The sequence below is a fragment of the Colwellia sp. MB02u-6 genome, assembly GCF_014077095.1.
In the GTDB taxonomy this organism is placed as follows: Bacteria; Pseudomonadota; Gammaproteobacteria; order Enterobacterales; family Alteromonadaceae; genus Cognaticolwellia.
In genome coordinates this window covers 115,343-173,013 of the sequence record NZ_JACGVG010000028.1, presented here as the reverse complement: position 1 = coordinate 173,013, position 57,671 = coordinate 115,343, and the positions used below count along the sequence as shown (strand labels likewise).

The 57,671-nt window shown below is 38.6% G+C and carries 42 protein-coding genes and 1 riboswitch (2 of these 43 running past the window's edge); of the genes, 27 read left to right on the top strand and 15 right to left on the bottom strand.

The genetic code is table 11. The features are described from left to right. The 7 genes from H4J46_RS06130 to pyrD all read left to right on the top strand — a co-directional run. A protein-coding gene (locus tag H4J46_RS06130; protein WP_182232653.1) for a DUF2835 family protein crosses the window boundary here: on the top strand, positions 1–68 show its 3' end. It extends 148 nt beyond the left edge of the window; 68 of the gene's 216 nt are visible here — the last part of the coding sequence; its start codon lies off the left edge, out of view; the stop codon is at positions 66–68. 306 nt (positions 69–374) lie between these two features. Beyond that, a complete protein-coding gene (locus tag H4J46_RS06125) occupies positions 375–2,420 on the top strand; it encodes a DUF1302 domain-containing protein (protein WP_182232652.1) in 2,046 nt (681 codons plus the stop codon). 21 nt (positions 2,421–2,441) lie between these two features. Further along, a complete protein-coding gene (locus H4J46_RS06120; RefSeq protein WP_182232651.1) occupies positions 2,442–3,830 on the top strand; it encodes a DUF1329 domain-containing protein in 1,389 nt (462 codons plus the stop codon). Between the two features lie 216 nt (positions 3,831–4,046). Next, positions 4,047–5,051 (top strand): YCF48-related protein, encoded by a 1,005-nt coding sequence (locus H4J46_RS06115; RefSeq protein WP_220462957.1) that lies wholly within the window; start codon positions 4,047–4,049, stop codon positions 5,049–5,051. Positions 5,052–5,056: 5 nt separating this feature from the next. Then, positions 5,057–7,375, top strand: a complete 2,319-nt coding sequence (locus H4J46_RS06110; protein ID WP_182232650.1) for an RND family transporter — start codon at positions 5,057–5,059, stop codon at positions 7,373–7,375. A 265-nt stretch (positions 7,376–7,640) separates the two neighbouring features. After that, on the top strand, positions 7,641–12,482 hold the full coding sequence (locus H4J46_RS06105; protein ID WP_182232649.1) for an NAD-glutamate dehydrogenase: 4,842 nt from the start codon (positions 7,641–7,643) through the stop codon (positions 12,480–12,482). A gap of 113 nt (positions 12,483–12,595) precedes the next feature. Further along, a complete protein-coding gene (gene pyrD / locus H4J46_RS06100) occupies positions 12,596–13,609 on the top strand; it encodes a quinone-dependent dihydroorotate dehydrogenase (protein ID WP_182232648.1) in 1,014 nt (337 codons plus the stop codon). 142 nt (positions 13,610–13,751) lie between these two features. Here the strand turns inward: pyrD and H4J46_RS06095 are convergent, their stop codons facing one another. Together H4J46_RS06095 and asnB are read right to left on the bottom strand one after the other, a co-directional pair. Then, entirely contained in the window at positions 13,752–14,513 is a 762-nt protein-coding gene (locus tag H4J46_RS06095; RefSeq protein ID WP_182232647.1) for a hypothetical protein, read from the bottom strand. A 181-nt stretch (positions 14,514–14,694) separates the two neighbouring features. Continuing rightward, entirely contained in the window at positions 14,695–16,359 is a 1,665-nt protein-coding gene (gene asnB / locus H4J46_RS06090; protein WP_182232646.1) for an asparagine synthase B, read from the bottom strand. 335 nt (positions 16,360–16,694) lie between these two features. Here asnB and H4J46_RS06085 point away from each other — a divergent pair, with 335 nt between their 5' ends. Then, a complete protein-coding gene (locus tag H4J46_RS06085; protein ID WP_182232645.1) occupies positions 16,695–17,885 on the top strand; it encodes a hypothetical protein in 1,191 nt (396 codons plus the stop codon). A gap of 171 nt (positions 17,886–18,056) precedes the next feature. Here H4J46_RS06085 and H4J46_RS06080 read toward each other — a convergent pair whose 3' ends face one another. After that, on the bottom strand, positions 18,057–19,709 hold the full coding sequence (locus H4J46_RS06080) for a LysM peptidoglycan-binding domain-containing protein (RefSeq protein ID WP_182232644.1): 1,653 nt from the start codon (positions 19,707–19,709) through the stop codon (positions 18,057–18,059). 79 nt (positions 19,710–19,788) lie between these two features. Continuing rightward, positions 19,789–20,598, bottom strand: coding sequence for a hydroxyacylglutathione hydrolase (gene gloB / locus H4J46_RS06075; protein WP_259365700.1), 810 nt, complete (start codon positions 20,596–20,598; stop codon positions 19,789–19,791). A gap of 60 nt (positions 20,599–20,658) precedes the next feature. On the opposite strand from gloB, the gene H4J46_RS06070 reads away from it, so the two are divergent. Beyond that, complete coding sequence (locus H4J46_RS06070) at positions 20,659–21,420, top strand: class I SAM-dependent methyltransferase (protein ID WP_182232643.1); 762 nt, start codon at positions 20,659–20,661, stop codon at positions 21,418–21,420. Positions 21,421–21,473: 53 nt separating this feature from the next. Beyond that, positions 21,474–22,232 carry a Nif3-like dinuclear metal center hexameric protein gene (locus tag H4J46_RS06065; RefSeq protein ID WP_182232642.1) on the top strand — a complete coding sequence of 253 codons (759 nt, stop codon included), beginning with the start codon at positions 21,474–21,476 and terminating at the stop codon, positions 22,230–22,232. A 187-nt stretch (positions 22,233–22,419) separates the two neighbouring features. On the opposite strand, the gene H4J46_RS06060 is transcribed toward H4J46_RS06065, so the two are convergent. Then, positions 22,420–23,172, bottom strand: a complete 753-nt coding sequence (locus H4J46_RS06060) for an ElyC/SanA/YdcF family protein (protein WP_182232641.1) — start codon at positions 23,170–23,172, stop codon at positions 22,420–22,422. Between the two features lie 261 nt (positions 23,173–23,433). Beyond that, a riboswitch (Lysine riboswitch) is annotated at positions 23,434–23,626 on the top strand. A 261-nt stretch (positions 23,627–23,887) separates the two neighbouring features. Here H4J46_RS06060 and lysC point away from each other — a divergent pair. Continuing rightward, positions 23,888–25,264: a lysine-sensitive aspartokinase 3 gene (gene lysC / locus H4J46_RS06055; RefSeq protein ID WP_182232640.1), complete on the top strand. Its 1,377-nt coding sequence runs from the start codon at positions 23,888–23,890 to the stop codon at positions 25,262–25,264. Positions 25,265–25,404: 140 nt separating this feature from the next. On the opposite strand, the gene queC is transcribed toward lysC, so the two are convergent. Continuing rightward, positions 25,405–26,061, bottom strand: a complete 657-nt coding sequence (gene queC / locus H4J46_RS06050) for a 7-cyano-7-deazaguanine synthase QueC (protein ID WP_182232639.1) — start codon at positions 26,059–26,061, stop codon at positions 25,405–25,407. 67 nt (positions 26,062–26,128) lie between these two features. Between queC and queE the strand changes: the two genes are divergently transcribed. Next, the gene (queE, locus tag H4J46_RS06045) at positions 26,129–26,803 is read left to right on the top strand and encodes a 7-carboxy-7-deazaguanine synthase QueE (protein ID WP_182232638.1); all 675 of its coding nucleotides are present in this window, start codon (positions 26,129–26,131) and stop codon (positions 26,801–26,803) included. 159 nt (positions 26,804–26,962) lie between these two features. On the opposite strand, the gene pdsS is transcribed toward queE, so the two are convergent. Together pdsS and pdsR are read right to left on the bottom strand one after the other, a co-directional pair. Next, on the bottom strand, positions 26,963–29,194 hold the full coding sequence (gene pdsS / locus H4J46_RS06040) for a proteobacterial dedicated sortase system histidine kinase (protein ID WP_182232637.1): 2,232 nt from the start codon (positions 29,192–29,194) through the stop codon (positions 26,963–26,965). Between the two features lie 6 nt (positions 29,195–29,200). Continuing rightward, positions 29,201–29,914: a proteobacterial dedicated sortase system response regulator gene (gene pdsR / locus H4J46_RS06035; RefSeq protein WP_182232636.1), complete on the bottom strand. Its 714-nt coding sequence runs from the start codon at positions 29,912–29,914 to the stop codon at positions 29,201–29,203. Between the two features lie 268 nt (positions 29,915–30,182). Between pdsR and pdsO the strand changes: the two genes are divergently transcribed. Next, on the top strand, positions 30,183–31,028 hold the full coding sequence (pdsO, locus tag H4J46_RS06030) for a sortase-associated OmpA-like protein PdsO (RefSeq protein ID WP_182232635.1): 846 nt from the start codon (positions 30,183–30,185) through the stop codon (positions 31,026–31,028). A gap of 272 nt (positions 31,029–31,300) precedes the next feature. Here pdsO and H4J46_RS06025 read toward each other — a convergent pair whose 3' ends face one another. Further along, positions 31,301–31,726, bottom strand: a complete 426-nt coding sequence (locus H4J46_RS06025; RefSeq protein WP_182232634.1) for a DoxX family membrane protein — start codon at positions 31,724–31,726, stop codon at positions 31,301–31,303. A 664-nt stretch (positions 31,727–32,390) separates the two neighbouring features. Here H4J46_RS06025 and H4J46_RS06020 point away from each other — a divergent pair. The 12 genes from H4J46_RS06020 to H4J46_RS05965 all read left to right on the top strand — a co-directional run bounded on the left by H4J46_RS06020 (position 32,391) and on the right by H4J46_RS05965 (position 49,690). Next, positions 32,391–33,497, top strand: coding sequence for a methyl-accepting chemotaxis protein (locus H4J46_RS06020; protein WP_404851707.1), 1,107 nt, complete (start codon positions 32,391–32,393; stop codon positions 33,495–33,497). A 31-nt stretch (positions 33,498–33,528) separates the two neighbouring features. Then, complete coding sequence (locus H4J46_RS06015; RefSeq protein ID WP_182232632.1) at positions 33,529–33,897, top strand: response regulator; 369 nt, start codon at positions 33,529–33,531, stop codon at positions 33,895–33,897. A 251-nt stretch (positions 33,898–34,148) separates the two neighbouring features. Next, positions 34,149–34,469 carry an STAS domain-containing protein gene (locus H4J46_RS06010; protein ID WP_182232631.1) on the top strand — a complete coding sequence of 107 codons (321 nt, stop codon included), beginning with the start codon at positions 34,149–34,151 and terminating at the stop codon, positions 34,467–34,469. Positions 34,470–34,477: 8 nt separating this feature from the next. Continuing rightward, positions 34,478–36,700, top strand: coding sequence for a chemotaxis protein CheA (locus tag H4J46_RS06005; protein WP_182232630.1), 2,223 nt, complete (start codon positions 34,478–34,480; stop codon positions 36,698–36,700). 419 nt (positions 36,701–37,119) lie between these two features. Then, positions 37,120–39,165 carry a methyl-accepting chemotaxis protein gene (locus tag H4J46_RS06000; RefSeq protein ID WP_310650208.1) on the top strand — a complete coding sequence of 682 codons (2,046 nt, stop codon included), beginning with the start codon at positions 37,120–37,122 and terminating at the stop codon, positions 39,163–39,165. Positions 39,166–39,175: 10 nt separating this feature from the next. Next, complete coding sequence (locus H4J46_RS05995) at positions 39,176–39,712, top strand: chemotaxis protein CheW (RefSeq protein ID WP_182232629.1); 537 nt, start codon at positions 39,176–39,178, stop codon at positions 39,710–39,712. 582 nt (positions 39,713–40,294) lie between these two features. Next, the gene (locus H4J46_RS05990) at positions 40,295–41,125 is read left to right on the top strand and encodes a protein-glutamate O-methyltransferase CheR (RefSeq protein WP_220462956.1); all 831 of its coding nucleotides are present in this window, start codon (positions 40,295–40,297) and stop codon (positions 41,123–41,125) included. Positions 41,126–41,166: 41 nt separating this feature from the next. Continuing rightward, positions 41,167–41,691 (top strand): chemotaxis protein CheD, encoded by a 525-nt coding sequence (locus H4J46_RS05985; RefSeq protein ID WP_182232628.1) that lies wholly within the window; start codon positions 41,167–41,169, stop codon positions 41,689–41,691. Positions 41,692–41,703: 12 nt separating this feature from the next. Next, positions 41,704–42,780: a chemotaxis response regulator protein-glutamate methylesterase gene (locus H4J46_RS05980; RefSeq protein ID WP_182232627.1), complete on the top strand. Its 1,077-nt coding sequence runs from the start codon at positions 41,704–41,706 to the stop codon at positions 42,778–42,780. A gap of 832 nt (positions 42,781–43,612) precedes the next feature. Continuing rightward, positions 43,613–45,382, top strand: coding sequence for a BamA/TamA family outer membrane protein (locus H4J46_RS05975; RefSeq protein WP_310650210.1), 1,770 nt, complete (start codon positions 43,613–43,615; stop codon positions 45,380–45,382). Next, entirely contained in the window at positions 45,379–49,173 is a 3,795-nt protein-coding gene (locus H4J46_RS05970; RefSeq protein ID WP_182232625.1) for a translocation/assembly module TamB domain-containing protein, read from the top strand. Before H4J46_RS05975 ends, H4J46_RS05970 begins: the two co-directional genes overlap by 4 nt. 31 nt (positions 49,174–49,204) lie before the next feature. Further along, complete coding sequence (locus H4J46_RS05965; RefSeq protein WP_182232624.1) at positions 49,205–49,690, top strand: hypothetical protein; 486 nt, start codon at positions 49,205–49,207, stop codon at positions 49,688–49,690. Positions 49,691–49,748: 58 nt separating this feature from the next. Here H4J46_RS05965 and H4J46_RS05960 read toward each other — a convergent pair whose 3' ends face one another. Beyond that, entirely contained in the window at positions 49,749–50,588 is an 840-nt protein-coding gene (locus H4J46_RS05960; RefSeq protein WP_182232623.1) for a universal stress protein, read from the bottom strand. A gap of 208 nt (positions 50,589–50,796) precedes the next feature. On the opposite strand from H4J46_RS05960, the gene H4J46_RS05955 reads away from it, so the two are divergent. Both H4J46_RS05955 and H4J46_RS05950 read left to right on the top strand, forming a co-directional pair. Continuing rightward, a complete protein-coding gene (locus H4J46_RS05955; protein ID WP_182232622.1) occupies positions 50,797–51,585 on the top strand; it encodes a hypothetical protein in 789 nt (262 codons plus the stop codon). 14 nt (positions 51,586–51,599) lie between these two features. Continuing rightward, complete coding sequence (locus H4J46_RS05950) at positions 51,600–52,457, top strand: mechanosensitive ion channel family protein (RefSeq protein ID WP_182232621.1); 858 nt, start codon at positions 51,600–51,602, stop codon at positions 52,455–52,457. Positions 52,458–52,618: 161 nt separating this feature from the next. Here H4J46_RS05950 and H4J46_RS05945 read toward each other — a convergent pair whose 3' ends face one another. The 5 genes from H4J46_RS05945 to H4J46_RS05925 form a co-directional block, all read right to left on the bottom strand. After that, a complete protein-coding gene (locus tag H4J46_RS05945; RefSeq protein WP_182232620.1) occupies positions 52,619–53,092 on the bottom strand; it encodes a group 1 truncated hemoglobin in 474 nt (157 codons plus the stop codon). Between the two features lie 20 nt (positions 53,093–53,112). Next, positions 53,113–53,946, bottom strand: a complete 834-nt coding sequence (locus H4J46_RS05940) for a DUF3034 family protein (protein WP_182232619.1) — start codon at positions 53,944–53,946, stop codon at positions 53,113–53,115. Then, positions 53,939–56,251, bottom strand: a complete 2,313-nt coding sequence (locus H4J46_RS05935) for a bifunctional diguanylate cyclase/phosphodiesterase (RefSeq protein ID WP_182232618.1) — start codon at positions 56,249–56,251, stop codon at positions 53,939–53,941. The genes H4J46_RS05940 and H4J46_RS05935 overlap by 8 nt, the downstream gene beginning before the upstream one ends. After that, a complete protein-coding gene (locus H4J46_RS05930; RefSeq protein WP_182232617.1) occupies positions 56,241–56,900 on the bottom strand; it encodes a methylamine utilization protein in 660 nt (219 codons plus the stop codon). Before H4J46_RS05930 ends, H4J46_RS05935 begins: the two co-directional genes overlap by 11 nt. Positions 56,901–57,096: 196 nt before the next feature. Next, positions 57,097–57,671: the end of a bifunctional diguanylate cyclase/phosphodiesterase gene (locus H4J46_RS05925; RefSeq protein WP_182232616.1), read on the bottom strand. It continues 1,114 nt past the right edge of the window; the window shows 575 of its 1,689 coding nt (coding positions 1,115–1,689); its start codon lies off the right edge, out of view; it ends in the stop codon at positions 57,097–57,099.

The window sequence follows — 57,671 nt, the reverse complement described above, 5'->3', positions numbered from 1 at the left end:
GCATTGAAGGGCGCTTTTGCTTAGAAACACTGAACAATAAGTTTTTATCATTAGATAAAATTTCATGATTAGAGTTTTTGCTTTAAACAGTGGTCAGACCATTTAAAAAGAGTGTCGCTAATGGCAGGTTCTATGTCGGCGGTTATTTCTGTTCACTATTTGAGGATTGCAGCTTATTAAGATTAGGCGTTTAAAACAACCGTTTTAAACGCCTTTTTGTTATCATCAGATGACTTGATCCAAGTCTTGAATATAAAGGGCTTTAACAAAGACTTTAGCACTTGCCACTGAGTCAAAATGATGTAATTATTGTTTTATACCATGTAAGTAGCATATAAAAATAAAATGAAAAATCACATCTGGGGAGATAGAAAATGAAACAGAACCTTCGCAACGGTTTTTATAAAAAGCCACTGGCTTTGAGTATAGCTGCCGCTTTGATAACATTAGCTAATGTTAATGTTCAAGCAAAAAACTTTGAGTTAGGAAACTTCGAGATTAGTTTTGATTCTACATTTTCAGCAGGTACAAGCTGGCGAGTAGAAGATCGTAATTGGAATGACAACGTTGGTAAATCTAACAATGTTAATAATGGCTTTGATTTTAGTCAATATCATCCAATACTAAATACTAATCCTAGTGCCGCTACCGTATGGGATGGTGCTGGAAGTTATTCGACCAATGGCGATAACGCTAATTTAAACTTTAATTCTGGCGAAAGCTTTTCAAAATTAATTAAAGGGACACATGAGCTTGGTGTGCGTTATGAAAACTTAGGTTTTTTTGGCCGCGCTATGTATTTTTATGATTTTGAAATGGTAGACGGCGATAGAGCTTGGACAAATCCGAGTTCTGGTAAGGTGATTGATCCATGTCGTGATAATGAAGCGAAAGATCAAGTATGTCGTGATGTTCGCATGTTGGATGCTTTTGTTTATGGTGATTTTGAACTCGGTGCAATGCCGCTTTCTGTCCGTGTAGGTCAACAGGTGATTAGTTGGGGCGAAAGTACCTTAATCTCTCACGGTATTAGTGAACTTAACCCGGTAGATATTGCCCGCTTAAAAGCACCTGGCGCAGAATTGAAAGAAGCCTTTATTCCTTTTGGCGCTGTATGGGCATCGTTAGGGGTTACAGAAACTTTTAACGTTGAAATGTTTTATCAATATAGCTGGGAGAAAACTGTTTTACCTGCACCAGGGAGTTATTTTTCAACGAATGATTTTGCCGGTGATGGTGGGCACTATAATAATGTGCAATTAAACTTTGCTAGTAATCCAGATATGGATCTTGATTCGTTAATTAACAATTTAAATGGCTTAAGAGCGCAAATATTAAATGGCAATGTTGCCATTGCTGATGCCGGTGGTGCTTACGTGGGTGGTTTCCCAACAAAATTAACCTTACGTGAAGACGGCGCTGAAAACGACCCAGAAGATGGCGGTCAATACGGTTTGCGCCTTTCTTGGTATTTACCAGCGTTAAATGATACAGAAGTTAGCTTGTATCACATGAATTATCATAGCAGACGTCCAGTATTTTCAGGTATCACCGCTGACTTTAGCGGCGCAGCTTTAGCTCATGATATTGGTATGTTAGTGTCGACTGAAATTACACAAAATAACTACACAGATTTACAGGCTTTTTCTCGTGTTGAACTGGATTATATTGAAGATATAAAACTTTATGCTTTAAGCTTCAATACCGCTATCGGCACAACATCGGTTGCCGGTGAAGTGACTTTTCGTCAAGATGAACCGTTGCAAATAGATGACGTTGAATTGTTATTTGCGGCTATGCCGCAACAATTAGCTAACGATTTAGGGCGTGATGAGCTTGATGGTATTTCGCAAATGCCTGTTTTTGCCGGTGGCACACGTGCTAATGGCTATATTTTATCTGATACAATACAAGCACAAATGACTTTAACACATTTATGGGGACCAACACTTGGCGCCAGTCAATTTGTAACCTTACTTGAAGTGGGGGGTATTGATATTCGTGATATGCCTGACCAAGATGTTTTACGTTTAAACGGCCCAGGTACTAGCCGAAATGGTGGTGTTGCAGGTAAAGAAGGTTTAGAACTAGCGCTACAGGATGGTGTTGAAACCAATCCATTCCCAAGTGCTTTTGCATGGGGTTATCGCTTTGTAGGTAAGTTGGATTATACCAACGTGTTTGCCGGTATTAACGTGTCACCAAAAGTTGTCTTTTCACATGATGTGAACGGTATTACACCGGATCCTTTATTCTTGTTTGTTGAAGATAGAAAGTCAGTCTCCTTAGGTTTAGGTTTCGATTACCAAAGCCGTTGGTCTGCTGATTTTAGCTACAACAGCTTTTTTGGTGGTGTAGGCACTACGAACCAATTGGAAGATCGCGATTACGTATCTTTTAACATCAAGTATTCAATTTAAGGCTGTATGAGGATTACTTTCATGAGAAATATTTTTAAAAATACCTTTAAAAAGGCAACGCTAGTATCAATAGCGGTAACCGTAGCATTAGCATCAACCAGCGCTACTGCAAAAATTAGCGAGCAAGAGGCAGCTAAGTTACAAAAAGAATTAACGCCTTTTGGTGCTGTTCGTGCAGCTAACGCAGATGGTTCTATTCCAGCATGGACAGGTGGTATTAAATCAGCCCCTGCGGGTTATACAGTGGGTGATCATCATCTAGACCCATTTTCTGATGACAAGGCAATGTATACCATTACAGCTGAAAACCTTGCGCAATATAAGAATTTATTAACGCCAGGCCAAATTAAGTTATTTGAAACTTATCCTGATACTTACAAGATGAGTGTTTATCAATCTCGTCGTTCAGCATCGTATCCTGAGCATGTTTATCAGGCGAACTTGGAAAATGCCACTAGAACTGAATTAGTTCAAGGTGGAAATGGCATTATTCAAGCGGCAATTGGTATTCCATTTCCAGTACCAAGTGATGGTTTAGAAGCCATTTGGAATCATATTTTACGCTATCGTGGTGAAAATCTTACGCGAGAAGGTGGTCAAGCAGCGCCAACAGCGTCAGGCGATTATACCTACATGGGATTTGATGATCAGTTACTTATTCCCTATGGCGTTAAGGGTGTTAAAGCTGAAGAGCTTCAAAAAACCAACATTTTATTCAAGTTTAAACAAAAAGTGACTGAACCAGCACGTCTAGCTGGTACTGCTTTATTGGTTCATGAAACCATGGATCAAATAAAAACACCTCGCCAAGCTTGGACTTATAATACGGGCCAACGCCGTGTTCGTCGTGCACCTAATGTTGCTTATGACGCACCAGGTACAGCGTCAGATGGTTTAAGAACAACAGATGACTTTGACATGTTTAACGGCGCGCCAAATCGCTATAATTGGACATTAAAAGGTAAGCAAGAGTTGTTAATTCCATATAACGATTACCGTTTGCATAGTGATGATTTAAAATATGATCAAATTTTACAGCCGGGTCATATTAATCCTGAATTGGTGCGTTACGAAAAACATCGTGTTTGGGTGGTCGAAGCGAACTTAAAATCAGATACACGTCATACTTATAAAAAACGCGTGTTTTATATCGACGAAGATAGCTGGCAAGTAGCGGTTACTGATATTTATGATAACCGTGATGAACTATATCGAGTGGGTGTTGCTCATGGTATTAATTACTATGAAGTACCAACGCAATGGTCAACTTTAGAAGTGTTTCATGATCTACAATCTCGTCGTTATATTGCGATGGGTTTAGATAACGAAGCCAGTATGTATGACTTTTCAGCGGATTTAAATGATGTAGATTTTACGTCTTCAGCATTACGTCGTGAAGGTCGCAGATAAGCAACAATCTTGATAAAACGGCTGGCGAGTGCTAGCCGTTTTTGTTTTAAAGTTTTCAAAAAGTTATTTTATTTTTATTCCACCATTAATTAGTTAAGCTAAAGAGGGTGGATGTCTTGGTATCGATGGGGGTTGCTAAAGCCCATTTTCTCCTTAATATACCTAATTTGAGGCTAATGGCCTCTACAGTCCAAATAAATGGAGCTAATATAGTTAATGATACGTCTTCTCGTTATTTTACTCAGTTTTCTTACTATCCCTATTATTAATGCGCAAACAATCGACTCGGTAATTGCTCCACTGGCGAGTAAATCACTCTTGCTTGATATTACGGTAGTTAATCAATCAAAATTAGTTGTTGTTGGTGAGCGTGGTCACATTTTACTTTCAACAGATGGTGTGCAATGGCAGCAAGCACAAGTGCCTGTACAAGTAACATTAACCGCGGTTTATTTTACCGATGAAGACAATGGCTGGGCAGTCGGTCATGACGCGACTATATTATCGTCAAGAGATGGTGGCCTTTCTTGGCAAATACAACAGCATCTACCACAAGTGGAAAAACCCTTGTTGGATGTGTTGTTTTTAGATAAAGATAACGGTATTGCTATTGGCTCCTATGGTTTGTTTTATCGTACAAATGACGGTGGCCAACATTGGGCTATAGAGCATCATAATGAATTGCTTTACCCGGAAGACCAAACGTATTTAGCCGAATTAAAACTGCAAGATGAAGAAGCGTATTTAGATGTGCAAAGCAGTATACTGCCGCATTTTAATCGCGTTGTTGCCGACGGTCGTACGTTATATTTAGTGGGTGAAATGGGCCTAATTGCAAAAAGTAATGATTTTGGCATAAGTTGGGAAAAACTTGATGAGATATATCCAGGCTCATTTTACGATATAAACCGCACACAGGAAGGCAACTTACTGGTTGTGGGTTTACGAGGTCATATCTTTCGTAGCTTACGTAACGGTACGCCATGGCAAGCAATTGATAGCGAGGTTACCGGCTTGTTAAGTGCTATTGTGCTTAGTGACGATCAACGGATTTTTATCTTGGGTAATAACGGCATACTATTAGAAAGTCGTGATGATGGTGCAACATTTACTAAACATCTTCAAAAAGATGGTAAAGCACTTATAGCCGGGGTTTGGTATCAGAATAAAATTATCGCCGTCTCTGATGTTGGCATCAAAACTATTAACGTAATTAAGTAACTGTCATGAAATTTAACTCTATTATTAATGTTGTAGAAGCAACACTTTTTCGTCGTCGATTAGCCGTACTGGTATTTTTTGCTCTCACCAGTATATTCTTGTTGTTTCAAGCAACACAAATTAAACTGGATGCGGCCTTTACCAAGCATATCCCACTTAACCACACTTATATGAAAACCTATCTCGAGCATAGGGAGAATTTTGGTGGTGCAAATAACGTATTAATTTCGGTGTGTGATAGCAGTGGCAATATTTTTAACCCTGAGTTTTTTACCGCCTTAAAAGGCGTACATGACCAGCTATTTTTTATACCGGGCGTTGACAGAATTCAGGTGAAATCTTTATTTTCACCTAGTACACGGTTTGTTGAAATCGTTGAAGATGGCTTTGCCGGTGGGCCAGTAATACCGGCAAGTTTTCAATCAGATGCCGCGGGTTTAGCTATTGTAAAAGGTAATATAGAAAAAGCGGGTATTGTCGGTAGTATTGTTGCTGATGATTACAGTTGCTCTATGGTGAAAGCCTCATTAATGGAAATTGATCCTAATACCGGTGAGAAGTTAGATAGTATTGTACTTGCTGGACAATTGGAAGATGAAATTCGGGGTAAGTTTGAAAAAGACAATATCTCAATTCATATTATTGGCTTTACCAAAATGGTGGGTGATGTTGCACAAGGAGCAAAAGGGGTTGTAACCTTTTTTGCGATTGCCATCGCTATCACAACGTTAATGGTATTTTGGTTTTGTCGCTCAATTGCTTTAACTATTTTACCTATTTCATGTTCATTGATTGCCGTTGTATGGCAACTAGGTATGTTATCAACACTTGGCTTTGGCCTAGATCCGATGTCGATATTGGTACCCTTTTTAGTCTTTGCTATTGGTGTTAGTCATGGCGTGCAAATGATTAACTCAGTATCCAAAATGGTCAATAGTGGAAAAACCAGTAAAGAAGCGGCACAACTGAGTTTCCGAATTTTGTTAGTGCCAGGTGGTATCGCACTGTTGTCAGATACTGTTGGCTTTATGACACTGCTATCTATTGATATTGGCATTATTCGTGAGCTTGCAATTACTGCCTCACTGGGTGTCGCGATGATTATTTTAACTAATTTGGTCTTGTTGCCGCTGTTAGTTTCTTACATGCATGTGCCAAAAAGCAAAGAAAATCAGCAAGGAAAAGAGGGTTCTGCGACTGATAGTATATGGCACTTTATGTCGTTATTTGCGACACGTAAGGTCGCGTTGATTATACTAGCTTGTACGGCTGTGCTCTATATTGTGGGTTACCAAAAGGCCCAAAATATGAAAATAGGGGAGTTACATGCAGGTGCCCCCTCACTGCATGAAAAGTCACGTTATAACCAAGATACTTTTTTAATTACCGATAAATATGCCATTAGTGTCGATTATATGTCAGTGATCGTAGAAACTACACCAGACGCTTGTACTTACTATGATCATATGAACACCATTGATAGATTTCAGTGGCGCATGGAAAACATTCCCGGTGTGCAGTCAGCGGTAAGTCTAGCGTCCATCGCAAAAATTGTGAACGCGGGCTATAACGAAGGTAATCCGAAATGGCGTGTGCTATCTCGTAATACACAAACCTTGGTACAATCAATTGCACGTGTGCCATCCTCTAGTGGTTTACTCAATAGCGATTGTAGCGCCATGCCGGTCATTTTGTTTTTAACAGACCATAAAGCCGAAACCATTAATCGTGTGGTTGATGCGGCAAAACTTGCTGCTAGTGAATTAGGTAATGATCACTTATCGTTTAAGCTGGCCTCTGGTCCTGTTGGAGTAATGGCAGCGACTAATGAAGCGGTAGAAGCTGCCCAGATCCCTATGATGCTTTATGTTTATGGGGCGGTGATTATTTTATGTTTGCTAAGCTTTAGAAGTTTAAGAGCAACAATTGCTGTAGTTGTGCCACTTTACGTGGTATCAACACTTGCACAATGGCTAATGACAGCACTTGATATTGGCTTAACGGTATCAACGTTACCCGTTATCGCCTTAGGTGTAGGTATTGGCGTTGATTACGGTATTTATATTCTATCTACCATGAGCGCTAAGCTTCGCAATGGTGCTACGGTTCAAAGTGCATACTTTGATGCGCTTAAAGAGCGAGGTAGTGCGGTACTGATCACTGGAGTGACTTTAGCCATAGGTGTTTCAACCTGGTTCTTCTCTGATTTAAAATTTCAAGTTGATATGGGAATACTATTAACCTTTATGTTTTTAGTTAATATGATTGCTGCTGTACTGGTACTACCAGCTATAGCGGCATTTTTATGGCCACAACGAAAATAAATGCTAATTAATTGAAAAAATAATTATGCATAAATAAACAAGAAAATGACCGAAAGGTCATTTTCTATTTATAACTAATGAATAAATAAAAAATGTCAGTATAATCGCCAAATAAATGTACAGTTTTTAAAGTAATACATCTAAAATAGTCCTCGCATTTCCCTATGTTTATTAATAAGATCGCTGTTACAATCTATACTCTAAGATAGATTAAAAATTACAGATTATAATTATTTTCAGCGTTTTATCCAAAAAGGGAAAAGGCATGACGTTAGTAGACGGTTTACCTTCAGTGATACTTTCGAACGTAGCACAGTTAATACAAAAAAAAGTTCCATCGGCAACAGCTCCCCTTGTAAATCAATTTTCTGAGTTGCTTTATAAAAACATTTCAATGTTAGATTTAGATCATAGAAATGACAGTGACATGTACGGTGCCACGCTAAGTCTGTGGAATACGTTGAACGATTCTCAAGATGATAAGCCAGTGATTAAAGTCTTTAATCCACAGGTGTCAAAAAATGGTTGGAAATCTAGCCATACAATTATCGAAATAATTGTCCGTGATATGCCATTTTTAGTTGATTCTGTGCGTATAGCCCTTAGTCGATTAAACCTAACACCACATTTAATGTTAAATTCACCAATAAAAATCATTCGTGATAAAAGTAAAAATATCACGAAGCTTTCTTCTTCTGTCGACCAGTCGTTTAAGTCTACGTCGGTTGAAACCATATTCTTCATTGAAATTGATCGTCAAAATGACGCTAAAGTGTTAGCTAATATTGCCAGAGAACTTCACTCAGTAGTCAGTGATATTGCCGTGACGGTAACCGATTGGCAACCCATGCAAGCTCGTTTGCGTAGTGTTATTGATGAAGTTAAACAGGCTGTTTTACCTTGTTCTAAAGAAGAGCATAGCGATAGCGTGAGCCTTTTAGAATGGATGTTAGCGGATAACTTTACCTTATTAGGTTATCGCGCTTATCAAGTGAAGACATTAGAAGGCGACATAGCGCTGTCCGCTGATATTAACACGAGTTTAGGCTTAATGAACCAGTATGGCGGCAGCAAAGAGCGCCTGATGTCTGACCTGAGCGAATCAGCCCGAGAAATAGCATTAGGCAATAACTTACTTGTTTTAACAAAAACCAATGCTAAGTCGCGCGTACATCGTCCCGCTCATCTTGATTATATTGGTGTGAAGCGTTTTGACAATAAAGGCAATGTTATTGGTGAAGAGCGCTTTGTAGGTTTATTTGGTTCGGCTTATTATACCAATAGCGCTTTAGATTTACCGTTAATTAAATCTAAAGTTTTGGCTACTTGTAATAATTCCGGTTTTGCTAAAGGCACCCATGCTTATAAAGCATTAATCAACATACTTGAGACTTACCCAAGAGATGAGATTTTACAAAGTTCACCCGCTGAATTATTGAAAAATGTCATAGGTATATTCCAAATGCAAGAGCGTGATTATTCAGGCTTGTTTATGCGCCGTGATGCCTTTAACCGCTTTTACTCTTGTATGGTTTATGTACCACGCGAGCGTTACAACACGGCGTTACGTGTTAATACTCAAAAATTACTACAAGAAGCATTAGGTAGTAATGAAGAAGTAGAATTCACCACTTACTTCTCAGAGTCAGCACAAGCTCGTACGCACTATATCGTTAGAGTTAACTCGACAAAAGCAGACATTAATGTGAAAGAAATTGAAAAGAATTTAAACCATGCTGCACGCAGTTGGGATGATAACTTAGCTGCTTCATTAAACTCGCATAAAGGCGAAGCTAAAGGCAAAGCGTTAAGTAGAAAATATATTAGCTTCCCACAAGCCTATAAAGATGAAGTTTTACCGGGCACAGCTATTGTCGACATTGAAAAATTTGAAGCTTTATCTGCTGACAACAAACTTGAAATGTTGTTTTATCAACCACAAGAAGAAGACGCTAACAGCCGCTCTGTAAAATTAAAGTTGTTCCATTCGGGTGAACCATTACATTTATCCGATGTTCTACCTATGTTAGAAAACTTTGGTTTACGTGTTATTGGTGAAAGTCCGTATGCCGTAAAATCGGAAAGCGGAGAAGTCTATTGGATTCTAGACTTCTCAATGTTACTTACCGGCAAAGGTAAGTTCAACTTAGAGATTGTTCAGAGCTTATTCCAAGATGCTTTTGCAAAAGTGTGGTCAGGGCAGTTAGAAGACGACGGGTTTAACCGTTTAATCCTAGGCGCTGAATTAGGCGGTCGTGAAGTATCAATTATCCGTGCCTATGCTAAATATGAGCGTCAAATTGGTGGTACCTTTAGCCAAAATTACACTGAAAATACTTTTTCACGTTATCCGAGTATTGCCAAGTTATTAATTAGACTGTTTAATTTACGTTTTTCACCGGCTAAAAAATTAAATGATAAATTGATAGAGAAGGTGCACACTAGCATCGAGTCCTCTTTAGACAGTGTTGCTAGCTTAGATGATGACCGTATTATTCGCCGCTTTGTTGAGATGATTAATGCCACTATTCGTACTAATTATTTTCAGCCACATCCTGTTACGGGTGAGAAGTCTTATATTTCCTTCAAAATTTTACCAGCGCTAATTACCGACGTACCTTTGCCTTTACCTAAATTTGAAATATTTGTTTACTCTCCGCAAGTAGAAGGTGTGCATCTACGTGGCGGTAAAGTTGCTCGAGGTGGTTTACGTTGGTCTGACCGTCGCGAAGACTTCCGTACTGAAGTACTAGGTTTGGTGAAAGCCCAACAAGTTAAAAATACCGTTATTGTCCCTGTGGGTGCAAAAGGTGGTTTTGTTTGTAAGCAACTACCGAGCGGTAACAGAAATGAAATTTTTGAAGCGGGTAAAGAGTGCTATCGTACCTTCATTCGTGGTTTACTTGATATTACCGACAATATTATTAACGGTGAAATAGTCCCACCATTAAATGTTGTGCGTCACGATGAAGATGACCCTTATTTAGTTGTTGCCGCTGATAAAGGTACCGCTACATTTTCGGATATTGCCAATAGTATTTCTGATGAATTTAATTTTTGGTTAGGCGACGCGTTTGCCTCAGGTGGCAGTGTTGGCTACGATCATAAAGGCATGGGAATAACCGCTAAAGGTGCATGGGAATCAGTTAAACGTCACTTTCGAGAAATGGATATTGATTGTCAAACGACTGATTTCACTGTCGTTGGTATTGGTGATATGGCTGGTGATGTTTTTGGTAATGGCATGTTATTATCAAAGCACATCCGCCTACAAGTCGCATTTAACCACTTACATATCTTTATTGACCCAACGCCAGATGCAGCCACTACTTACGTTGAGCGTGAGCGTTTATTTAATCTTCCAGGTTGTTCATGGGAAGATTTTGATATGTCACTTGTGTCGGAAGGAGGAGGATTATTCAATCGCTCTGCTAAGTCAATAAAGTTGACACCGCAAATTAAGAAAATGATTGGTACGCAAAAGCAAACCATGGCACCTAATGACTTAATTCAAGCTTTATTAAAAATGAAGGTTGATTTGTTATGGAATGGTGGCATTGGTACTTACGTTAAAGGCTCAAAAGAATCTCACCTAGAAGTGGGTGACCGTGCTAACGATTCATTACGTATTAATGGCCAAGATCTAGAAGCGAAAGTGGTAGGTGAAGGCGGTAATTTAGGCTTAACACACTTAGGTCGAATTGAATTTGCCGTTAAAGGCGGTCGTATTAATGCTGATTTTGTTGATAATGCCGGTGGCGTTGATTGCTCAGATAACGAAGTTAACATCAAAATATTACTCAATGGTTTAGTTCAAAATGGTGATCTAACGGTTAAGCAGCGTAATAAAATTCTTTCTGATATGACCGAAGAAGTTGCTGATATCGTGATAGATGATTGCTATCGCCAAACTCACTCTTTGTCAATTACAGAGTTACGTGGTGTTAAGCAGCTGAAAGAACAAGCACAATTTATTACTGAGTTAGAACGTTCGGGCAAACTAGATAGAGCATTAGAATTTATTCCAAGTGATGAAGAAATTGCTGAGCGTTTATCTTTAGGTAAAGGGCTAACACGCCCCGAGCTTTCTGTTTTACTTGCCTATAGTAAAATGGTGTTAAAAGAAGAGCTGGTTTGTCCTGAAATTAGCGACAACGAATTTCACCAAAGCTTGCTCATTAAAGCATTTCCAAAAAAGCTGCAAGATAATTACAGTGCGCAAATGCAAGATCATCCCCTACGAGCTGAAATTATAGCGACTAAGTTAGCTAATAATATTGGTAACGATATGGGCTTTAATTTTGTTCACCGTATGAAAGAAGAAACTGGGGCAACAACGTCTGAAATTGCTAATTGCTATAGTATGGCGAGTGCGGTGTTTGAGTTATCAGACATTTGGACGCAGATCAGTGATTTAGATAATAAAATTTCTACCTCTATCCAAACAGAAATGCTATTTCAGTTACGCAGAACAGTACGCCGTGCTACACGTTGGTTCCTTCGTCATCGTACTAAATCAATGAATATCGCTCAGTCAATTGAATTTTATCATTCCACATTTGCAGAACTTTCAAGCAATATTACTAGTTATATGATTGCAGATGAAGCAGCGCAAATTGAACGCGTGGAAAATGATTTGATTACAGCTGGGGCACCTGAGTCTGTGGCATTAAGAATTTCATTACTGAGCACCTTGTTCTCGGTAATGGATATTGCAGAAATTGCAAAATCTGAAGCCGTGCCAACTGAATTAGCGACCGATCTTTACTTTAAACTGGGTGCCAGATTAGACTTACATTGGTTCTTAGATCAAATTACCACGCAACCAGTATCGAACCACTGGCAAGCGCTGGCAAGGTCGTCATTTAGAGAAGAACTTGATTGGCAACAACGTTCATTAACTTCGGTGATATTAAGTGGTAATAAAAACTCGACCGATATTGATGCCATGTTGGATAAATGGTTTGTAGATAATGCTCAACCACTTGAGCGCTGGCAGCATATTTTGGCTAACTTTAGAGTTGGGCAAACTCATGAATTTGCCAAGTTCTCAGTTGCGTTGCGAGAATTAATGTTGTTAAGTTTGAACTGCGACCCCGTGAAATAAGTGTTAAGATCCCTGCCATGAGCGGGGATTTTTTTGTCATCAAGTTTATGTTTAGCGATTGATGTTAGTTTCTCGCATGGCAATTTAGTATTATATATAATTAAAGAGGTATTATGTTTTACTCAGCTATTCGTAAAGTGTTTTTTAAATTCGATGCAGAAGCAATTCACGAATTAACGATTAAAGGCTTTAAAGCAACAGGCGCTTCGCCGCTTAATTTACTTTATAAGCAAACCATAGAAAATAAACCGGTGGAGGTTATGGGCATTAAGTTTCCTAATCCAGTCGGTTTAGCTGCAGGATTAGATAAAAATGGCGAATGTATTAAAGCCTTTGAAGCTTTAGGTTTTGGCTTTGTTGAAGTGGGCACAGTAACGCCACGACCTCAACCTGGTAATGACAAGCCACGAATTTTCAGATTACCAGAAGCAAACGCTATTATTAACCGTATGGGTTTTAATAATAAAGGTGTTGATTATCTCGTTGACCAAGTAATAAAAGCTAAGTACCGCGGTGTTTTGGGTATTAATATTGGTAAAAATAAAGATACGCCAGATGAAAATGCTAAAGATGATTATATCCACTGTATGCGTAAAGTTTATGACTATGCTACTTACATTGCGGTTAATATATCATCACCTAATACCCCAGGTTTACGCTCGCTGCAATATGGCGATGCACTTAATCAGCTATTATCAGTATTAAAAGCCGAACAAACTGCGTTAGCAGAGCAATATGGTAAGTACGTGCCTATTGCGGTAAAAATAGCGCCAGATTTAAATGCCGAAGAAATAAAGTCTATTGCCGAGTGCTTAATTGCCAACAATATTGATGGCGTAATTGCTACAAATACCACCTTAGCACGTGATAAAGTGTCACATTTACCCTTTGGTAATGAACAGGGCGGATTAAGTGGCGCACCGGTAAAAGAAAAAAGTACTGAAGTTATTCAATTACTAGCAAAAGCACTTGATAACAAGCTGCCGATTATTGGTGTTGGCGGAATAGCATCGGGCGCAGACGCTCAAGAAAAATTTGCGGCAGGGGCAAAGTTAGTCCAAGTGTATACTGGCTTTATTTATCAAGGGCCAGAATTGATAAAAGAAATCGTGCAAACACTGAAGTAAAATTGCTCAGCCTTACGCGATCAAATTTATTGCCACAGCAAAAAATATAAAAAGGCCATCAACTGATTTCAGTTGATGGCCTTTTTTATGGTTCAATCTCCACTTATAATTCAATGCCCATTTATAATAGGGTGAGTTAAATTTAGGGTCCAGACTTACTCGCTAATATAGCCTCTAAACGTTCCATTCGCTCTACGAGTAATTGCAGGCTAGTATCAAACTGATTGATACTAGTGGCGGTAAACATTTGTTGCTTATCACGACTTTTTGCATTGGCATCTAAGGTATTGAGCTGTGTAGATAATTTTTTAAATTGCTCTTTTAAGCTACTGGCAGTAACCATTTGCTCAGAAACAGCATTAATTGAAAACTCGGTGGTGGTAATCTTATCTTTTAAATCATTAAGTACATTATTTTGCTGACTAACTGAACGGATGTTTTTATCTTGCTGTTGAGCCATGTTTATACTTTTTGAATTTAAGGCTTTAATTTCTTCTTGATTTCTGCGCCAAGCTGAAGCCCATAGTTTATCCATTTCAGATAATAATAATTCTGTTTTTTCACTAATCGCTTCTAACTTAACCTTTAAAATAATGGTTGACTCACCGATTTCTTCACCGGTAGCTGAGAGTTGATTTTCTAGCTGTTGAATACGCGCAGAGCTCGACGCTAACATATTATTTACACTTACTTGCTGTTGATAAAAATACCAGCCAGTAGCCGCTAGAGCGAAATAAGGTATTAATATTAATAATGTTTGCGCTGCAGTTAATGTCTTGGGTATATTAGTTGCAGGGTATACTTGCTCTGACTTGTGCGTCTTAGCTACAGGTTCACGAGCTATCTTAACTTGATCTTGATCGATACTAATCGTTGAAATTTCAGGTTCTACACGTTTTGACAAAATAGCTTCCTATAACAATGGCTGTAATACCCATTGGATTAATGAATTGATTTGGCCATACACTAAGTTAAGAGCATAAGTTGATAGTAACTGTATAATATTTAGCAAATATTGTACAAAAAAACCGACTTTAATAGTCGGTTTTTAATTTTAAGCTTAAAAGTTTTTGAGTTAACTAAGACTAATAACTGTCATTATGCACACTTTGCACAGCACGTCCTGATGGATCGGCCATATTAGCGAAACTTTCATCCCAAGCTAGCGCTTCTGGTGTACTACAAGCGACTGATTTCCCGCCAGGTACACAATCTGCTGCTGATGCTAGTGGAAAGTTTTCTTCGAAAATACCACGATAAAAATAGGCTTCTTTAGTATCAGGTGTATTCACAGGAAATTTAAATTCTGCACTCGCTAGTTGCTGGTCGCTAACTTGTGCTTCAACATGTTGCTTTAGACCATCAATCCAAGAATAACCCACACCATCAGAAAATTGCTCTTTCTGACGCCATAAGATCTCTTTTGGCAAGTAACCTTCAAAAGATGAGCGTAAAATAGCTTTTTCCATCTTGCCATTACCGCACATTTTATCTTCTGGATTAATGCGCATGGCAACATCCATAAAGTTTTTATCTAAGAAGGGTACGCGTGCTTCAATGCCCCACGCTGACATAGACTTATTAGCACGTAGACAATCAAACATGTGCAATTTATCAAGCTTGCGCAACAATTCGTTATGAAACTCTTCCGCATTTGGCGCTTTGTGGAAATATAAATAACCACCAAATATTTCATCAGCACCTTCACCAGAAAGTACCATTTTAATACCCATGGCTTTTATTTTTCTCGCCATTAAATACATAGGTGTAGAAGCACGAATCGTGGTTACATCATAAGTTTCTAAGTGATAAATCACTTCTTTAAGTGCGTCGATACCTTCTTGTTCGGTAAATATAATACTATGGTGTATTGTACCTATGCTCTCAGCAACGGTTTTAGCGGCAATTAAATCTGGCGAGCCAGCTAAGCCGCAGGCAAAAGAATGCACTTTAGGCCACCATGCTTCAGACAAATCATTTTCTTCGATACGTCTAGCGGCAAATTTTTGTGTAATGGCAGAAATTAATGATGAGTCTAAACCGCCAGAAAGTAATACGCCGTAAGGTACGTCAGTCATCAAATGGCTTTTAACTGATTCTTCTAATGCTTCGCGTATTTTTTCTTTACTGGTGTTGTTATCTTTTATCGCTGAATATTTTTGCCAGTTGCGTTGGTAATATCTTTCAACTTTACCGACTCTGCTATCTAAAATATGACCTGGAGGGAACTCTGCTACCGTTTTACAAATAGGCATTAACGCTTTCATTTCTGAGGCAACATAGAAGTTACCTTCGGCGTCATAACCGGTATAAAGTGGAATAATACCCATGTGATCACGGGCAATTAGATAACTATTATCTTGCTCGTTATATAGACAAAAGGCAAACATACCTTGGAGCTTATCGACAAAGTCAGTGCCAAATTTTTCAAACATTGGTATGATTATTTCACAATCCGAAGCGGTTTGAAAATCATAGTCAGGCGTATGTTGGCTGGCTAATGCTTTATGATTATAAATTTCACCATTAACAGCTAAAACCTTTGATTTATCACTGTTATATAATGGTTGAGCGCCATGTTCAGTGTCAACAATTGACAGGCGTTCATGCACTAAGATTGCGTGATTATTGTTGTAGATACCAGACCAATCTGGACCACGATGACGAAGTAAGCGGGAATATTCTAAAGCTTTTGGACGAAGTGCGTCTGCACTCGTTTTAATATCTAATATACAAAATATCGAACACATTGAAGTGCTACCCCTTTATATTTATTAATGACAAATTGTGTGGTGAATACGCTCTAACAAGTTTACTCAAGCGTATTATGCGATATTATCTCTAGGTAAACATGATAGTGTTTACAGAAAATTATCGCTCAGCAATATTGCTGTTATGTAACACCTTACAGTATTTGATAAAAAATCAATAGTATTTTTACTCTAATGGCACAATAAGGTGTAAAAGCGGGTTCTGGTGTAACAATAACCACTAGTGTTAAAAAAGTTGATATATTAATATATCAATGATAAATATAGAGAAATTTTCCGTTTTATTTGAATTTTAATCATAAGTAAGAGCAAAAATGTTAAAAACTGTAAATAAAATAACCTTAAAGATCTTTATTGTCGCCAGCTCGCTTGGCCTAAATTTATCTATTAGTAGCCAAGAAATTAACTACCTTACATTAACGGTTGAAGAATTACGTCTTGATAACGCACTTAAAGCAATGCCAGATGTTTCGGCAAGATTAAGCGCACGAGCTGAGATATTTGCTAGTCAACTAAACCGAGCAACTAGCTATACCGTGTTAACACAATTAACTATTCGTCACGGTAAAGGGCTATGGTTAGATGCGAAAAAGTCATTTAACCAATTGAACGACTATGACGACCGGCCGTTATATTGGGGCCGCTTACAAATGAGCAAAGCGTTACGCTCTACCAAAGCATTTACGACATTGTTTCCTAATCAACAACGCAAGCTACTATGGAGACTGGAGTTGTTATCTCGTGGTCAACTGGATGTGACATTTGATAAAAAAGCCGATAAGAAAATTCTATTGACCGGTTTTGATCCCTTTTTTCTAGATAGACATATCGACCAAAGCAATCCATCAGGGGTAGTTGCACTGTCTTTGGACGATTTAGTAGTCAGTATTGAAGGGCAAAGTGCTGAAATTGAAGTGTTAATTGTGCCAGTACGTTTTGCAGATTTTGACCAAGGCATGATAGAAGAACTACTCAGCCCTTATATCGCCAATAAATCTGTTGATATGGTATTAACCGTAAGCATGGGCAGAGATAATTTTGATCTAGAGCGTTACTCGGCGTTAAGACGCAGTGCTAAGGCGCCTGATAACCTTAATATATTGACAGGTGCTACGAAAGATAAGCCAATCATACCCAAGTTTAAAAAATCTGCTTTGCAAGAGCCTGAATTTGTCGAATTTAGCTTACCCATATTGTCAATGTTAAAGGGTACAGGCAAATATCAAGTTAACGACAATCGCACCATATCAACCTTATCAGGTGGTACATTTAAGGGCCAATCACTGGTAGATATTGTTAAGCAAACTTCGGTTAGCGGCTCAGGTGGTGGTTACCTTTCGAATGAAATATCTTATCGTAGTATCTTATTACGTGACCAATATTATTCAACTTTACCGGTAGGTCACATCCATACCCCAAAAATTAAAGCCTTTAATCAACAAGCATTGATGGATATTGTTAAGCAAACGAAAAACATTATTACTCAAGGTGTTGCCGGCTTATAATCACTTAGTTAAAACACGTTAATATTATAAAGACGTTAATATAACCAACGACTGATGCTTTATTTCAGCACAAAAAAAACACTAACTCAGTTAGCGTTTTTAATTTTTCCCTTAGCAACTAATTGCTTACAACTAAATTTATCAGTGATAATATTACTGATAATCAATGTGTTAAATATTATTGGTAACATCTACCGATAGCTTTAACATCTGTCCTGGTTGTAAGTATTTATCACGATTAAGGCTATTCCAACGTTCAATATCTTGTATCTTTACATTAAACTTGTCGGCGATACGGGCAAAAGAGTCACCTTTACGTACACGATAATGAATATTGCGCATTATCGCTTTTTCGTTTGGTGTCATAGCATCTAAAGCCACTGTCTTAACCGCTGTTTTTTGCCAAATAACGAGTTTTTGTCCAGGTTTGATGGTGTCTCTTGGCGCCATAGCATTCCATTTTGCGAGACTGCGGGTTGAAACACGATAAGCGCGGCTGATATCCCACATGGTATCACCAGATTCCACTATATGAATACGCTTTTCACCGGCTAGTACTTTATTTTGTGTTTTTGCTAAGCGTTGATTTTGTGAGAGTAAATAGCTGTCTAAGGATGCGGTAGCAACAGGAATTAATAAAAATTTTCCAGCTCTGATTTGATTGCCTTTAATGTTATTAACTTGTTTTATTAACGCTATCTCGGTATTAAATTTTTGTGCTATTTCACCTAGATTGTCACCGTTTTTAATTTTATAGCGTTGCCAAGCTAGACGTTCTTTTGCGCTCAATTTGGCAAGGCCTTGCTTAAATTTTGCTATTTTGTGGTTGGGTAACAATAAATAATGTGGCCCGTCAGGGTCGGTTGCCCAACGATTAAAACCTGGATTGAGTCGCTGTAACTCTGTTAATGTCAAGTCAGCTAATTGCGCTGCTTTGGCTAAATCAAGCTGCGAACCAATATCGACTTGACTAATCACCGAGCTATTATCAATTACGTGCAGTTTAATTTTAAATTCTTCGCTACGTTTTACAATGTCAGCTAACGCTAATAATTTAGGCACATAAGCACGAGTTTCTTTTGGTAAATCTAAAGACCAAAAATCTGTAGGTAGGTTTTTCTTTTTATTTTTTCTAACGGCACGTCTTACTCGTCCCTCACCTGAGTTGTAAGCGGCGAGCGCTAGCATCCAATCACCATCAAAAAACTTGTTTAAGTATTTTAAATAATCAATAGCACCTTGGGTTGAAGCAACTATGTCACGTCGTCCGTCAAACCACCAATTTTGCTTCATGCCAAAGCGTTTGCCTGTGCCGGGAATAAATTGCCACATACCTGATGCACGACCATGTGAGTAAGCAAAAGGGTCAAAAGCGCTTTCAACTATGGGTAATAAGGCAATTTCAATGGGTATATCGTTCGCTTCTAATGCTTCAACGATGTAATACAAAAATGGCTCAGCGCGTTTAGCTACGCGGTTTAGGTACTCAGGGTGCTTAATAAACCAATTTCGTTGGCTAACAACCCGAGGATCCTCGGGTATCGAAAATTCAAGCTTGCTGCGAATTCGTTGCCAAACATCATTTGATAAATAGCTTTCTTTTAAGTCATTGCCCAGATCTATATCACCGTCGGCAATGGGATGAATAACGTCAATAGCTTCATCAACCAGCAGCGCTTGATTGATCTCTGCCGATGAAGCAACATCGATAAGCACTTGAATATCAGTATTAGTTTCAAGGTTATTTGATTGATTTTGGTTTAAAATTGATTGGCAACCGGACAATAACAGTACGGTTGCGATAGATAGGGTTATATTCTTCATGCAAAGTCTATTTAAATTTACTAGCCACCAGTGTCACTTATTTAGGGCGGTTATTCAAGATTTGCGCAATAAAAACACCTTAAAAATTGTCTTTCCATGCGCGGATAATGGTAAAGGTTTGTAATTTATCATTAACCTTATCGCCACTAAACTCAGCTGCACTTGTCATCAAGCTAGGTTGGTTACAGCGTAGAAACGGGTTGATTTTCTTTTCAAGTATGATTGATGTTGGGATAGTGGCAATGTCTTGTTCGCGCTTATGTAGTACTTGATTATAATAATCTACCAACTCGGTATTATCGGGTTCAACACTCAGGGCAAAATTAAGGTTAGCTTGAGTATATTCATGAGCACAATATACCTGAGTGTGCTCAGGTAAAGCGCTTAGTTTTTCTAATGAGCAGAGCATTTGGCTCGGCGTGCCTTCGAAAAGGCGACCACAACCACCTGAAAACAAAGTATCACCACAAAATAAATTGTCTTGTGATAAATAAGCTATATGGCCACGGGTATGACCTGGAAGATCAATGATATCAAATTCAAGGCCCAAATCAGTTAACTCCACCTTAGAACTTTCGCTAAGTGCGACATCACAGTGTGGAATGTTTTCACTTTCAGGGCCATAAATGGTTAATGGCCATTGCTTACTTTTACAATAATCAACAAGTTTTTTAATGCCACCCACGTGATCAGCGTGATGGTGAGTGATCAATATACTCGACAGTTGTAGTTTTTCTTGTTCAATAAACTCAATACAAACATTGGCGTCACCTGGGTCAACTAAGGCCATGTTGTGACCTAAGTTGGACGAAACAGCCCAGATATAATTATCTGAAAAGGCCTTTATCATGGAAACTTTCATATTAGTACTGCTTTGGGTTTGCTGCATGTGTGGCTCCTGAGTATACTGAAGATATGATTATACTTACTTTTTCGACAGTTTAATATAATGAAGCCAGCACTCGCGTTTAGGCACCCTGATTTTCCAAAATCTTGGCAAAACTTACCTAATGGTGACTTGATAGTTACCAATATTAATCAAGCGCTAGCCCCTTGGTGGCCAAAGTTTTTTGGCTATCACATGCTAAAAATTGGCGCTTTAAGTGGTGAAATATCGAGTGTAGATAGCCCGATTAAGCATCAATTAACCTTAACAAACCAGCTGAAAAACGGCGATATTATTGCTGAAATTGATGATTTACCGTTACTAGAGCACAGTGTTGATGTTTGCGTATTAGCGCATGCTTTGGAGTTTTCGTTAGACCCTCATCATGTGGTGCGTGAAGCCAACCGGGTATTAATTCCTAATGGCTATTTAGTGATCACTGGATTTAATCCTTTTAGTTTAGTGGGTCTTAATCAATTTATTCCTTATAGGCGCAAGCAAATCCCTTGGAATGAAAGATTATTTTCACCTATGCGAGTGAAAGATTGGCTGCACTTAATGGGATTTGAGATCCAACTAGATAAACGGTTTTTGCATTCGTCATTATCTGGACAACTTACTACGGGAGTTTTTTGCAACCATTGGCACAATATAGCGGCACGTTATTTTCCAAGTCTAGGCTCTGTTTATGTCATTGTGGCGAAAAAGCGTGTATTACCTTTAACGCCGATCAAACCCAAATGGCAACTCAGACCACACTTTGAACCCGTCAAGGTGCCAACGATGAATTCATCAAGTAAAACAAGTAAAAAATCTAATCAGTAATGGTAAAGCAGTACTAAATATAATAACTCAATATTTAAGGTCAGAATTAATTAATGCAACTTTATGAATTCGAAAGCTATTTAAACAACTTATTAAAGCCTGAACAAATTAAAGACTTTTGTCCAAATGGTCTACAAATTCAGGGACGAGACAAGGTCAGTAAGGTCATCACAGGCGTTACTGCTACACAAGCGTTAATCGAACAAGCGATTGCTGAAAAAGCCGATGCGTTAGTCGTACACCATGGCTTTTTTTGGAAGAATGAAAGTTATGTCATCCGCGGTATGAAACATAAACGCATTAAGGCGTTACTGGCAAATAACATCAGTTTATTTGCCTATCATTTACCCTTAGATATTCACCCAAACTTAGGTAATAACGCACAATTAGCGAAATTATTTTCAATCAATAATGTCGCGCCATTGGAAGAGGGTAACGCTTTGAGTGTTGCTGTACGTGGAGACTTTACTAGTGAACTCAGCCCACAAGCACTTGAGCAACGCATTAACGAAAAGCTCAACCGAACTTGCTTGCACATAGCACCGCCATCTAATAAAGCGATTAAAACTGTTGCTTGGTGCAGCGGTGGTGGCCAAGGCTATATTGAGTTAGCGGCTGAACACGGCATAGACGCCTTTATCAGTGGTGAAGTATCCGAGCAAACCACTCATGTTGCCCGCGAGATGGATATTCATTTTTATTGCGCTGGCCACCATGCTACCGAGCGCTATGGCGCTAAAGCATTAGCCGAACATTTTAATCAGCATTTGCCATTAGAGGCTAAGTTTATTGATATTGATAACCCAGCCTAAGCGGCAGATTATTAATACCAATATAGCGCAAACATATAGCGCAAACATATAGCACCAATATAGTACCAAGACTGCTGTTTATGCAGGATTGTACTTGGTAATGAACTAGCCTTATGTAACTGTGTTACTACACAAGGCTTGCTGGTCATTAAATCGTGCAGTGTAAATTGCTGCTGCTTTTAGTTTATTAGCGGTTAAACCATTGCACAATACGTCCGAGTGCTTCGTACCAAACGGTAGTGGTTTGTTGTAATTTTTTAGCATTAGGTACGTAATAAGCCCATGAAGTAAGCCCATTGCTTTTAACCCATGGGCTTGCCGGTGCAGGGATTGCATTGACACCGTAGCGTTGGAAATAGGCCATGGCTCTGGGTAAATGATTGGCACTAGTGACGAGTACGACATTTTTATTTAACACGCGTGGTGCAATAAGTTGCGCTTCTTCTTCGGTATTTTGAGGGAAATTTTCAGTCAATATTTTATTTTTTGGCAAACCTAATAATATTGCCGCTTGCTTAACTTTTTCTGCGTTTGAACTGACATCACCATCGGCAAAACCTGAGGTAATTATTTGTGCTTCGGGGTGCAGGCGGTAGATACGAACAGCCTCAACTAACCTTTCCAGTGAACTAGACTTTAATTCACTGGTCGCAGGCAAACCCTGAACGCTAGTGTGAACACCGCCCAAAATAATAATATAATCAACTGGCTGATTGCTGCGGGTAAATGCGGGATAGTTATCTTCTAATGCCGCCATGATGTTATCGGATAATGGTGGAAAGGTACTCAAAAATAATAAAGTGGTTGCGGTAAATAGCGCCCAAAAACTCAATTTTGGTTTTAAACGATAAAAAATAATGGCGATAATTAACAGTAAGATAATTATGCTCAGTGGCATAATCATTAAGCTGATAATTTTTTTTAGTAAAAATAGATCCATGTGACTCAGTCCAAAATAGGCGATAAGAATAGGGTAATAAGTTTTCAAGATGCTAAAGCATAACAATTATAAGACTTTGTGTAAGTAGCTCATTGTTACAAACTATTTTATTTGGACGTCTAAAAGTCTGTTGATGTTTACTCTTAGATAGGGTCTAATGACTGTGCTGAAAATTAGAATTTTTACTCCACTTTTATAATACCCTTATTTATTAAGTATAATGATGTTATTAATTAAGTAGTGCAGAAATAGAAAAATTTTCACACCAGAAGAGGCGCAATTGCTAGGTAGGTAACATGAGGACCCATTCCTTTGACTGTTACTGAGGGGGACAATTGCCGAGAATATTGATATGGGGGGCATATTATATTCGGTCGCTAGGGCTGAATCCTTAGGGCTGTCACCGCTAGAAAAACACAAGTTTTTTAGCATAGGGTGGAGAGCTTCTGGCTGAATAGTACCGCCTGAATAACGGGTTTTTAACCTAATTCGCTCTACGCTCAGTCATGCTCTTCCTGTTAGTTATTTGCCTGTTATATTTGCTATGTTTAATGAAATAGCTTTAGCAATGCAGGCGTTTAGGAAGAATTTTTATGTTAATATCCCATTTTACCAGCCTTAATCGCATTAGTGTTGGCACATTGTTATCTAAATATACATCTCGCGATAGACTCGAATGTTTAACCATTCAATCTCGAACTCATGGAGAATCTGCATGTCTGTAATCATAGATCATACTATTACTGGAAATATTACCGTTGCAAAGTTTGGCGGCACCAGTGTGGCTGATTTTCATGCGATGTTGCGCTGCGCGGATATTATTAAAAATAATAGCACTAACCGTTTAGTGGTGGTATCAGCCAGTGCCGGTGTTACTAATCACTTAGTACGTTTAAGCCAAGCAGGCGTTGCGATAAGCGAACAACAACAAATTATCACCCATATTGCTAATATTCAATTTGCCATAACCCAACATTTTGATAACCATCAAGCGATTGATCAAGAAATATCAGGCTTATTAAATGCGTTACGCGCTTGTGCTGAGCAACAAGCAAAACAATACAGCACAAGAACCAGTGATGAAATCTTGAGTTTTGGCGAACAATTCAGTTCGCGAATTTTTGCACAAGTATTACAACTCGTCGATGTGAATGGTCATTATTTTGATGTTCGCCAAGTCATGAAAACTGATGGTTTATATGGTAAAGCGCAAGTTGATTTAAGCCAATTGGCGGCTAATACTGAAGCACTACTTTATCCCTTACTTAATAAACAAGTCATTGTTACGCAAGGTTTTATCGGCTGTGACCAGCAGGGTAATACTACCACCTTAGGTCGCGGTGGCTCTGACTACAGCGCAGCGCTGTTAGCTGAAGCTGTTCAAGCCAGTAATTTAAGCATTTGGACTGACGTGGTTGGTATTTTTACTACCGACCCACGAATAACAGATCAAGCACGTTCGATTAATGAAATTAGTTTTGGTGAAGCGGCCGAAATGGCAACCTTTGGCGCGAAAATTCTGCATCCAGCGACACTTATTCCAGCTATGCGGCAAGATATTCCTGTTTTTGTTGGTTCAAGTAAAGAACCTAATGCAGGTGGCACCAAAATACAGCGCCAAGTTGACTCTAATCCTACCTATCGTTCCATTGCGCTGCGACGCGAGCAAACCTTAGTGACAGTAAAAAGTCCACAAATGCTTCATGCCAGTGGCTTCCTAGCGAAAGTTTTTACCGTATTAGCCAAACACCAATTAAGTGTTGATTTAATTACCACCAGTGAAATTAGTGTCGCGCTAACCTTTGACAATCCTTATGGCTCAACACAAGCTTTGTTAACTCAAGCCGTGGTAGAAGAGTTAGAACAACTTTGTGAAGTCAGTGTTGAGCATGGTTTGAGTTTAATTGCGGTGATCGGTAATAAAATTCATGGCACTAAAGGGGTTGGCAGCAGTATTTTTGACAAGATAAATGATTTTAATATTCGCATGATTTGTCATGGCGCAAGCAATCATAATCTGTGTTTTCTTGTGCCAGAAGCAGATGCAAACCAAGTGGTTGAGCGTTTACATAGTACTTTGTTTACCGACTAAGCTGGCATCACTAGACTGTTTTAGGGTTTAATCCATAAAACAGTCATGATTATTAAAATAAGCACTAAAAAATGGCGCTTAAAAGGGACATTTCACTGTCCCTTTTTCCCATTTAATTTGGCCGGCCTTTATAAATAAGGTTATTCGTATGTTAAAGGATCGGTGACATTATTGTCAGCAAAGGCTTCTAGGCGCTCTTGACATGCGCCGCATTTACCGCAGGCTTGTTCTCGGCCATTATAACAAGTCCAAGTGTCATCGTAACGCAAACCCATCTTTAAACCGTCAGTTAATATATCGGATTTACTGTTCGTTAAGTATGGACTAAAAATTTCAACTGCTTGATAATTCGCGATTTGACAAACCTCATTCATTTTCATAACAAATTCAGGTCGACAATCAGGATAAATAGCATGATCACCGGAATGAGCGCCATAATATACTTGCGCTGCTTCTACTGAGACGGCATAACCCACCGCTAACGACAGTAAAATCATATTACGATTAGGTACAACTGTTGACTTCATACTTTCGGCTTCGTAATGACCTTCCGGAATATCGATATCATCGGTCAAAGACGATCCCGCTAATAACTGATTAATTGATGAAATATCAATAACCTTATGAGCAACCCCCAGTTGTTGACAAACTTTACTGGCACAGGCAATTTCTTTCACGTGTTTCTGGCCATAATCAAAGGTTAAGGCATAAACTTCTTTGCCATCTTTTAAAGCGCGGTGCAGTACGGTGAATGAATCCATGCCACCAGAAAAAATTACTACGACTTTATTACTCATATTTACAGGTCTCTTGGGGTATAATAAACTTGCGCATTCTACTAGAAATTATCTAAGCATTAAAGAAATGACCACACGTTATAAAATAAATGAATTGTTTGAAACTCTGCAAGGCGAAGGCTCATTTACCGGCCAACCGTCAATTTTTCTTCGTTTACAGGGGTGTCCTGTCGGTTGTTCTTGGTGTGATACTAAACATACCTGGGACATTCATCCGGAGTTAGAAATTTCCAGTAAGCAACTGCTAAGTAAGGTAGAAGAGACTGAACAATGGTCAAATTTATCCTTAGATGATATTGCTGTAATCTTTAACAAACAGGGCTTTAACGCGAAACATATTGTTATTACCGGTGGCGAACCTTGTATGGAAGATTTAACCACCTTGTGTTTATATTTCGAAGCACAAGGTTATAGCTGTCAGGTAGAAACCTCAGGCACCTTTGAAATTAGAGTCTCAGAGCAATGCTGGGTTACTGTGTCACCCAAAGTGAATATGCGTGGCGGTTACAAAATTTTAGCTAGCGCGATGCAAAGGGCAAATGAAATTAAACACCCAGTGGCCACCGAGCAACATATTGATGACCTAAAATCGTTATTAGCCGAGCATCAAGTTGAAAAAAAGCAAATTTATTTACAACCTATTAGCCAAAAACAACGTGCCACCGAGCTTGCTATTGCCGCTTGTATTAAAAATAACTGGCGCTTATCAGTGCAAGTACACAAATACATTGGTATTGAATAGTATTTTGTCATAGTTGGAAAAACAAATGCTGCACTGCGCTAGCTTGTCATGCTCCAATCTTACTGCAATGCTAGAAGGGCAATCCTTAGAGGGGCCGCAATCTAGATAAGGGGTTAACGGTAATTTTCATAGCCAACAGCCTAGCTTAAGCCATTAACATTATTTTGTTAATGGCAAGGTAATAATAACCTCAACGCCGAGCTGACTTTGCTGGTTTACGGCTTTTATTGTGCCGTGATGAAATTGACAAATTAAGCGCGCAATATACAAACCTAAGCCTAAATGAGGCTGTTCGTTATTGTGTTTTTTCCTGATAGACACCATAGAGTCAAACAGTTGTTCACTCATTTGTTCAGGCAATAGCTCACCGTTATTGCTGATGGTTAAAGTCACCTGTTGATGATCACGTGCGACGCTGGCGGTAATTTTATTATCGTCAGAAAACTCTACTGCATTGGCAATCACCTTATCTAATAACTGCGCTATATGTTCTGGTGAACCTAAAAGCGGATGCTTTCCTAGTGTTATATCATTAAATGAAAAGTCAATATGAGGGTAAATTAAGCGATAACCTTGCATGCAACCGTTAAATACCTGAGCTAAGTCAAAGGCACTTTTGTCGGTGTTTTGTAACATTTGCTCTATTTGGGTCGCTTCATTCATATTGGTTAAAATTAAGCTTAAGCGTTCAATACCATGTTGAGCGCGCACTAAATAGGGGTTTTCAAGCGCGGGTGCTTGCATTTTATTATGATTATCTAGTGTTGTTACACGGATACTTTGTTGTTGCATAGCTAAGGTTTCTAACGAGGTTCGCACCACAGCAATAGGTGTGCGCAATTCATGTGACAAACGTGACGACATATTTTCTAAATAGTGATTATATTGACTCAGGCGATTAACCGCAGTCGAGAAACTACGCGACAAATCACCAATTTCGTCATTGGTATTTGAGGTATCAACATTACCACTAATACGGCCATGCTCGTCAATCGCCATTTCTGCTTGATTACTTAAGGTTCTGATGCGATTTGATATACGCGAAGCAAACAAAAAGAAGGCCAACGCGCCCAATAACATAATAGCCAAAATAGAACTGAAAAGCTTTTCAAGCGCCTGATTCCTTAAGGTGCGAATGCCATTAGTGGTTTCTTCAACAATCACCGCACCTTTTACCTGTTTATTAATAAATATTGGGTAGGCGGCTGACAATACAACCGCTTGTTGATCTGTACTTAAACGCCACTGCGACATAGGCTCACCCGTTAAGGCACTTTCGATATGTTTGCCTGTAAGGTTTTCTGAGTCATAAAGTTGGTCGATAAAATTATTGGGCGGTTGCGTCAGTATTCTTTCATATAAGGGTTTCAATATATTGTTTTCAACACTATGCCAAGCCGTTAAGATAAAATTATCATCAGTATTATCAAGGCGTGCATTGTTAATGTTAACGCGCTTATTCCAGACACCGCTGGCTTTGTTGATATTACCTGTGGTGGCTAATACACGATGATGTTGGTCAACCACCCAAATGCTAGAATTGGTATAACTCATGCCTTTCACAATGCGCTCAATTTCGGGTGAGGGTACTAAAATAGTGCCTAATGTGTCGGCAGAGCTAGGGTCTGCTGAGCCTAGCGACGCTTGAATACTACCTAAGGGGCTATCAACATCGTGCACCGCAAAAGCGATATTGTCGTTAAACTCAGTTAATGGTACGCGTACTTCAACGTTATAACCTTGTGCGGTATTTCGCCAATGTCCTTGAATTTTCCTAGCAGGCACAGGAATATCCGCTTCAATATCAGTAATACGATAAGCATCTATCCAACCAGTGGTTTTATTGCTGATAATAAAGCGACTGAAAACGCCTTGTGGATTAATAAAAGCAAGCTCTAAGTGGTCATTGTTAATAATACTGCGGGCATTACTGTCACGATATATGACCTTGTCGTCAATCACCCCAAAGTATAAATACAAATACTGACCATAAGTGCCAACCGCCGCAGTAAAATTTATTGATAATTGCTCCGGCGTTAGTTGGCTATAAAGTTGATTTTTTTGCTGATAAAAATGGGCTTTGTTGGCAAAGTCGGGCCAGTCTTGATTTAAACCGTCGAGTTGAATGGGCGCGGATAAGCCGTAACTATAAAGGTCTTTGCCTTTTTCAACGCTAGGTAAAAAACTGGCTTGATTATTAAACAAATTTGCTCGCTCATGCATGGCTGTAGCAAGTGCTCTTGCTGTGCCTATAATGGTTTGCTCTTGACCATAGCGGAGATATTTTTCCATTTCCCAAACATATTGATAACCAAACCATGGAATGGTAAATAAAAAGCTCGATAATAATAACAGCTTACTTCTTAAGCCAAAACGCCATTTTATTGTCATTTTTGTTTAGTTACCTGAGTTTTCTTTGGTACTTTGGTTCCAGCGATAACCCATACCATAAACCGTTTCAATACAATTAAACTCGCTATCAATATGGCTGAATTTTTTACGCATGCGCTTGATATGTGAAGTAATGGTTGAGTCATCAACATAGATGTTTGAGTCTTGCATTAACTGGCTACGGTTTTTCACATGGCCGGGATGCTTAGCTAATGCGTATAACATCCAAAACTCGGTGATGGTTAAATCAACATTGTGCTCTTGCCATTGAATGCTCATGCGCTGACTATCCACGGTTAATGGCCCGATAGTCAACATATAGTCAGCTTGTTGTGGCTTGCCTAAGGCATCTTGGCGACGAAATAGCGCGGCAATTCGAGCAGACAAGTGCGGTAAGCTAATATCTTTGGTGAGATAATCATCAGCGCCAATACGCAAGCCAGATACGGTATCAACATCACTATCACGGGCGGTTAAAAAAATAATTGGTAAGGTTGTCGATTTTGACCGTAACCATTGGCATAACTCAAAGCCAGCATCATATTCGTGCTCAAGGCCAATATCCAAAATGGCTAAATTAGGTAAGCGCAGATTAAACGCTTGCATAGCGCTTGCCTTATTAGCGTAGGTTTGTACTTGATAACCTTGTAGGCGCAATACATCAGCATAGTTTTCTCTAATGGCGGCATCGTCTTCAACAATAGCAATCCGTTTCGACATGATTGTTGTTTATCCTTTATCTCGTTGTACGTAAATATTTGCATAAAAATTGGGCTTAAATAGTATCGAATAAACACCTTCGATGCTGCTAATTGTTGACATTGCCATAATGTTGCCACATTTGCTCGCTGAATTGCCATATTTGCGTCCTTTAGTCGTCGTTTTTCTACGCTTTAATAACACCATCAAAAACACACAAGCTAAGTAAGAGTTTAGTTAGCAACTATCCATCGACTATTTATCACCGACACAATTAATGAGAGACACCATGATGACAAGACAATTAACCACAGCAAATAACCCAAGTGTAAGCAAAACTTCTCGAGCCAAAACATTACTTAATGTTGCTTTAATTTCAGCCTTAACGGTCAGCCCCGTCTTTGCGAGTTCATATGAAAAAATAGCGCAAGACAAAATAGAGCAAGAGAGCTCAGCACAATTAAAGGAAGAAATTGGTTTCGGCACTGGGATGGTCATTGGTGCTATTTTAGGTGGACCTATTGGCGCTTTTATTACTGGGGTAGCTGGTAATATGATTGCAAAAAACATCAATGCCACGGATGAAATTGAAAGCTTGTCAATCGCTTACAGCGTAGAGAAACAGAATAATGAAGTATCGTTAGCTCGCTACCAACGACAAATTGAACAAGCAGAGCAAAGCTATCAAATTGAGTTGTTAGCGCTAGAGCAAAACTATCAAGCGGCGAGTAACCTACAAGCACAAAACTTATTAATGAGCTTACAGTTCTCTACCGGCTCAAGTGAAATTAAGTCACATTATCAAGAGCAGATAGAAAGCTTAGCGCGCATTGTTCAACAATCACCTAATTTAACCTTAGATCTTTCTGGCTATACCGATAAACAAGGCAGTGATGCGCTAAACCAAGCACTTTCATTGGCACGTATTAATGCGGTTAAAAATGCACTGATTGACCAGGGCGTGAGGGCTGACCGCATTAGCTTATTTGCTTTTGGTGAACAGCAGTCGGTGGTGGCATCGGTAGATAAAGAGGTGAGCTTTTATGATCGTCGTGTAGTTATAAAGTTAAAAAACAACACGTTAGCCAATGATGCCACTAACCAAGAAAATTTACAAACTGCCCAAAACCTTTAACACTGTGCATTTTAATCTTGTATAAAAGGCAATCTAAGCTAAGAAAAACCTCGTCTGAAATAACTAAACTAGGTGTAAAAACAACAGTTAACCAATTTATTCGTCAACTGTTTCAATAAAAATCAGTAAAAAGTCAAGGTGCTCTGCCTTGGCTTTTGGTTTTAAGCTTTAACTTATCGTTTACTCTGTAAAGTGAGCAGATACAGCGCTATTAGGCATACTTTAGTTAGCACACTTTACCAGGTATTTATTAGGCACTTATTAATCATAGTTTACTTGCCTAAAGTAAACTTAGTATCAGCATCTCGAAGTAAATATAGTGAGGCACAAGCAGCCAACATAGGCCATGCAGCGAAGAATAATAAGTTATTAAAAGCATCAATATACTGCGCGTAAGCTGATAATGTTGAACCCGCATGCATCAGAAAAATCAAACCGTAACTAAGGCGCTTTTTAATGCCAAATAAAAACGCGATAACCAATACTAATTGTAGCGCGCCTAACCCATAAGCCATGATGTCATTAAAGCCACTGATTTTATAAAAATGTTCAAAAATTTTAATACTATGTGCTGGATTAACAAACTTGTCTAGCGTCCAAATAAACATCACAATAAACACACCTACCCGTAACAATAGTAATGACCATTGCAAGTTGCTTTGTAAGTTTTTGTTGGCTAGGGGATCAGCTGTCGACATATAAATTCCTCAAATTAAATAAAAGTGTTGGTATCAAGGTTAAAGACCGAGTAATTAAGCTTAAATTTCAAAGTTATGCTTTTTTAATTACTTATAGGCACTTGAATAGCGACTATAATATTAAGCAATAGCCGTATGAAAAAAGTGTTGGTTTTATTGCTTGAATATTACCTTAGGTGAATATAAATCAACTGCGGGGTATAAATATAACTAAGCTTCTCCTGTCCAAATATAGCTTAAATCACTTGCCCAACATATAAAATGCCAATTCTATTTAGTCGAAAGGTCTTAACAATAGAGTGAGGGAATAGTGTAGTTATTATCCCAAGTCTTGGCTAAATAGCATTTTAAAAAAATTTAAGACGTGAAAGTTTGATGTTTGGCAAATAATAAAGTTATAGAACTTTACGTGACGTTATGTAACTTTATGTTACACTGTATATTAGTAATTCTAGTTTTTATTTTAGCAAGCCTAATTTTTATTTTAGCAAGTCTAATTTTTCAATTTGTATCCATTTTTGTCCGCCTGTATCGTCTTATGTTTTAGTCAGCAATCAAAGGAGCCATCTTATTGAATAATATAGATAAAGCTTTTTTTTATATCATACCTAGCAGCATCCCTGTTGTAGGCTCTCTTCTGCTTCTATTTTTTACAGATATAGCAATGATCTCATCTTTATTTATATTCTGCTGTACGTTTGGATTAAGTCTGTTTGTTAGTTATCTTCTATTTAGTAAGTTGCAATTAGCTCAAGCTAAACTTGCATCCTCCTATCAAGCTAACGATAGCTTTATTCAGCAAACTCAATCTTATATAAATGCACTAGAAGAACTCATGGGAGAAGTGCTTCCCGTTGTTTCTAAACAGATTAAAACATCCAAAGAGCAGGTTGAACAAGAAGTGCTAAGTCTCACTGATACGTTTTTAGCTATCACGAAAAAAATAGGTCTTGTGCTTGATGAGCAACGTAAAAGTGATGATGACGCCGTCATTGGCACGCTGTTGACAGGTACCAAAACCATCTTGAATGGCGTTATTAATGACCTTTGTAACCTCAACTGTAATGAGAAAACAATGTTCCAAGAAGTAGAACAATTGTCCTCTTATACGGCCGAGCTTGAAAGTATGGCCAATGATGTTCGAAACGTTGCTGACAATATTAATTTATTGGCTCTAAATGCCGCTATCGAAGCAGCAAGAGCTGGTGAACATGGGCGAGGATTTGCAGTAGTTGCTGATGAAATAAAAAAATTGGCCAATTCATCTGCTAATACAGGTAGTCGGATGAATAAAACCCTTGACGACATCAATACCGCGATGGCAAGTGCATTGATTTCATCCAGAGCAACAACCCAATTTTACAGTAAAACAATTGAAAGTAGCTCAGAGCACATTGAAAATGTGTTAATTGATATTGAAAACACTTTGCATGCTTTCAAGGATAAGTCACAAACACTGGCTGATGCTTCAGAGCAAATTCAAGGTGAGGTTAATCATGTAATAACAGCCTTACAGTTTCAAGATAGAGTGACCCAAATTCTTGGAAATGCAGAACATAATTTATATGATCTTAATGAGTTGTTATTGTCAAATCAGGCAGTACCGACGACAGAGCGAAGCGCAGACTTAATTAAAACAAATGACATACTTGAAAAAATGGCACTTCGATATACGGTGCCAGAAGAGTTAACTAATCATCAAGCGATAGTTGCCGGCGAAACAAAGACACAAAAGCAAGAGTCACAAGGCGGCAACTTAACGTTTTTTTAATCATAAGAAAATAATTACGAGGAGTAAATTAATGGCAAAAACAATAATGATCGTTGATGATTCAGCATCGATTAGAAAGGTTGTCCGATTGACACTAGAATCACAAGGTTTTGATGTTATTGATGCTACTGATGGTGTAGAGGCTTTAAAAAAACTAAATGGAGTGAAAATTCATTTATTAATCACTGATGTCAATATGCCTAATATGGACGGCATAACCTTAGTTCAAGAAGCCAAAAAAATACCGGCTTATAAATTTACTCCGATGATGATGTTAACAACAGAGGCCGGCGATGAAAAGAAAATGCAAGGTCGTGCTTCAGGGGCAAAAGCTTGGTTGGTAAAACCTTTTCAACCACCAATATTGCTAAATGCAGTATCAAAGTTGATTTTACCCTAACTGAATAATAGGTAATCGTATATTTAGCAGGATTAAATTTTGGTGATAACAGTAAAAATCAATACGGCTGCCTTAATATCCATTTAAGATGAAATGTCGATTTATAATCTGATGGAACAGAATAACAAACCATATCCTCATTTGAAAGCTGATAACAACCATCAAATTGATTTGTCAGAAGTAACAGAAATTAATACTGTAGTTATTGATTTTTAAAACATCAAGCGTAGCAAGAAGTAGGATATTTAATTATGTCATTTACCAAACGTGAAGAGTCAAATCAAAAAAATGGCATCTGTGTCTTAGATGCCAGTCCAGATATGACCATCTATTGTGCAGCGAATAATCTAGCTGAAATCAAGCGCTATTACGCTGAATTCAACCATTTTGAGCTTAATTTATCGGATGTAGAAGAAATAGATAGCAGTGGCATTCAATTACTTTTGGCCCTCAAGCAGAGTGCGACTAAAGATGGCAAACAAGTTTTTTTAACTGCAATTTCAAATCCAGTGGCTGAAGTTATGGACGTATTAAATATTAGATCGCATTTCGACTGGATTCAACCGGAGTAACCTTTGATATGAATGACGAAACAGACTATCTGGCAGAAGGCCGGCAAGTTTTTGCCGAAGAGTCTAGAGAGCTTTTGCAACAAGCAGAATATATTCTATTAAAGCTTGAAGACGAGCCAGATAATGACGAACTCATTAATGACTTATTTCGCACTATTCACACAATCAAGGGCTCTGCTGGTCTATTTAGCTTTGACGATGTTGTCGCTTTCACTCACGTCGCCGAATCAGTAATGGATCAGCTACGAGATAAGGAAATTTTCCTTGATGACGATTTGATGTGCCTGTTACTCGATAGTCATGATCAAATTAGTCAACTAGTTGCTCATGCCCTTGATAATACGGAAGAACCCATTGGTGATAGTCTAAGAGAAAAAGGTGAAGAAGTATTAAAAAATCTGCATCAATATCTGGATGTTAAAACACCCCATTCATCAGTAGTTATGATTGCTGAGAGTGAGCTCAAGGTACTAACGGAGTCTGAAGTAGCGCTTGAGTTAACTGAATCTGTTATTAACGACTATTGGCATATCTCGATTCGATTCAACCGTAATGTGTTAGCCAATGGTATGGATCCTTTGTCATTTTTTCGGTATCTCGACACTGTCGGTAACATCACTCATATGACAACATTGACCACAGACTTACCATCACTCGATGATATTAATCCAGAAGAAAGTTATCTCGGATTTGAAATAAGCCTAGATTCACCTGCATCAAAAGAGACAATTGCCGAGGTATTTGAATTTTTAATGGAGGACTGTCTGCTACAAATCCTAGCCCCGCGAAGTAAGTTAAGTGATTACGCCCAACTCATTTATGCATTACCTGAAGAAAATAGAGCAATCGGAGAAACTCTTGTTGCATCGAGTGCACTAACTGAAGATGAACTTTTAAAAGTACTTGAATGTCAGAATGCAGATATCAATAAACACACAATAGTAACTGATGAAAATATAACCCTTGATAAAATAACTAATATTCTAATGGACGACGCTATAATCGACAAAAATATCACAGGTGCTAGCACCCCGGATACAGCATTAGATAAGCAAAAACAAGTCAAAGAGGTAGAACAACAATCTGTACGAGTCAACGCTGAAAAACTTGGTGATCTAATTAACTTGGTCGGTGAATTAGTGATTTCAAGTGCACATACCGAACTAAAAGCAAAACAAACAGAACAAGCAGAGTTATTAGAAACGGTAGAAAATTTAACTCGGTTAGTGGAAGAGATACGAGATGCCACACTTAGTCTTCGTATGGTTCAGATAGGGGATACTTTTAATCGCTTCAAACGAGTCGTACGTGATGTTAGCAAAGAAATGGGCAAAAAAATTGACCTGAAAATTGTGGGTGGTGACACCGAATTGGACAAAACCGTAGTGGAAAAAATTAGTGATCCACTGATGCATTTAATTCGAAACTCACTGGACCACGGCATCGAAAAACCTGATATTAGAACGGCTAATGGTAAATCAGAAACTGCTATCGTAAAGCTCGAAGCCTATCACGACTCAGGTAGCATTGTTATTGAGATAACCGACGATGGTGCTGGGTTAAATCCTGAAATTTTAACCGCCAAAGCAATTGAAAATGGCATTATCTCAGCCAATCAACAGTTAACCCTGCCAGAAATTCACCGGCTGATTTTTGCCCCCGGATTCTCTACCGCAAAAGAGATCACGAACATATCGGGGCGTGGTGTTGGCATGGATGTTGTTAATAAAAATATTGATGCTCTGCGTGGACAAATATCGGTTAATAGCGAATTGGGTGTGGGGACCAGTTTCACCATTCGCTTGCCGCTAACACTCGCCATTATCGACGGTTTTCAAGTACAGGTTGGTAAGTCATCTTATGTCATTCCACTCGATTTAGTGGAGGAATGTATCGCACTAGACGAGCAGCAAGCCAAGAAAGGTGAGTACATTAATTTACGTGGTGAAGTCATGCCATATATACACCTTTCTGAAATCTTTAATGATGAGGATAGCCTGAACAGTACCCCAGATAAAAAAGGGCGTAGATATAATATAGTTGTGGTGGTATATGCCGGTCAAAAAGCTGGACTGGTAGTTGATGAATTACTTGGCGAGCACCAAACCGTCATCAAGCCACTGGGTAAAGTGTTTCAAAATCTAAAAGGCATAAGCGGAGCCACCATTTTAGGCAGCGGTGAGGTCGCTATGATTATTGATGTACCAGGTCTGATAAGGCGGCTTGTTTAAAGTGAAGTAAGAGCACTAAAGCAATAAATATTACTGACAGCACAAAAAAGTGAAAGCTCAATTATCTAAAGGTTTTAAGTATTAAACGCCACGGTCAAGCAGAGCGAACTGTTCGTGTGTAATTAAAGCAAACTCAAGCGGCTGCCATTAATTTTTTGGCAGCGATCAGCTTATCGGTCATTAACAATACAGCCGAATAGCTGAATACCTCAACATTAAAGTAATCACATTAAAAGATGAAAAAAGATGAACAATTTAATGCTGGAAAAATGGCGATCGGATATCACCGCAGCCTCTGAAAAAAAAATAGGTAGTTTTGGCTACTTAACTAGTGCCATACAAAGATTCGTTCAGGTATTACAACAAAACCCTGCTGCTAAAGTGCAGTGTAATTATTTCTTTAAAGTCAGGAGCAAGTTATGAAACTCACAATGAAGGCACAGTTGACCGGAGGGTTTAGCATATTGGTCATTTTGATGATATTTGTAGTGACATTGTCCCTCAATATCATGTCGGATATGAATGGCCGTATCGACAAAATAGCGGATTTTTCGTCGAATAAAATTAAACTTGGCGCGCGCATCAATCAGGACGTTATCGCGGTTTCGCGTGCGGAGAAAAACCTCATTCTCGCTCTAACTATTGAAGATATGAATAAATATAAGACCTTCATCAGTGAGAGACGTGAAATAATGAAGAAACGTCGTCAGGAGCTAAGGACACTGGTGGATAATGATGGCAAAGTCTTGCTGGATAATTTTGACGGTATCTGGGATGAATATTTAAAAGTCAACCAACAGGTTGTAGATTATTCTAGCTTGAACTCGACGGTTAAGGCTCAGGCTTTGTCTGCTAACAGCGGTCAAAGAGCGTTTGAAGTTGCAGCAACAGCAATGAAAGCTGTTGTAGATCAAAATGATAAGCAAGTTTCAGACGCTAACAATCTCACTGTCAGTGAGGTCTCCAACGCTGCCAGCCGGACATTAATGGCTTCGCGTATCATTCAAAACATGCTAGAAATACACCGCGTCGAAAAGAGCTTGTTGTTAGAATCTACAGAGGAAGGCAAAGATAAGTTCTTCGAGGTCATTGTTAACATCAAATCCACCCTCGACGCCCGACTTACTGAGTTGGACAATATGGCAACAGCCGAGAGCAGAGTTTACATTGAGAGCTTTACCAACGCTTGGAGTGCCTTCACTGATATCAATGAAGAGGTATATCGCATCAGCCGCGAAAATGGCAATGTTAAAGCGGCTAGCTTGTCGAATGGCGAGGGACGTAAGTTAAACGATGAAGCTACAGAGCTGATTGCTGGGATAGTTACTATCAACGAAAAAGATCTTGACAAAGACAAGATTTCCAGCACAGAGAACTACGAAAGAGGTCGGAACCTGATGTTGGCCGTATTAGTGCTAGGTGTGCTAATGGGCTTAGGTACTGCCGTGTGGATTATTCGTGGTATTATGTCGCAACTTGGCGCAGAAGCACCGTTTATCCTTGAAATAGCTGAAAAAATCGCTAGGGGCGATCTTGAATCTGAGCAGACACATACCAAGGGTCAAATCGTTGGTGTATTAGCGGCAATGATTACGATGCGCGAGAAATTAGTCTCTGTTATTAGCGAAGTAAATAGCAGTTCCACTGCACTGGCAGCAGCTTCTGAGCAGATCAGTGGCACCGCACAAAGTCTAAGCGAGGGCGCTAGTGAACAGGCCGCGAGTGTTGAGGAAACCAGTGCTTCGATTGAAGAAATGGGTTCGTCAATTAATCAAAACAGTGAAAACGCACGGGTAACTGATGGCATTGCGACCGAGTCGTCAAATGCGGCTAAAGAAGGGGGCGAATCTGTTATTGCCACCGTACAGGCAATGAAAGATATTGCTGTGAAAATCACTATTATCGAAGACATCGCCTACCAGACCAATATGTTGGCACTCAACGCGGCGATAGAAGCAGCAAGAGCTGGCGAACACGGCAAGGGATTTGCAGTAGTTGCCGCTGAAGTACGCAAGCTCGCCGAGCGAAGCCAAGTAGCAGCGACAGAAATTAGCGAACTAACAGGAGTTAGTGTCAAAGTTGCTGAAAAAGCGGGTGGTTTACTCGAGAAAATGGTGCCTGATATTTCACGCACTGCAGAACTGGTACAAGAAATTTCTGCCGCCTCTGAGGAACAGGCCGCTGGTGTTAGCCAGATTACCAGTGCGATGAATCAGCTTGATCAAGTAACACAACAAAATGCAGCCGGCTCAGAGGAACTCGCAGCGACTGCTGATGAAATGCGCATTCAGTCGCAATCACTGATTGAAATGATGAGTTTTTTCAAGCTGAACAGTAATGGTCGGGCTACTCCGGGTTTTAAAGCAGGTGCTGCGTCTTTAGCATCTAATAATCGGAAACCACATAAATCGATCAAGTATCAGGAATCCACTGTCATTGACGAAAAAAAATTCGAACGATTTTAAGGAAAGTGATATGTCAAAGTCAACGAATGAGAGTATTAGTTCGGGAAATGTTCAGCAATTCCTGACTTTTGTGCTCAACGATGAAACATATGGCGTTGGTATTTTGCATATTCGAGAAATTATTGAATATGCCAATTTAACCGTAGTGCCACTAATGCCAGATTTTATATCAGGCGTGATTAATCTGCGCGGCAACGTCGTGCCAGTGATCAATCTTGCTCGGCGTTTTGAACATCAAGCCAAAGAGGTTGGTAAACGCACCAGTATCATCATCATTGATATTAAGGACCGAGACGGTGAGAGTGTCGAGGTCGGTATGGTTGTTGATATTGTCAATGAAGTCATCGAACTGGCAGATTCGGATATAGCTGCAGCACCCATGTTCGGTGCCAAAATACGTGCTGATTTTATTCAGGGCATGGGTAAAATAGATGATAAATTAATGATATTACTCGATGTTAATCATGTGCTCTCGATCAACGAGTTATCTGCCGTCACCAATATAGCCGATGAACTGACGATACCATCTGAGAGCGATATACTTTAAAACAGTAAAATGAACTTTATTTAAGCGTATAGCGCAAAGTTTATAGTTGTTCAGAAAAATAGACATCACATCTTAATTTGATGTTTATTTTTTTGTACGACAAAGTATAGTCAGCAAGTATTTTTAGCGCCTTAACGTAAAGTGGAAAAGGCTCATTTGCAAGTTAGCTAGGAATACAGACTTGATATTATAGACCTACAAATACTGGAAGATAATGTTCGTATAGTTGTTAATAACTTACCTCATTTGTCGCCAAATAATAAAAAGCATTTCAGTAAGAGAGTTCTAGACTTTCCCCCAATACCAAAAAATGTATTTTTGGTAGGTAAATTTTTGATGACAATTTTTTTTGTTGAAATTATCGGAAATGTAAGTGACCAAAAAATAAGTAAGTATGTTTATAACCAGTTAGTCTAACTTGACCGCAAGGAAGAGCTAGCTCGATAGTTGATGTTATTTTAAAGTATGGATCTTGCTGTGTAATTTTAAAAAACAGGTAATGATCTCGAGTTGATAAAGTATAATGCCACTAATAAATAGTATTGCGGATTGGACTTGATATAAAAATGTTGGGAAATAACGTTGAATAAATTTACTAGACCAAGATTTAAGCAACCAGACGTATCTGCTGATGCCTATCAAACGATCAGAGAGTTTATTTACAATGAGGCGGGTATAGATTTAGGGTCTAACAAGCAGACGTTAGTTAGCTCTCGTTTGAATAAACGCTTGCGACATCATCAGCTAGATAGCTTTGATCAGTATGCTGAGCTGTTATTAAATAAAAATAGCATAGAATATCAGATGGCTATTGATTTACTAACAACCAACGAAACTTATTTTTTTCGAGAAGCTAACCACTTGAATCTTTTGAAAAGTTTGGTACTAAAACACCATCCGATTAATCGAAATTTTCGATTATGGAGTGCTGCTAGCTCAAGTGGTCAAGAGGCCTATAGTATTGCTATGGTGTTGGATGATTTTTTTGGGCCTAGGGGGCAATGGGAAATTTTTGGCTCAGATATAAGTAGCCGTATGATCAAAAAGGCAAAGAGTGGACTATATCAGTGTCATCGAATTGATGCGATTCCAAAAGATTTTCTTCGAAAGTATTGTCTGAAGGGAACGGGTGAGTATGACGGTTATTTATTGATAGATAACAAATTACGGGAAAAAACCCAGTTTGCAGAAATTAATTTAACTAAACTCTTGCCTGAAGTTGGTGAGTTTGATGTTATATTTCTACGTAACATCTTAATTTACTTTGACAGTCAAACCAAAAAAAATATTATTCGAAGTCTAATATCAAAGTTACGCTCTAAAGGTTTGTTGTTCATTGGTCATTCGGAGTCGCTCAAATATATGGACCTACCTATCAAACTCATTGCACCAACTGTCTACCAGAAGAAATAAATAGCTATGATTATATATATGCCAAATTAGGGTGGTCAAAAATGAAACAGGGTATTCGACAAGTTTTTCTTCATCCGGGTGGTTTTGTTTTCGCTGAGCCGGGTACACATGTGCACACTGTGTTGGGGTCATGTATCGCTATCTGTCTTTGGCATCCAGTTTTACATATTGGTGGCATGTGCCATTTTGTATTGCCATGCAGACCAAAAAACGAAGTGAAGTCTGCGGAGCTCGATGGCAGGTACGGCGAAGAGGCGATGGAAATGTTTGATATGGCGATTAAATTACATCAAACAGACTATAGGCATTATCAGGCGAAAATATTTGGTGGTGCTAACATGTTTGCTAAAAAATTGAATTTAAGTGAGGGCCTCATTGGCGAAAAAAATGCGGCAAAGGCAATGCAATTATTAATGAAGAGAGAAGTCGAGATCCAGGTGGTACATGTGGGTGAACAAGGACATAGACGAATTGTTATGGATGTTAGTACAGGCGATGTTTGGGTTAAATATAAATCTGAAGACGTCCATAAAAAATCGATGAGATCACAAAGCGGAATTAATTAGGAATTACACCACATGAGTAAAATTAAAGTACTTGTTATCGATGACTCAGCTATTGTTCGACAAGTATTAAGTACCATTATCAATAAAACATCAGGTATGGAAGTTATCGACACAGCTTCAGATCCAATCTTTGCCCTTAAAAAGTTGGAAAATATCAGGCCTGACGTGATTATACTCGATGTTGAAATGCCTAGAATGGATGGCCTGACATTTTTGAAAAAACTCATGAAGGAAAATCCTTTCCCTGTTGTTATGTGCTATACATTGACTCAAAAGTTCTCTGAAACTAGCATTAAAGCACTTAGTCTTGGTGCGGTCGAAATTGTTGGCAAGCCCACCTCAAACCTGAAACAGGAACTAGGTGCTCAAAAAAAGTTGATTACAGATGCGATAAGAGCAGCTGCTAAAGCTAAAATCAGTAATCTAAGCATATCGCCTAAAACGCCCCCAACAATAATAAATGTTCAAAAAAAGGAGACAGCAGATGTCATCCTACCAAAGTTTGCACCAGTGCAGTCAACACCATCGAACAAGTTGATCGCTATAGGTGCCTCTACTGGTGGCACTCAAGCGCTTGAGTTTGTTATTTCTGCACTAAAAAAAGATACACCTGGCATAGTTATTGTGCAGCACATGCCTAAAGCTTTTACTGCGGCTTTTTCAGCACGATTAAACTCTGTTTCAGAAGCTTACGTCAAAGAAGCTGAAAATGGCGATATGATTGAAGCAGGTAAAGTGCTAATAGCGCCAGGTGACAAACATATGATTGTAGAGAATCGATCAGGAAAATTGTATGTTTCAATAAAAGGTGGCCCTCTAGTGAACCGACATAGGCCTTCGGTAGATGTGTTGTTTCGCTCAGTAGCGCAGTCAGCTGCAAAAGAAACCTTGGGTATTATCATGACGGGTATGGGTGATGATGGTGCTAATGGCATGAAAGAAATGTTTGATGTTGGTGCTTTTACATTAGCACAGGATGAAGAAAGTTGTGTTGTTTTCGGTATGCCTGCGGTTGCCATTGAACGTGGAGGGGTTAAGCAAATAAGCTCGCTTAAAGAAATTTCAAAAATAATCAATACTTTCAATTAACTATGCTGTTAACAAACCATGATTTAATATCCCAAGAGCTAACCTCATTGCATAATAAAGCTATAACTTGATTTTTGCCAAGGATTTATCCAACAGAAATTAAAGATAGATTCGTAGTCGGTAAATGTGACCCGTTTGATTAAGTTTGCGATCTTGTTGAGCGTGCAGAAAATTAATTAGGTCACATATTTATTGTGCCAAACTCAACCTCACTTTCAAAATCTATGTCGAAAGATACTTGATTGATGTTTATGCGACGTTTACTAGCTATCGTACGGCATGGCTAAATCCTTGCACTTCAATGAAAATTAGTAGAACAATGCAGGAGCTTATTGGCAAACAACAGCTGGTGTGCGTGATAGAAAACACCGAAGCTGTGGTGTATTTTGATTGGTACAAGTGAGCAATAACTTAATGAAATTAGTATTACACGAAGCACAGTAAATAATGAATAAACCTTGAGGTGAAATATTTGAAAAATAAGCTTGATGAGCGCTACTATCCTTTTCAATCATCGGGTTTATGGTAAATGAATAAGCTTGCAATTAAAGCTGCTCGTTATAAATATTGCATAAAGCATGGTTAAAATAAGGTTAAAAATCCAGTCAATTAAGTTTACGTTAATGTCTTGGTTTACCCCTTAATTTTAGCTTTAGTTGAAGTCTCAATTAAAGCATTAGTTTTAAACTCAATTCATTTATCACTACGATGTATTCAGATAATTAATTGTAAATAATATTTATTTAATGATCTCCTGCAACAAAGTCGTCATAATTATTAAGCTGATGTTTGATTTTATCAGTCAATCAACCATGGACGAATATTGAAACAAGTGAATGCCCCTTATCGCCATCGACCACTCTATACATTAATGGCTGTTTTAATGTTGGCAAATGCCTTTACAGTGCAATCAGCAGAGCCGGATGCTCATGTCGGTACCCATCTTAATATTATGGGTGTTGAAAGCACATTAAAAACCAATATCTTACGTAATTTGAGTAGTAACGAAAATACCATTCCATTGTCACTGCTGGGTTTTCCGCAATCAAACAATTATATTTTGACTAAAGCCCGCAGTGCCTTGCAGGCATTGGGATATTACCAACCGGTTTTAAACTTGGCTAACGATAAACAAGGCAAAATACTTACCATTGATTTACAGAACCCTGTGCGGTGGCACAACACCAATATTGTGCTCAATTGTGAGAATGAAATTAAGGAAATTTCTCAACTTATTGCTAAACATCCATTTACCCAAGGCAAAATTATTAACCATGGTGATTACAGCCAGTTTAAAGCCTCGTTGCAACGCGAAGCACAAGAGTTAGGTTTATTAAACGCCAGTTTTTCATCTAGCGTGTTAAATGTTGATGTGGCTCATTTTCAAGCCGATGTGCATTGGGTGTTCAACTGTGGCGCTCGCTATAGCATTAACAAGGTGACGATTGAGGGCACAGTTTTATCCCATGATTTAATTAATCGTTATTCAACCATTCGCTCTGGTGACACTTATAGTCAACTTGACATTATTGCCAGTCAGCAGGCCTTAAATCGCTCTGGTTTTTTTAAATCAGTGCTGGTTGAACAGTCAGTTGACCATCTGACAAAAACGGTCGATGTTAGCCTTTCAATATTGGATACTGACAAATATGAACTGAAAACGTTGTTAGGCTATGGTACTGACAGTGGCGGGAAATTAGGGGTAAGCTGGAGAAATCGACGAGTAAACAGTAGCGCTCATCAATATATTGCCGCCATAGATTTTAATAAAGTAAAGCTCGATATTGCGGATATACACGCAACGTTTCAATATCAAATACCGTTAGATAAAGCCAACAGTCAATGGATAAACCTAGTCATTTATCAGATTAAAAATGAGGAAATAGGTCGTAGTAAAATTTTCACCTTAGAGTCTGTGCTGGCCAATAAAATCAGTGCAAATTGGTCTAGTCAATGGTCAATTGCTATGGCACAAGAGCTGTTAGAATCAAATGCCAACGTGAATCGTAGTTTGCAATATATTGTACCTTCATGGCAACTCAATTATTACAGTGTTACCGATCCCTTCTCCGCTATAGCAGGCTGGCGTTGGCAAAGTATATTTCGTTTTAGTGGTGAGCAACTTAGCGATCCCGATATAAAGTTTTTACAAACCGACCAAAAAATAAAACGTATTTGGTCACTCAATAATAACTGGCGATTATTGTTACGTGCACGTTTGGGCACTACGTGGATGGATACCGATGATTTTAATCGCTCTATGCCGTCAAACTATCGATTTTTTGCCGGTGGCGATATTTCAGTCAGAGGTTATAAACATCAAAGTTTGTCGCCTGTGGAGAATAACGTCTCACTAGGCGGTAAGCATGTTGTATCGTCAAGCCTTGAGGTTGATTACTTATTTAATGACGACTTTCGTTGGGCGGTATTTACCGATCAAGGTAATGCCTTTAATGATTGGCGGGATTGGAAAATATATAAATCAATCGGCACTGGGCTAAGGTGGGTAACACCGATTGGCGCTATTCGACTCGATATTGCGAAAGCACTTGATGGTAAAAAAGGCTGGCGTTTTCATATCACCATAGGGCCAGACTTATGAGTTATTTCAAAAAGAAAGCGCTATTAAAGTGGTTTAGCCTAGTGGCCACTGGCTTAATGGTTATCGCGCTGTTAATGCTCTCATGGCTGTACACGACAGAATCAGGTTTGCAGTGGTTAGCTGCACGCATTGCCCAATTTCAAACACAGGAGCTACGTTTAGGTAAAATCAGCGGCACATTAAATACTCGCCTAAAGCTAGCCGAGCTTGATTGGCAACAAGAGGGGACCAAAGTACAGGTGACCGGGTTAGTGGTTGACTGTCAATGGCTGCACTTGATTGACCGTTTGCTGTCGTGCGATAGCATTGCTCTAACTAACTTAACGGTAGCGAGTGTTAACGATGAACAAACTGTATCTTCACCTGAGGCTTTACCCAAGCTAGCTGCAGTGACATTACCTATTGCGCTTAAGGTAAAGCAAGTGACTATGGCTGGCATTAGCTATCAGGCAATGACCGCTAAAATAACGCCAGCCAAAAACAGTGGTCCCGCAACAAGCATACTTTCAGCAAACACAGCTTCAGCTAATACACCTTCAGCTAATGCAGAGTACAATGTTAGCGACCTAGTATTAAAAAAATTAGCCTTCGCGCTTAGCAAAGCAAGCGTTGGTGGGTTAAAGCTAACATTTGACGACCACAAGATAGCGGTATCTGGTTATCTTGACATGCGAAAAAAGTGGCCGCATCAGTTAGTGGTTGAGGTGCTGGGGGCCAAACTTTCGGGAAGTGTAAAATCTAAAGGCAATATCACTGACTCATCACAATTAACTTTACAGTTGCAATCACCTAATCAAATGCTAGTGACTAGCGATTGGTTTTATAACCAAGGCTTATTTTTAAAGCGTGGCATATTAATAGCGGATAAACAACAAGTTGAGTTGGCCAGTCAAGCTATTGCTATTGAACAAACCAAAGCAAACTTTGAGCTCAACTGGCCAAAGCTGAGCGCTAAATTACAAACACAGGCAAGATGGCAAGAGTTTAAAGACATACAGTTATCTATTAATACCGAGCTAGCTAATGTAGTAGATTGGCGTTCGAGTTCAGCCGTCTCTTTGTTATTAAAAAATGAGCTTAATGCCGCGCAAATCGCCACAACCTTGCACCAAGCACTGCCCGAGGCGATTGACCAAAGCACCCCGGCGATAAAGCAATCATGGCCAGTGCTAGCGAGCCTTGATTTGGCCATTAAACAAGGTGTTGCTACGGTTAAAAGTAACAAGTTAACATTGGGTGATTTAACGGCAGCAATACAAGGCGAGTTTAATCTTGATAACCCGACCACTGAAAATTTTTCGCTAAAAGGTCAGCTTAATGGTAGTTCGTTAGCCTTAAATAATGTCTTTGAGTTGGCTGATGTCAATGCAAGTTGGCAGGTAGAACAAAAGCAGTCTCAATGGCTTATCTCTAGTCAAGGTAAGATAGGTAAACTTGCGCTGGCAAACTTTGACGGTAAAGATATTCATTGGGCGTTAGATTTTAGCGAAGACTGGCAGGGGGATGTTAAGGCCGACGCACTTAATATTAATGAGTTTACCCTTGAACAACCGTCATTGAAAATTTCTGGTTTACCCGCGGATCATAAAATGCTACTTAGCGCTACATTAGCTCAAAACACAGGCGCCAAATTAAGCTTTGAGGGTCAATTACTGCAACAACAGGCAAAACCGTTCAGCATCAATAGTGATTTATCAAAGGCTATATGGCAAGTCAGTAACCTTGATTTTAAGGCCGAAAACCAACAACAAACACTGGTTTTAACCACAGAGCAATTACAATTAAGTGCCGAAAATCAACGAATAAAAAATCTATGTCTTAGCGGTAGCGGCACACTGTGTATCAATGCGGATAAGCAAGCAGAGCAGTGGTCAGCTAATTTAATTTTCGAACAGTGGTCAATGTCACCGATTTTCCAACAGGTTAAACATTGGCAGTCCAGGCTACTCGCTCAGTCATCAAAATATCCGCAGGAAGTTCAAGGTAGGGTGACAGGTCAGTTAGCGTTATCAGGTAAAGGTCAGCAATTGGTAGGCGTTTCGGCCAATTTAATGATACCAAGCTTTAACTGGCAGTCATCTGACGTTCAAATACAGGGACAAGCACTGACGATACTTAGCCAGCAGCAGCAAAATGCTATCGCAATCACCACGCAATGGCAGGCAATAAACACTCAATTACAATTATCCGAGTGGCCAGCTGAAATTTCGATACCTACAGGTCAGATTTTGTTGTTAATTAAGCCTGACCTTACCGTCGATTTTGACTTAGCACAAACTGATATTACCTTGCGCACTCCAGATGAAAGCAGCCCAGCTGAAACACAGTTATCAAAGCATTTATTAACGGTAGCGCTTGTAAAGCTGCAGGGTAAATGGCAAAAAGATAAAATATCTACTGGTTTGAACATACAGTTATCTGGCGAAGATGAAATAACGGCCCTGTTTAACAGTGACTGGCCGCTGGTTGATTCAGCTCGCCTTTCTGGTGACTTATCAGTTAATTTACAGCAATTCGAATGGCTTAAGCAGTGGCAAAAACGTATTGATAAAATCGAAGGTAGTCTAGTGCAAAACTTTACTTTAGCAGGTACTTGGCGTGAGCCACTATTTACCGGCGAGGGTTCGCTTGGCATTGAACATTTAGTTATTGATGAATATGGCTTAGATATTCGTAACAGCAAAGTAAAATTAAGTAGTCAACAAGACCGTATTACATTATTAGGTGAATTACAAAACCCGCAGGGAGCATTAACAATAGCAGGGCAAGCAAAACTATCAATGCCGATAAAAGCAAATTTAACGATTGAAGGACAACAAGTTACCTTGGTCAATAATAATGATAATAAATTAATTGTTTCACCCATGTTAAAGGCAAATTATCAAGAGAAGCACTTAACTGTCGACGGTAACTTAATTGTTGACCAAGCGGATATCAAAATAGCATCTTTGCCAAAACCTGCTATTAGTGTTTCAGAAGACCAAGTTATTGTTGACGAAAAAATCCTAGCCGTAAAAGACTCAGCATTTGACTATAATATATCGCTAACGCTGTCAGCAGGAGATAATGTTAAAATCAGTGGTTTTGGTTTATCAAGCGAAATACAGGGTAATTTATCTTCATCACTTATTACCGGCCAACCTTTAACTCTTAATGGTCGCTTAGATTTAAAAGAGGGTAAATTTGCAGCCTATAAGCAAACATTAACCATTGAACAGGGGCAATTATTGTTTCTGGGTACGGCAGAAAATCCAAGTATTCAGTTTCGAGCGGTTCGTATAGTTGATGATATCAAGGTGGGAATTATTGCCGATGGCACAATACATAACCCTCGTTTAACGTTATTCTCAGAGCCAACAATGACAGATGAAAATGTCTTGTCATTACTGATCACTGGCCGAAAATTAGATTCCTTATCACAACAAGAGGGCAATGCACTGACCAGTGCCGCCATCAGTTTAGGGGTAGAGAGTGCCAACAAATTAGTGCAAAAAATTGGTGAGCAACTGGGCCTCAAAGGTGTGGCTTTTACCAGTAAAAGTGGTAATAACGGTAATAGCACCCGTGTTGATATTGCCGCGAAAATTAATGAGCGTTTAAATGTAGGGTACGGCACCAGTATTGACTCTGACAGTAGCGTTCAGGCGGGGTGGAATATTGAATACAAGCTATCGCCAAATATATCGTTTGAAGCGATTAGTGGCGATGAAATAAGTGCTAACATCAACTATAAAAAGCAGTTTTCATTCACTAAAGACAAAGACAAAGACAAAGACAAAGACAAAAATTAGTACCGGCAATTAAATTAAAAAGAAGGTGTTTATGTCAACAGATTCAACAGTATCCACCCGGCTAACATCAACAGGATTAATAACACCTGTCAGCATTTCTAAACGTCATCCATTCATCAGTTGGTTATTAGCGATATTAACAGCCATGCTGGGAGTGTATTTATCGATAATACAATTTGCGGGTTTAGAATGGCTTTCTCGCAGTGGTTGTTTAATTGTTGTACTGGGTATTTGGTCTGGGTTGGGAGGCATCATACAAGAACGATTATTACTTAGCCGACTTAATTTTCATCATCGCATAGTAATGGTTCGCGCTAAAAGAAAATTATATAAATTAAAAGTATCAAGCGAAAATATAGCCAGCGAAATTCAAAGCATTGAGGATGACTTTAAAGAAAAAACCGAAAAAATATTACAAGCTGTTAGATTACAACTGGGTATTCTTGAGGTTTCATTACTCATTACGGGAACATTATTGTGGGGATTTGGGGATTTATTTTTTATATTGCTTAGTTAAGATATAACAACATTTGACTGATAAATAACGATAATGTTTATTCATCAGTCAAAACTAGCTAAGGAGTATTGATTAAAACCATATCACTATTTTGATGGCTAATAAGTGCTGAAATTGTTGAGCCATTGAGCCACTTGTCAAATAAGCTGTGCTTTCTACAGCCGAGTACGATTAAGTCTATTTTATTATCGTCAACGTAAGTGAGCAACGCATGCTCAGGTGTACCACGAACAAAGGTTAACAATTTTTTTGCGCATTTTACTTGTTTAGCGAAATAATATATTTGTTCTTTGTGCAATGCCTCAATTTTTTTTTCGTATTCAATCGCCAAAGGTGGAATGTGAATAACGTGTAATAAAAAGGGCTCTGTTTGCTCTGCGGGTGTACACCACTGGCGCATAAAGTGATAAACGTTACGATCAGATTTGTTATCACTGTCATCTTCATGAAATGGGTCAATTGCCCCGATGGCTTTACCATCAGATAGCCATTTTTCTTGGTTTAATATAAATACCGTATGCTGATTGTTACTAACATATTGATTGTCAGCCGAGGTAAAGCCAGATTTTGAGCGAATAATAACGATAGGGTCTAGTGTGTTAGCCTCGTTATCTACTTGCTTTGACCAGTATTTTTCTTTACAGATATGCACCTTGCTCTTTGGGAAGTGCTGCTTAATTTTTAATTCAATTTGGTCAACTTTTTTTTGATGATTTGCTTGTAAGTTACCTGACATAGCGGCGAGTTCATTTGAAAAATAACGGCGATCAAAAAAACGCTGATGATGGTGTAAATACCAAACTACATTCGCTGAAAATTTATTTTGCAGTAGGGTTATCTTAGAGAAAATGGCATGAGTGACTTCCAAATCAGATAAAACAATGTGTAGTGTTGTCATTATACCTTCCTTGAGGTGGTTAATGATTAACCACAGTAAACGCCAGTCTATATGCGGGGTTTTTCTATACACAAGTGAATTAAGATAGCATAATCTATCAATATAGAAAAATATTTTTAATTGAAAAGTAAGCTAAATTTATACAGTTGCACAAGCTATTAGGTACGTTGATATTAGCTAACAGTCAAATAAAACAGAGAAAATAAAAATGCTGAATAATGCATGGTGGGGCGAGTTTACTTTTGACCTTCAACAACAACGCTGCTGGCGACTGGGTGAGAGAGCCATCATTCTTAAACGCTTAGACAATGAATGGAACAGTTGGAATCTAGAAACAGATACTGATAATAACGAGCTAATGGTTGTTGGCAATGGTGATGAAAATTACGCTATTGGTGAAGCAAAATTCGGCCGGTATTTACAACAAAGTACCTCTCAAAACATACGGGTATTACCTTTACTGGCAGACCGAGCGGTAGTGGCGCGCCCAGATACACCCTTAACTTTACTTGCGGGTGAAAAATCACGGTTATACGTTAGCACGCCTATTTGGTTCTTGGCTCAATTATTACCTAAAGGTGAATGTTTACTTGATTTACCCTTTTGGCGACCGTCTGACTCTTGGTTTGGTCCATCGACAAGAGAAGGGCAGATATGTTATGCAAAATATACTGAGGCGCGTATTCAGCTTAATAATATAGACAAACGGCCACATCGCGCAATAACTCCAATTACTGTGATTAATAACCATAACAAGGCGTTAACCATAGAGCGAATTAATGTGCCAGTGACCTTATTGCATTTATATGCCGATGAAGAACATCAACTTTGGACCACAGGCATTTCGGTGCATCGAGATGGTGATAGTGATAATGTTGAACTGCATCTTGATAAGCAGGCGCCAGTTGAAGCTTTATCGCCGATGTTAATTAGTGGCCCAAGAATCGCAATCGAACAAAGTATACTCATACGAAGTATTAGTAGTTTGTTTGCTTAAAAAAGAGAGATTTTGTGAAAGACATCATAGCGTTTATCGACCTACTCAAAGCCTCACATTTATTTGCTTTTATTCAGGCTACTTTATTGTTTATTATTGGTTTTATCATCGCGCGCTTAATCAGCAGTGCTATTGTTAAAGTATGTCAGCATAAAATGACAGCTCATGGACAGTTATTCCTTAAAAGAACTATTTTTTACGGTATTTTAATTTTAGTGACCATTTCAGCCTTAGATAATGTCGGTATTGATCTTAGTATTTTACTTGGCGCTGCGGGTATTTTTACTGTTGCCTTAGGGTTTGCTTCTCAAACATCAGCATCAAACTTAATTAGCGGCTTATTTTTGATGATTGAACGGCCCTTTTCTATTACGGATGTTATCCGTGTCAATGACATTACCGGCGAAGTTATATCGATTGATTTACTCTCAGTTAAACTACGTACATTTGATAACTTGTTTGTCCGTATTCCCAATGAAAGTATGATAAAAAGTGCGGTCACCACACTGACCAAATACCCGATTAGGCGCGCTGATTTAAACATTGGTATTGCGTATAAAGAAGACATTGAAAAAGTACGCAATATATTGATGGATATTGCGGCGAAAAATTTAATTTGTTTAGAAGAACCAGCGCCCGTTTTTATCATCACTGGTTTTGGTAGCTCTTCTATTGATATTCAGTTTTCAGTGTGGACGATACGAGAGAATTTTCTAACCTTGAGAAATAGCATGTATATAGAGATTAAAAACACCTTTGATCAGCAAGGAATTGAAATACCTTTTCCACACATAAGTTTATATGCTGGCACGGCAACAAGCCCTTTTCCACTTTCATCCACGAGCAATAACAGTGACAAAAGCGATAAGTAATTTAGCCACTGGGTTAACTGAGCATATAAAGTCATCACAAACACTCAAGTTACTGGTTTAAACCGGTGTACAGGAGCATTTACCAACACTATTTTTTTAATTAGCTTGTCTGCTACCATCCTGAGTCCCAAGTTTACTGACAGTGCACTGATAGCAAATTGTTACATGTTAATGATGGTTTTTCTTAGTGGCGCAAGTTGCGCTAATAATAGGTTTTGGATTGGGTAGCTAATATCTGCAGCATCCATAGCCTCAATAAAAAGCTCAACAAAATGATTAAATTCGTTTTTATTGATATACATGCCTTGATGAATATCTTCCATACTATCACCTTTGTATTGACAAGGACCGTCAGCTAAATGGCATAAAAACACGGTGAGTTGGTCTTGAAAACGGGTGACATTACTTTGAGCAAAATGAGCAAACACCACATCATCTTGACCAATAATATTAATTAAATGATCAATGATGTTATCAAGTGCTGGTTTCTCACCCATTTTTTGATAAAGGGTAGGTTCGGTCTGTGCTTGGCTATTACTATCAATGTGGCTCTCAACATGGCTCTCAATATTACCGCTAGGCGAAGAGCAAGCGAAGCAACTCATTAGTAGCAGTAATATTATTGATTTTTTCATACTCGTTATTCCAGTTTTCATTATAAATACCACATAGTTGATAAATACCAACCGGTTTGTTTGTCAATGGCGGCAATACTACCTAAGTCAACATAGGCCAATGTCACGCTAAGATGTTTATTGGGAAACCAGGCAATGAAAATATCTTTCCAGTGGTCTTCACCCAAATTTAAGTTATCAGATTTTTGCCTAAATTCGACGCCAAGGGCTAAGTGTCGGTTAAGTAAAATAGCGCTTGAAACTTCTAATTGAATTTTTTTCTTTTCATGAGCACCACCAAAACCTAGCAAGCCTAGTTGATTGCTTTTAGTATGTCTGGCGGTAACGTTCCATAACCAGTTGTAACCGTTAATAAAGCCTAGGTGCAGTTTACTTGCGGCGATGTAAACATCAGTACCAGTATCTTTTTTTGCACCTAATGAAAATGCAACATCACTCGTTTTTAATCTTTTTGATTGAATACCTAAACTCACTTGCGGCATAGTGGAATAGACTAAATCGCCAAATAAATTAATTTTTGCTCCAATAATGTTTTGCTTTAAGTTCAGTTTAAGCGGGGTTACTTCAAAGCTTTGTTTAGCATACGACAATTCTATTTTGTCATATAAATTTGCCTGCACAGCACAACTATCTAAAGAAAAGTCTTTAACAGTAACTCGACTACATGCCGCACTGACCGAGATACTTTCTTCGGTCGCATAGCCGGCTAACTGCGCCCAAGGAACAATGCCACCGCCGCCAGAACCTTCAATTTGGGACACCCCTGGCGTGGCTAATATTTTACCTTCTGCTGAGCAGTTGGCAGAGTAAAGAGCAAGAAAACAGCCATAAAGTAAGGGGGGTATTTTATTCATAGGCATTTAACCATATTAGTAATTCAGCTGATTTAATTGGACGTGAAATAAAGTAACCTTGTGCATGGTTACATTTCATCGCTTTGAGCATATCTAGAGACGCTTTATTTTCTACACCTTCAGCAACCACACTAAAACCTAATTGGTGGCTCAACTCTATGGTAGATTGAACAATGTATTGGTCTTTTTCTGAGGTGTCTAATTCAAGGATAAAGGCTTTATCTATTTTTAGCTCATCAATAGGTAATTGCTTCAATTTACCTAAAGATGATTGCCCAATACCATAGTCATCAACAGAAATTTGTATACCGGTCTGCTTTAACTGTGTGAGACGATTAATCACTAAATCTTCATTAGTCATAATATCTCGTTCAGTTATTTCTAAGGTAACAAGTTTAGGATCGACATGGTATTGTGAAATTTTTTCAAAAATAAAGTCAATGAAATCAGTGTTGATAATGTCCTGCGCTGATATATTAATGGCAACCTTAAGCTTAAGGTTTTTAGCTCGCCACTCTTGTTGCTGCCTAAATACCGTATCAATGACCCAGTGGGTTAATTTAATAATAAGCCCTGATTGCTCAGCTAAATCAATAAATAACTCAGGAGAGACAAATTGTTTATTCGGTTTTATCCAACGAATTAATGACTCTACTTTTTCTATTTTTCCGTTTTCTAAATTGAGCTTGGGTTGATAAACCATGAACAACCCGCCATCATCACGTGCTAATGTTTCTCTGAGTTCTTCAAGTAAACTTAACCTTTCTAAATAAGCCTCATCTTCACCACTTTGGTAAGCTCTTAGCGTTGAATTTTCTGTTTTTGCAGCTTCCAAAGCAATAGTCGTTCTTCGCACTAATGCTTTTGCATTGCTACTTTGCTCTGGGAAAAGGCAAGTGCCAACACAATAATTTAAATTCAACCAAAGTTTATTAACTTTTAACGGTGCTCTTAAAGGCGGTAAAAAATGTTCAATAATATCCTCATAACTTTCGTTATTTTTTAGGTTAATAAGCACCCCAAATTCAGTGCCTGAAAATCGTCCTACCATTAATGTTTGTTCTGGATAAATGGCTTTAATCCTTTGGACAATGGACCTAAGGGTAATGTCACCAGTGCCTAAACTATCGTTTATGCGTTTAAAGTTGCGTACGTTTATTGCCATCAGCAATAATGAACCGTCAGTGTTATGATCATGCAAGGTGATTTTTTCTGCCAGCAGTTCAAGAAAAGTTGCGCGATTATAAACATCGGTTAACGCGTCATGCTTTGCCTGATAATTAATTTTAATTTCACGTTGTTCAATTTTTTTACCCATTTGAATAAAGCTGTTGTAAACACGGAGCACTTCTACACCACCGTCTGAAATCACAGTGTTATGCTTATATTTACCACGAGCAAAGTCATGGCTTAATTGCGTGAGTTGGTGCAGAGGTTTAGTGAGACTTCTGGCAATAAAACTACAAACAATGGCAGTAATACCAATGATAAAAAACGAAATTAACAGTGTAATAGCGACTAATTTATCAAGCTCTATATAGCTTGGAGATAAATTTACAGACAATTGTGCAACGTATTTATCGTATTGCGAATCAGTAAATGTTATTAGCTTGTTCTCATAAAGCTTTCTTTCAAAGAGTAACCAAGAGTTATCAGTTTTTTTAAAATGTTCTTTATGGCTAGCATCGATATTTTGCAAAGTCGATATAATCAGTGCATCGTTATAAATAAAGCTAACTTCAACGGTCATTAGTCTTTTTAACTCATCAACGAATGCCTGATCTATTTGAAAACCTATGACAGAGTAGGCAATGGTTCTGGGGGCTTCAACCGGCAATATAATGAGTTGGTATAAACTATCACCAAGCAGCATTAACTGAGTTTTATTTAAGTTTTGTTTTATGGCCATTAAGCTTTGGCTTAAGGTCGAGTCAAAGGTAAGTTGGTTATTACTTGAAGAAATAATTTCACCATTTAAATCACTTAACACCATTAAACTCGCATTAATTCGAGAACCATGGTTTTGTAACACGCTAGCAATAGTGGCCTGATCACGTGAGGCAACCGCTTGCTTAAAACCGAAGTCTGCCGTCAGTACTTTTGACGCCGTAAGCAGCAATTCTTCTTTGGCTTTTAAATATTCTATTAATACGTTTTCAGCACTTTTAATACGTTGATTTATTTGTAGGTTATGTGACGATATGGTTTTCCACATAGACACAGCTAATAAACTGGCCACCGTTAAAACAACCAGTGACACACCTAGAAAAGTGATTTGTTGACGTAGAGTAAGTTTACTGGCCATTTTTTTTGAATATACTTTGAAAGGTATTTCGTGGTTCAGGCGCATCAACAATTAAATTAATCACCAATACGCCATTATTATTTTTGCTTTTAGACAAATCATCATAACTCATATTTGTTAAGCGAGTCACCGAACTGGCATGCCACACATTAACGCTATCGTATTCAACCATATCTGCTAATGTTGCTATGCCTTGCTCGTTAGTCATTAATACCTGTGTTGAGCTAGCAATATAAATATAACCAATCATAGAGTCGTGTATGTTGCAGCCTAATACAGCTACACCGGCAACATCAAACTGTAATGGTGCTTTAGGTTTGCCTGAGTAAAGTTTTAATTCAAAAGGTTTTACCGATGAAAACGAGTAAACATGATGCCTGATGTTGTCACTGTTGGGAAAATTAACATAGTCACCTTGATGGATAACTAACACCTCGGGTTTAAAGAGTTTATCAACCTGATCCATAACCAAAGTATTTGGTGGTAACACGGGTGCAGAAGCAGCGTTGGTTACAGAGAACTCCAATACTGCATTTTTAAGTGGCAATCCTTGTTGATCTTGCACTAGAAAAGACTCGGCCCTTGCTTGTATACAAAGTACTAAAAGCGTAATAACAATGCCTGAGGTATTTAAAAGATGATTTATCATAATTTCCTTTTAAAATTATTTAGGTAAAGGAGTAATAAGAACGCTGATTGAGCAGACTTATCGCAAAATAAAATCAGTAACTTAACCTACCTACAGCTTGGAATCAGATTAAGTTTTTGGGCACGTAATTGCAAACTAAATCTTGGACTCAAAGCGCTTAAATAAAAGGTAACCGTGAGTAGGGCAGTCAATGGCATTAGAGATATTTTTTCTCAATACATCGAGTACTTAGCGGTTTAGAAAAAAAGTAGCCTTGTGTGCGCTGAATATTAAGTTGTTGGCATAACCGTAAATTATCTTCATTTTCAATACCCTCTGCGACAATATTTAACCCTAAAGAATGCAGCATAGCGGTAAGGCCATCTATTAAGGCCCTTGTTTTTGGCTCATTGGAGGCAAGCATTAACGATTTATCAATTTTAACGGTATTAATGGGAAAATTTTGTAAATGTGATACTGACGAAAACCCAGTGCCAAAATCATCTAATGCAATATGGCAACCTAACTGGCTAATTGACTCGATAACCGCAATCGCTTGACTACTGGTTTCAAGTAAAGCAGTTTCAGTTAGTTCAAATTCTATCAGTGCTGGTGGTACCTGATATTTTTCTATTATACTTTTGATGAAATTGATCAGTGTTTTATCAGCCAATTGTACGCTTGATAAATTAATGGCGATGGATAATGCTTTGTTGTTGCGTAAATTCCATATTGATATTTGATATATGGCTTTAGCTATCACCCAGCGACCAATATTAATAATGGCACGAG

What these genes read in the sequence shown, in the direction of transcription:
- H4J46_RS06105 (WP_182232649.1), top strand. Translation starts at nt 7,641, where the DNA reads ATGACGTTAGTAGACGGTTTACCTTCAGTGATACTTTCGAACGTAGCA.
- H4J46_RS05980 (WP_182232627.1), top strand. Translation starts at nt 41,704, where the DNA reads ATGAGTAAAATTAAAGTACTTGTTATCGATGACTCAGCTATTGTTCGA.
- H4J46_RS05970 (WP_182232625.1), top strand. Translation starts at nt 45,379, where the DNA reads ATGAGTTATTTCAAAAAGAAAGCGCTATTAAAGTGGTTTAGCCTAGTG.
- pdsR (WP_182232636.1), bottom strand. Translation starts at nt 29,914, where the DNA reads ATGTCGAAACGGATTGCTATTGTTGAAGACGATGCCGCCATTAGAGAA.
- H4J46_RS06010 (WP_182232631.1), top strand. Translation starts at nt 34,149, where the DNA reads ATGTCATTTACCAAACGTGAAGAGTCAAATCAAAAAAATGGCATCTGT.
- H4J46_RS05935 (WP_182232618.1), bottom strand. Translation starts at nt 56,251, where the DNA reads ATGGCCAGTAAACTTACTCTACGTCAACAAATCACTTTTCTAGGTGTG.
- H4J46_RS06085 (WP_182232645.1), top strand. Translation starts at nt 16,695, where the DNA reads ATGTTAAAAACTGTAAATAAAATAACCTTAAAGATCTTTATTGTCGCC.
- H4J46_RS06120 (WP_182232651.1), top strand. Translation starts at nt 2,442, where the DNA reads ATGAGAAATATTTTTAAAAATACCTTTAAAAAGGCAACGCTAGTATCA.
- H4J46_RS06080 (WP_182232644.1), bottom strand. Translation starts at nt 19,709, where the DNA reads ATGAAGAATATAACCCTATCTATCGCAACCGTACTGTTATTGTCCGGT.
- H4J46_RS05940 (WP_182232619.1), bottom strand. Translation starts at nt 53,946, where the DNA reads ATGAATAAAATACCCCCCTTACTTTATGGCTGTTTTCTTGCTCTTTAC.
- H4J46_RS05960 (WP_182232623.1), bottom strand. Translation starts at nt 50,588, where the DNA reads ATGACAACACTACACATTGTTTTATCTGATTTGGAAGTCACTCATGCC.
- H4J46_RS06065 (WP_182232642.1), top strand. Translation starts at nt 21,474, where the DNA reads ATGCAACTTTATGAATTCGAAAGCTATTTAAACAACTTATTAAAGCCT.
- H4J46_RS05930 (WP_182232617.1), bottom strand. Translation starts at nt 56,900, where the DNA reads ATGATAAATCATCTTTTAAATACCTCAGGCATTGTTATTACGCTTTTA.
- H4J46_RS05955 (WP_182232622.1), top strand. Translation starts at nt 50,797, where the DNA reads ATGCTGAATAATGCATGGTGGGGCGAGTTTACTTTTGACCTTCAACAA.
- H4J46_RS06125 (WP_182232652.1), top strand. Translation starts at nt 375, where the DNA reads ATGAAACAGAACCTTCGCAACGGTTTTTATAAAAAGCCACTGGCTTTG.
- gloB (WP_259365700.1), bottom strand. Translation starts at nt 20,598, where the DNA reads ATGCAGCAAACCCAAAGCAGTACTAATATGAAAGTTTCCATGATAAAG.
- H4J46_RS06020 (WP_404851707.1), top strand. Translation starts at nt 32,391, where the DNA reads ATGATCTCATCTTTATTTATATTCTGCTGTACGTTTGGATTAAGTCTG.
- H4J46_RS06025 (WP_182232634.1), bottom strand. Translation starts at nt 31,726, where the DNA reads ATGTCGACAGCTGATCCCCTAGCCAACAAAAACTTACAAAGCAACTTG.
- H4J46_RS06115 (WP_220462957.1), top strand. Translation starts at nt 4,047, where the DNA reads ATGATACGTCTTCTCGTTATTTTACTCAGTTTTCTTACTATCCCTATT.
- H4J46_RS06070 (WP_182232643.1), top strand. Translation starts at nt 20,659, where the DNA reads ATGAAGCCAGCACTCGCGTTTAGGCACCCTGATTTTCCAAAATCTTGG.
- H4J46_RS06110 (WP_182232650.1), top strand. Translation starts at nt 5,057, where the DNA reads ATGAAATTTAACTCTATTATTAATGTTGTAGAAGCAACACTTTTTCGT.
- H4J46_RS05985 (WP_182232628.1), top strand. Translation starts at nt 41,167, where the DNA reads ATGAAACAGGGTATTCGACAAGTTTTTCTTCATCCGGGTGGTTTTGTT.
- pdsS (WP_182232637.1), bottom strand. Translation starts at nt 29,194, where the DNA reads ATGACAATAAAATGGCGTTTTGGCTTAAGAAGTAAGCTGTTATTATTA.
- H4J46_RS05965 (WP_182232624.1), top strand. Translation starts at nt 49,205, where the DNA reads ATGTCAACAGATTCAACAGTATCCACCCGGCTAACATCAACAGGATTA.
- H4J46_RS05945 (WP_182232620.1), bottom strand. Translation starts at nt 53,092, where the DNA reads ATGAAAAAATCAATAATATTACTGCTACTAATGAGTTGCTTCGCTTGC.
- H4J46_RS06060 (WP_182232641.1), bottom strand. Translation starts at nt 23,172, where the DNA reads ATGGATCTATTTTTACTAAAAAAAATTATCAGCTTAATGATTATGCCA.
- pyrD (WP_182232648.1), top strand. Translation starts at nt 12,596, where the DNA reads ATGTTTTACTCAGCTATTCGTAAAGTGTTTTTTAAATTCGATGCAGAA.
- asnB (WP_182232646.1), bottom strand. Translation starts at nt 16,359, where the DNA reads ATGTGTTCGATATTTTGTATATTAGATATTAAAACGAGTGCAGACGCA.
- H4J46_RS05995 (WP_182232629.1), top strand. Translation starts at nt 39,176, where the DNA reads ATGTCAAAGTCAACGAATGAGAGTATTAGTTCGGGAAATGTTCAGCAA.
- pdsO (WP_182232635.1), top strand. Translation starts at nt 30,183, where the DNA reads ATGATGACAAGACAATTAACCACAGCAAATAACCCAAGTGTAAGCAAA.
- lysC (WP_182232640.1), top strand. Translation starts at nt 23,888, where the DNA reads ATGTCTGTAATCATAGATCATACTATTACTGGAAATATTACCGTTGCA.
- H4J46_RS06000 (WP_310650208.1), top strand. Translation starts at nt 37,120, where the DNA reads ATGAAACTCACAATGAAGGCACAGTTGACCGGAGGGTTTAGCATATTG.
- H4J46_RS06015 (WP_182232632.1), top strand. Translation starts at nt 33,529, where the DNA reads ATGGCAAAAACAATAATGATCGTTGATGATTCAGCATCGATTAGAAAG.
- queE (WP_182232638.1), top strand. Translation starts at nt 26,129, where the DNA reads ATGACCACACGTTATAAAATAAATGAATTGTTTGAAACTCTGCAAGGC.
- H4J46_RS06005 (WP_182232630.1), top strand. Translation starts at nt 34,478, where the DNA reads ATGAATGACGAAACAGACTATCTGGCAGAAGGCCGGCAAGTTTTTGCC.
- queC (WP_182232639.1), bottom strand. Translation starts at nt 26,061, where the DNA reads ATGAGTAATAAAGTCGTAGTAATTTTTTCTGGTGGCATGGATTCATTC.